Annotated in this window: 52 protein-coding genes, 2 tRNA genes and 1 pseudogene (2 of these 55 running past the window's edge); 36 read left to right on the forward strand and 19 right to left on the reverse strand. The window is 50.7% G+C overall.

The window, feature by feature from the left end; translation table 11 throughout:
• From ppsA to CWO84_RS01425, 5 genes are all read left to right on the forward strand, one after another.
• On the forward strand, window positions 1-1,740 hold the 3' portion of the coding sequence (gene ppsA / locus CWO84_RS01405) for a phosphoenolpyruvate synthase (RefSeq protein WP_101051570.1). It extends 654 nt beyond the left edge of the window; only the last 1,740 of its 2,394 coding nucleotides appear in the window; the start codon falls outside the window, past its left edge; it ends in the stop codon at window positions 1,738-1,740.
• A gap of 342 nt (window positions 1,741-2,082) precedes the next feature.
• Entirely contained in the window at window positions 2,083-2,991 is a 909-nt protein-coding gene (locus tag CWO84_RS24580; RefSeq protein WP_205453815.1) for a hypothetical protein, read from the forward strand.
• A 303-nt stretch (window positions 2,992-3,294) separates the two neighbouring features.
• Entirely contained in the window at window positions 3,295-4,554 is a 1,260-nt protein-coding gene (gene waaA / locus CWO84_RS01415) for a lipid IV(A) 3-deoxy-D-manno-octulosonic acid transferase (protein ID WP_101051571.1), read from the forward strand.
• A gap of 97 nt (window positions 4,555-4,651) precedes the next feature.
• The gene (locus CWO84_RS01420) at window positions 4,652-5,863 is read left to right on the forward strand and encodes an argininosuccinate synthase (RefSeq protein WP_033157351.1); all 1,212 of its coding nucleotides are present in this window, start codon (window positions 4,652-4,654) and stop codon (window positions 5,861-5,863) included.
• Window positions 5,864-6,006: 143 nt separating this feature from the next.
• The gene (locus CWO84_RS01425) at window positions 6,007-6,621 is read left to right on the forward strand and encodes a hypothetical protein (RefSeq protein WP_101051572.1); all 615 of its coding nucleotides are present in this window, start codon (window positions 6,007-6,009) and stop codon (window positions 6,619-6,621) included.
• A 76-nt stretch (window positions 6,622-6,697) separates the two neighbouring features.
• Here CWO84_RS01425 and CWO84_RS01430 read toward each other — a convergent pair whose 3' ends face one another.
• Window positions 6,698-7,033 carry a c-type cytochrome gene (locus tag CWO84_RS01430; protein ID WP_033157353.1) on the reverse strand — a complete coding sequence of 112 codons (336 nt, stop codon included), beginning with the start codon at window positions 7,031-7,033 and terminating at the stop codon, window positions 6,698-6,700.
• A gap of 207 nt (window positions 7,034-7,240) precedes the next feature.
• Window positions 7,241-8,632, reverse strand: coding sequence for a siroheme synthase CysG (gene cysG, locus CWO84_RS01435; RefSeq protein ID WP_033157354.1), 1,392 nt, complete (start codon window positions 8,630-8,632; stop codon window positions 7,241-7,243).
• A 74-nt stretch (window positions 8,633-8,706) separates the two neighbouring features.
• Between cysG and CWO84_RS01440 the strand changes: the two genes are divergently transcribed.
• Window positions 8,707-8,937 (forward strand): sulfurtransferase TusA family protein, encoded by a 231-nt coding sequence (locus tag CWO84_RS01440; RefSeq protein WP_020482444.1) that lies wholly within the window; start codon window positions 8,707-8,709, stop codon window positions 8,935-8,937.
• A 60-nt stretch (window positions 8,938-8,997) separates the two neighbouring features.
• Here the strand turns inward: CWO84_RS01440 and CWO84_RS01445 are convergent, their stop codons facing one another.
• Window positions 8,998-9,654 carry an HAD family hydrolase gene (locus CWO84_RS01445; protein WP_033157355.1) on the reverse strand — a complete coding sequence of 219 codons (657 nt, stop codon included), beginning with the start codon at window positions 9,652-9,654 and terminating at the stop codon, window positions 8,998-9,000.
• Window positions 9,655-9,807: 153 nt separating this feature from the next.
• Between CWO84_RS01445 and CWO84_RS01450 the strand changes: the two genes are divergently transcribed.
• Complete coding sequence (locus CWO84_RS01450) at window positions 9,808-10,335, forward strand: RNA pyrophosphohydrolase (protein ID WP_033157356.1); 528 nt, start codon at window positions 9,808-9,810, stop codon at window positions 10,333-10,335.
• Here the strand turns inward: CWO84_RS01450 and cpdA are convergent.
• The 8 genes from cpdA to CWO84_RS01490 form a co-directional block, all read right to left on the reverse strand.
• Window positions 10,332-11,120 (reverse strand): 3',5'-cyclic-AMP phosphodiesterase, encoded by a 789-nt coding sequence (cpdA, locus tag CWO84_RS01455; RefSeq protein ID WP_033157357.1) that lies wholly within the window; start codon window positions 11,118-11,120, stop codon window positions 10,332-10,334. The genes CWO84_RS01450 and cpdA overlap by 4 nt on opposite strands.
• A gap of 3 nt (window positions 11,121-11,123) precedes the next feature.
• Complete coding sequence (locus CWO84_RS01460) at window positions 11,124-11,576, reverse strand: GDP-mannose mannosyl hydrolase (RefSeq protein ID WP_033157358.1); 453 nt, start codon at window positions 11,574-11,576, stop codon at window positions 11,124-11,126.
• A 36-nt stretch (window positions 11,577-11,612) separates the two neighbouring features.
• Window positions 11,613-12,926, reverse strand: a complete 1,314-nt coding sequence (argA, locus tag CWO84_RS01465; protein WP_101051573.1) for an amino-acid N-acetyltransferase — start codon at window positions 12,924-12,926, stop codon at window positions 11,613-11,615.
• A gap of 78 nt (window positions 12,927-13,004) precedes the next feature.
• Window positions 13,005-13,832: an ATP-binding protein gene (locus tag CWO84_RS01470; RefSeq protein WP_165786251.1), complete on the reverse strand. Its 828-nt coding sequence runs from the start codon at window positions 13,830-13,832 to the stop codon at window positions 13,005-13,007.
• A 288-nt stretch (window positions 13,833-14,120) separates the two neighbouring features.
• Window positions 14,121-15,971, reverse strand: coding sequence for a dihydroxy-acid dehydratase (gene ilvD, locus CWO84_RS01475; RefSeq protein WP_101051574.1), 1,851 nt, complete (start codon window positions 15,969-15,971; stop codon window positions 14,121-14,123).
• Window positions 15,972-16,065: 94 nt separating this feature from the next.
• A complete protein-coding gene (locus CWO84_RS01480) occupies window positions 16,066-16,704 on the reverse strand; it encodes a TIGR04211 family SH3 domain-containing protein (RefSeq protein ID WP_084153328.1) in 639 nt (212 codons plus the stop codon).
• 47 nt (window positions 16,705-16,751) lie between these two features.
• A complete protein-coding gene (gene argF / locus CWO84_RS01485; RefSeq protein WP_033157364.1) occupies window positions 16,752-17,651 on the reverse strand; it encodes an ornithine carbamoyltransferase in 900 nt (299 codons plus the stop codon).
• A 2-nt stretch (window positions 17,652-17,653) separates the two neighbouring features.
• On the reverse strand, window positions 17,654-18,829 hold the full coding sequence (locus CWO84_RS01490; RefSeq protein WP_033157365.1) for an acetylornithine transaminase: 1,176 nt from the start codon (window positions 18,827-18,829) through the stop codon (window positions 17,654-17,656).
• A gap of 272 nt (window positions 18,830-19,101) precedes the next feature.
• Here CWO84_RS01490 and CWO84_RS01495 point away from each other — a divergent pair, with 272 nt between their 5' ends.
• Both CWO84_RS01495 and dhaL read left to right on the forward strand, forming a co-directional pair.
• A complete protein-coding gene (locus CWO84_RS01495) occupies window positions 19,102-19,614 on the forward strand; it encodes a hypothetical protein (protein ID WP_225893059.1) in 513 nt (170 codons plus the stop codon).
• 163 nt (window positions 19,615-19,777) lie between these two features.
• A complete protein-coding gene (dhaL, locus tag CWO84_RS01500) occupies window positions 19,778-20,425 on the forward strand; it encodes a dihydroxyacetone kinase subunit DhaL (protein WP_033157470.1) in 648 nt (215 codons plus the stop codon).
• A gap of 13 nt (window positions 20,426-20,438) precedes the next feature.
• On the opposite strand, the gene dhaK is transcribed toward dhaL, so the two are convergent.
• Window positions 20,439-21,425, reverse strand: coding sequence for a dihydroxyacetone kinase subunit DhaK (gene dhaK, locus CWO84_RS01505; RefSeq protein WP_033157367.1), 987 nt, complete (start codon window positions 21,423-21,425; stop codon window positions 20,439-20,441).
• A 33-nt stretch (window positions 21,426-21,458) separates the two neighbouring features.
• Window positions 21,459-22,280, reverse strand: coding sequence for an HAD-IIA family hydrolase (locus CWO84_RS01510; protein ID WP_033157368.1), 822 nt, complete (start codon window positions 22,278-22,280; stop codon window positions 21,459-21,461).
• Window positions 22,281-22,472: 192 nt separating this feature from the next.
• On the opposite strand from CWO84_RS01510, the gene CWO84_RS01515 reads away from it, so the two are divergent.
• The 11 genes and pseudogenes from CWO84_RS01515 to CWO84_RS01565 all read left to right on the forward strand — a co-directional run bounded on the left by CWO84_RS01515 (window position 22,473) and on the right by CWO84_RS01565 (window position 34,759).
• Window positions 22,473-22,548 (forward strand) — tRNA-Phe (locus CWO84_RS01515).
• A 23-nt stretch (window positions 22,549-22,571) separates the two neighbouring features.
• Window positions 22,572-22,647: transfer RNA gene (locus CWO84_RS01520), tRNA-Phe, on the forward strand.
• 542 nt (window positions 22,648-23,189) lie between these two features.
• Complete coding sequence (gene rimP / locus CWO84_RS01525) at window positions 23,190-23,675, forward strand: ribosome maturation factor RimP (RefSeq protein ID WP_033157369.1); 486 nt, start codon at window positions 23,190-23,192, stop codon at window positions 23,673-23,675.
• A pseudogene (gene nusA / locus CWO84_RS01530) lies at window positions 23,665-25,176 on the forward strand (transcription termination factor NusA). The gene rimP and the pseudogene nusA overlap by 11 nt, the downstream one beginning before the upstream one ends.
• A gap of 14 nt (window positions 25,177-25,190) precedes the next feature.
• On the forward strand, window positions 25,191-27,902 hold the full coding sequence (gene infB, locus CWO84_RS01535) for a translation initiation factor IF-2 (RefSeq protein ID WP_101051575.1): 2,712 nt from the start codon (window positions 25,191-25,193) through the stop codon (window positions 27,900-27,902).
• Window positions 27,902-28,318, forward strand: a complete 417-nt coding sequence (gene rbfA / locus CWO84_RS01540) for a 30S ribosome-binding factor RbfA (RefSeq protein ID WP_101051576.1) — start codon at window positions 27,902-27,904, stop codon at window positions 28,316-28,318. The genes infB and rbfA overlap by 1 nt, the downstream gene beginning before the upstream one ends.
• Window positions 28,318-29,235: a tRNA pseudouridine(55) synthase TruB gene (gene truB, locus CWO84_RS01545; RefSeq protein ID WP_101051577.1), complete on the forward strand. Its 918-nt coding sequence runs from the start codon at window positions 28,318-28,320 to the stop codon at window positions 29,233-29,235. The genes rbfA and truB overlap by 1 nt, the downstream gene beginning before the upstream one ends.
• A gap of 109 nt (window positions 29,236-29,344) precedes the next feature.
• A complete protein-coding gene (gene rpsO / locus CWO84_RS01550; protein ID WP_033157374.1) occupies window positions 29,345-29,614 on the forward strand; it encodes a 30S ribosomal protein S15 in 270 nt (89 codons plus the stop codon).
• A gap of 80 nt (window positions 29,615-29,694) precedes the next feature.
• Window positions 29,695-31,776 carry a polyribonucleotide nucleotidyltransferase gene (gene pnp / locus CWO84_RS01555; protein ID WP_201799041.1) on the forward strand — a complete coding sequence of 694 codons (2,082 nt, stop codon included), beginning with the start codon at window positions 29,695-29,697 and terminating at the stop codon, window positions 31,774-31,776.
• A 248-nt stretch (window positions 31,777-32,024) separates the two neighbouring features.
• Entirely contained in the window at window positions 32,025-33,677 is a 1,653-nt protein-coding gene (locus CWO84_RS01560; protein WP_033157376.1) for a thiamine pyrophosphate-binding protein, read from the forward strand.
• A 122-nt stretch (window positions 33,678-33,799) separates the two neighbouring features.
• Window positions 33,800-34,759: a GNAT family N-acetyltransferase gene (locus CWO84_RS01565; RefSeq protein ID WP_101051578.1), complete on the forward strand. Its 960-nt coding sequence runs from the start codon at window positions 33,800-33,802 to the stop codon at window positions 34,757-34,759.
• Between the two features lie 87 nt (window positions 34,760-34,846).
• On the opposite strand, the gene CWO84_RS01570 is transcribed toward CWO84_RS01565, so the two are convergent.
• Window positions 34,847-35,914 (reverse strand): OmpA family protein, encoded by a 1,068-nt coding sequence (locus CWO84_RS01570; protein WP_101051579.1) that lies wholly within the window; start codon window positions 35,912-35,914, stop codon window positions 34,847-34,849.
• A gap of 408 nt (window positions 35,915-36,322) precedes the next feature.
• Between CWO84_RS01570 and CWO84_RS01575 the strand changes: the two genes are divergently transcribed.
• The 6 genes from CWO84_RS01575 (at window position 36,323) to CWO84_RS01600 (ending at window position 42,344) form a co-directional block, all read left to right on the forward strand.
• Window positions 36,323-36,970: a uracil-DNA glycosylase gene (locus CWO84_RS01575; RefSeq protein ID WP_101051580.1), complete on the forward strand. Its 648-nt coding sequence runs from the start codon at window positions 36,323-36,325 to the stop codon at window positions 36,968-36,970.
• Window position 36,971: 1 nt separating this feature from the next.
• Complete coding sequence (uvrC, locus tag CWO84_RS01580) at window positions 36,972-38,801, forward strand: excinuclease ABC subunit UvrC (RefSeq protein ID WP_101051581.1); 1,830 nt, start codon at window positions 36,972-36,974, stop codon at window positions 38,799-38,801.
• A complete protein-coding gene (gene pgsA / locus CWO84_RS01585; protein ID WP_033157381.1) occupies window positions 38,791-39,351 on the forward strand; it encodes a CDP-diacylglycerol--glycerol-3-phosphate 3-phosphatidyltransferase in 561 nt (186 codons plus the stop codon). The genes uvrC and pgsA overlap by 11 nt, the downstream gene beginning before the upstream one ends.
• A 63-nt stretch (window positions 39,352-39,414) precedes the next feature.
• Window positions 39,415-40,020, forward strand: a complete 606-nt coding sequence (locus CWO84_RS01590) for a TetR/AcrR family transcriptional regulator (protein WP_101051582.1) — start codon at window positions 39,415-39,417, stop codon at window positions 40,018-40,020.
• A gap of 45 nt (window positions 40,021-40,065) precedes the next feature.
• Window positions 40,066-41,337 carry a Vi polysaccharide biosynthesis UDP-N-acetylglucosamine C-6 dehydrogenase TviB gene (gene tviB / locus CWO84_RS01595; RefSeq protein WP_101051583.1) on the forward strand — a complete coding sequence of 424 codons (1,272 nt, stop codon included), beginning with the start codon at window positions 40,066-40,068 and terminating at the stop codon, window positions 41,335-41,337.
• A gap of 2 nt (window positions 41,338-41,339) precedes the next feature.
• A complete protein-coding gene (locus CWO84_RS01600; protein ID WP_101051584.1) occupies window positions 41,340-42,344 on the forward strand; it encodes an NAD-dependent epimerase in 1,005 nt (334 codons plus the stop codon).
• 54 nt (window positions 42,345-42,398) lie between these two features.
• On the opposite strand, the gene CWO84_RS01605 is transcribed toward CWO84_RS01600, so the two are convergent.
• The 4 genes from CWO84_RS01605 to CWO84_RS01620 form a co-directional block, all read right to left on the reverse strand.
• Window positions 42,399-44,474: a sulfatase-like hydrolase/transferase gene (locus CWO84_RS01605; protein ID WP_084153330.1), complete on the reverse strand. Its 2,076-nt coding sequence runs from the start codon at window positions 44,472-44,474 to the stop codon at window positions 42,399-42,401.
• Window positions 44,475-44,510: 36 nt separating this feature from the next.
• Window positions 44,511-45,773, reverse strand: a complete 1,263-nt coding sequence (locus CWO84_RS01610) for a putative O-glycosylation ligase, exosortase A system-associated (RefSeq protein WP_051670096.1) — start codon at window positions 45,771-45,773, stop codon at window positions 44,511-44,513.
• 58 nt (window positions 45,774-45,831) lie between these two features.
• Complete coding sequence (locus tag CWO84_RS01615; RefSeq protein WP_033157385.1) at window positions 45,832-46,791, reverse strand: glycosyltransferase; 960 nt, start codon at window positions 46,789-46,791, stop codon at window positions 45,832-45,834.
• Window positions 46,792-46,956: 165 nt separating this feature from the next.
• The gene (locus CWO84_RS01620) at window positions 46,957-47,724 is read right to left on the reverse strand and encodes a polysaccharide deacetylase family protein (RefSeq protein WP_101051585.1); all 768 of its coding nucleotides are present in this window, start codon (window positions 47,722-47,724) and stop codon (window positions 46,957-46,959) included.
• Between the two features lie 232 nt (window positions 47,725-47,956).
• Between CWO84_RS01620 and CWO84_RS01625 the strand changes: the two genes are divergently transcribed.
• The 5 genes from CWO84_RS01625 (at window position 47,957) to sufD (ending at window position 53,434) form a co-directional block, all read left to right on the forward strand.
• Window positions 47,957-48,406: an SUF system Fe-S cluster assembly regulator gene (locus CWO84_RS01625; protein ID WP_101051586.1), complete on the forward strand. Its 450-nt coding sequence runs from the start codon at window positions 47,957-47,959 to the stop codon at window positions 48,404-48,406.
• Between the two features lie 15 nt (window positions 48,407-48,421).
• Window positions 48,422-49,870, forward strand: coding sequence for a Fe-S cluster assembly protein SufB (sufB, locus tag CWO84_RS01630; protein ID WP_101051587.1), 1,449 nt, complete (start codon window positions 48,422-48,424; stop codon window positions 49,868-49,870).
• A gap of 523 nt (window positions 49,871-50,393) precedes the next feature.
• The gene (locus CWO84_RS01640; RefSeq protein ID WP_133120633.1) at window positions 50,394-50,819 is read left to right on the forward strand and encodes a hypothetical protein; all 426 of its coding nucleotides are present in this window, start codon (window positions 50,394-50,396) and stop codon (window positions 50,817-50,819) included.
• Window positions 50,820-51,398: 579 nt separating this feature from the next.
• Complete coding sequence (sufC, locus tag CWO84_RS01645) at window positions 51,399-52,148, forward strand: Fe-S cluster assembly ATPase SufC (RefSeq protein ID WP_101051590.1); 750 nt, start codon at window positions 51,399-51,401, stop codon at window positions 52,146-52,148.
• Complete coding sequence (sufD, locus tag CWO84_RS01650; protein ID WP_101051591.1) at window positions 52,145-53,434, forward strand: Fe-S cluster assembly protein SufD; 1,290 nt, start codon at window positions 52,145-52,147, stop codon at window positions 53,432-53,434. The genes sufC and sufD overlap by 4 nt, the downstream gene beginning before the upstream one ends.
• Here sufD and CWO84_RS01655 read toward each other — a convergent pair.
• Window positions 53,429-53,989, reverse strand: a complete 561-nt coding sequence (locus CWO84_RS01655; protein ID WP_101051592.1) for a Uma2 family endonuclease — start codon at window positions 53,987-53,989, stop codon at window positions 53,429-53,431. The two genes, sufD and CWO84_RS01655, sit on opposite strands and share 6 nt — an antisense overlap.
• 80 nt (window positions 53,990-54,069) lie before the next feature.
• Between CWO84_RS01655 and CWO84_RS01660 the strand changes: the two genes are divergently transcribed.
• The 5 genes from CWO84_RS01660 to lgt form a co-directional block, all read left to right on the forward strand.
• A complete protein-coding gene (locus CWO84_RS01660; protein ID WP_033157392.1) occupies window positions 54,070-55,293 on the forward strand; it encodes a cysteine desulfurase in 1,224 nt (407 codons plus the stop codon).
• The gene (sufU, locus tag CWO84_RS01665; RefSeq protein ID WP_033157393.1) at window positions 55,293-55,745 is read left to right on the forward strand and encodes a Fe-S cluster assembly sulfur transfer protein SufU; all 453 of its coding nucleotides are present in this window, start codon (window positions 55,293-55,295) and stop codon (window positions 55,743-55,745) included. Before CWO84_RS01660 ends, sufU begins: the two co-directional genes overlap by 1 nt.
• Before the next feature lie 19 nt (window positions 55,746-55,764).
• Window positions 55,765-56,526 carry a class I SAM-dependent methyltransferase gene (locus CWO84_RS01670; protein WP_240617935.1) on the forward strand — a complete coding sequence of 254 codons (762 nt, stop codon included), beginning with the start codon at window positions 55,765-55,767 and terminating at the stop codon, window positions 56,524-56,526.
• A 36-nt stretch (window positions 56,527-56,562) separates the two neighbouring features.
• A complete protein-coding gene (locus tag CWO84_RS01675; protein ID WP_033157394.1) occupies window positions 56,563-56,877 on the forward strand; it encodes a non-heme iron oxygenase ferredoxin subunit in 315 nt (104 codons plus the stop codon).
• A gap of 95 nt (window positions 56,878-56,972) precedes the next feature.
• Window positions 56,973-57,671: the 5' portion of a prolipoprotein diacylglyceryl transferase gene (lgt, locus tag CWO84_RS01680; protein WP_033157395.1), read on the forward strand. The gene runs 90 nt beyond the window's last position; the window shows 699 of its 789 coding nt (coding positions 1-699); the start codon lies at window positions 56,973-56,975; the stop codon falls past the right edge of the window.

The raw sequence follows: 57,671 nt of genomic DNA on the forward strand, positions 1-57,671 counted from the left end.
TTCATCACGGGTGCCTACGGTCTGGGTGAAAACGTGGTGCAGGGCGCTGTCGATCCGGACGAGTTTTACGTGCATAAACCCACGTTCGGGCAAGGCTATCGGGCGGTATTGCGGCGCACGCTGGGTGCGAAAAAAATCAAAATGATCTATAGCGACGGCCGCACTCGCGAACCGATTCGCAACGTCGCCACCTCAAATCAGGAGCGCCGGCAATTTTGTATCGACGATGCGGAAGTGCTGCAATTGGCCGATTACGCGCTGAAAATTGAACGGCATTACGGCCGGCCTATGGATATGGAATGGGCCAAGGATGGGTTGGACGGCAAGCTGTATATCGTGCAGGCCCGCCCGGAAACCGTGGCCTCCCAAAAGTTGGGTAACGTGTTGGAACAATACCAGCTCAAACAAGCAGGCGAAGCCATCGTCAAAGGCCATGCCGTGGGCAGTAAGATCGCGGTGGGTCAGGCGCGGGTGATAGACAACGTCGCCAAACTCGGCAGTTTCAAACCAGGCGAAGTGTTGGTGGCCGATATGACGACGCCGGATTGGGAGCCGGTGATGAAAACCGCTGCGGCCATCGTGACCAATCGTGGCGGGCGCACTTGCCACGCCGCTATCATTGCTCGCGAGCTGGGTGTGCCGGCGGTGATCGGTTGTGAGAACGCGACGGCCGCGATAGCGAGCGGCAGCGTGGTGACGGTGTCGTGCGCGGAAGGCGATGTCGGCAAAGTCTATGCCGGCCGGCTGGATTTTGACGTGACGCAGACGGACTTGTCGCAACTCCAGCGGCCAAAAACCAAGATCATGCTCAATCTGGGAAATCCTGAATTGGCGTTTAAACTCAGTTTTCTGCCCAACGACGGCGTCGGTCTGGCGCGGATGGAATTCATCATCACCGAATATATCAAGGCCCATCCGATGGCTTTGATTCATCCCGAAAAAGTCGCGGATGCCGGTGAACTGGAACAACTGCAGCAGTTGACCGAAGGCTATGCCCGACCGGAAGAGTTCTTTATTCAACGTCTGGCGGAAGGTGTCGGTACGATCGGCGCGGCGTTTTATCCCAAACCGGTCGTCGTGCGGATGTCGGACTTTAAAACCAACGAATACGCCACCTTGTTGGGCGGGCGTTGGTTCGAGCGCGACGAGGCCAATCCGATGATCGGTTTTCGCGGCGCCTCGCGCTATGTGCACCCGGCTTATGCCGAGGGGTTTGCGCTGGAATGCGCGGCCATGAAGCGGGTGCGCGAGCAAATGGGCCTGAAAAATGTGGTGTTGATGATCCCATTCTGTCGGCGCATAGACGAGGCCGAGAGAGTATTGGCTTACATGGCAGAGCTGGGTTTAAAGCGCGGGGATGACGGCCTGGAAATTTACGTGATGTGCGAGATACCGAATAACGTCATCTTGATCGATGAATTCGCCAAATTATTCGATGGCTTTTCGATCGGCTCCAACGACTTAACCCAATTGACTTTGGGTGTGGATCGGGATTCGGAAATCGTCGCGAATGACTTCGACGAGAGGGATGCCGGTGTCAAGACCATGATTCGGCTGGCGGTGGAAGGTGCGCGCCGCAACGGCCGCCATTCCGGTCTTTGTGGTCAAGCGCCGTCGGATTACCCGGAAATGGCCGAATATTTGGTCGAAATCGGCATTGATTCGATGAGTTTGAATCCGGATACGGTGTTGCAGACTACCCAGCGTCTGCTGGATTTGGAACGTAGGTTGAGACGATAGCTACTCTGCGCGTTTGATGGCTCTATGACTTGCCGCTGATGTTTTCAATATAGTGTTACACCTAAATTTGTGTTGCTCTCGAACTTTGGTCGGAAACGGTTGCTCGAGTAAGGGGAAAATCTAAATTATGTTATTTCACCTGTTTTTTGTGAGCTAAATCACGGAATTTGATTAGGGGTTGAGAATAAGTAAATTCTAATTGTTTGTAATTAATACGTTTTATAGGTGGCATAAGGATTGCGTTAGGGAGACAGGCGCCTGTCAGTGATGGCTTACAAGATTGTTAAGTCCTGGGCTCAAGGTGCTTTCTCCCCAAAACTTAAGATTTAAGGTAAAAAACGTATGATCAAAACAAAATTGGCTAAAGCTGTTTCGATGGCGGTCGCGGGTGTTGCGCTTTCAGCGGGTGCATCTACCGCATCGGCGCACGTCATGTACAACACCTTCACGACAACGGCGGCCAGTGCAACCGATGGTTGGAATTACACTTATGACGGTCCTGATGTCGATACCATTGCTACCGGCCCTGAAAGCGGCGGCTATCAAGGTACCCAAGTGCCTTGGCTTGGTACAGCAGGCGGTGCATTGCCGTTTGGATATACCGGTCGCGCGCATTTGAACTGGGCTGCGGCGATTCACGGACCAGGAACCTTGGAGGTGTCTGCCGCCGACGCACTGGCTGATTATGGCGTGGCAGCGGAAATTGATACCGGCGCCGGTGCTTGGAAAGATAATGGCCTGGGTAACGACGGTTTACCCACTGCAACAGGTCCAACCGGTTGGAAACACCAAATTGACATGGGTTTGATTAAATCCGACATCTCTACTGTACTGAGGCTGAACCTGACCTCGCTGGGCACCATTAACGGTAATTTTGGCGTTACCGTATTTAAAGGTATGGATACTACCAACTCGGTAGCTTATAGCCACCACGGTAGTTGGAATAACACCGGCAAGCCGGAAAATACCAGCAACCCTTTCTACAATGTGGGCGTTGGTTCCGGTATGGAGTACCTGACTCATGACGCTACCGTCGATGCCGTGAATTATCTTGAGTTTTTCGCAGAGGCAGGCCAAGTTTATACGATTGCGCTGGGTGGTAACGGCGTCGGCAGATGGAATGCAAACGTCTCCGGCTATGAATTGTCCATCGCCGCAGTACCGGTCCCTGGCGCCGTTTGGTTATTCGGCAGCGCGATGGCCGGTATGATCGGTTTTGGCGGTCGCCGTAAAGCTGCCGTTGCGGCGTAAGGATGAAAGCATGCTGCAAGTCTGACGGTTTGTAGCGCAAGGAAATGTGGTTTTAGGAATAATCAGGAAGATTCGCCAGGGATGGCGTCTTTGTTACGGGGCTGCTAAGGATGTGGTCGACCGTTCCTCCCAATAGATTCGTCGCTACCTTGTACCGAGTTCTAATCATAAGTTAGCAGTTAAATTTTAGATTTACCCTTTGATATACTCCCTGGTATTTTTGAGGGTGTGCTAATGTCCAATGACGCAACGCTAGCTTTAAAACGCTTTGTTTCGCAGCTGGCTTACAGGTTTTAAAAGCCGATGCGTCGTCTCTATACATTGGTTTTCGGTTTAATTTTACCCGCCGTTTTGTTTAGGCTTTACTGGCGCGGCATCAAAGCGCCGGCCTACCGGCAGCGTTGGCGCGAACGCTTAGGCATCTATTCCACCCCATCAAAGCGCGATGTCATTTGGTTGCACGCGGTTTCGGTGGGCGAAGCGGAAGCGGCTTTTCCATTGCTTAAGCTATTGCAGGCTGAATATCCGGAAATACCGGTGTTGGTCACCACCACCACGCCGACAGGGTCGGCGCGTGTTCAAGCTGTACTGGCTGACCAAGTCGAACACGTCTATCTGCCTTACGATTTACCTTTTATAGTCGCGCGCTTTCTTAAGCATTTTCGGCCAAGGCTGGCGGTGATCATGGAAAAGGAGATCTGGCCGAATTTGTTTGCCGCCTGTGCGATGCAGGCGATTCCACTATTTGTGATTAACGCGCGATTGTCCGAGCGATCTGCGCGTTCTTATCAAAAAATCCCGCGGTTGGTTAAACCGGCTTTAGCTTGCGTGCACACGATTGCAGCGCAAACCGAGGAAGATCGCTCGCGGTTTATCGAGATTGGCGCCGAATCGACGCAAGTACAGGTGCTGGGGAATATCAAGTTTGATGTAACGATAGATGCGGCTACGGTCGCGGCTGGGCAGTTGTTGAAACAACAATTGTTTGCCCGGCGCTGGGTCTGGATCATAGCCAGCACTCATCAGGGCGAAGAAGAGATATTTCTGGCGCTTTACCCGCTCCTTAAAGCATCGATACCCGAATTACTGTTGTTGATAGTGCCGCGCCATCCTGAGCGCTTTCAAACGGTTAAGAAGCTTTGCGAACAGCAGGGTTTGGCGGTGGCGATGCGTAGCGAGCAAAAGCAGCATCATGAGCAGACCGATGTTTATATCGCTGACAGTATGGGCGAATTAAAAATGTTGTACGCCGCTGCCGATCTGGCTTTTGTCGGCGGTAGTCTGGTGCCGGTCGGTGGTCACAACGTATTGGAACCGGCTGCCATTGGCGTACCCGTGTTATTTGGCCCGGAAATGTTTAATTTTCAGGAAATTGCCGAGCGGATTTTAGCCTTGGAAGGGGCAATACAGTGTCGTGATCGCCAAGGCCTAACTGATGCCGTGTTACGCCTCTATCGAGATATAGCGTTTAGAAACAGATTGATCGATAACGGCAGGTTATTTGTAGAAAATAACCAGGGCGCTACAAAACGGGTGGCGGGATTGTTGGCGGAGTACCTGTAAGTTTTACGCTCGGGCTAGGGTGGATAGCGGGCAATTTATTGAGGTTTTCCGTTATAATTCGCCAGTTTTTTAATTTGTAAAAGGTGTGAAGCGCATTATGTCGGATATTAAAAAAGTGGTGTTGGCCTATTCCGGTGGTTTGGATACCTCGGTTATTTTGAAATGGCTGCAAGATGTCTACGACTGCGAAGTCGTGACATTTACCGCCGACATCGGTCAGGGTGAAGAACTGGAACCGGCTCGCGCTAAAGCAACTGCTGCCGGCATCAAGGAAATTTATATCGACGATTTGCGCGAAGAATTTGCTCGCGATTTCGTATTTCCGATGTTCCGTGCCAATACCATTTACGAAGGCGAGTATCTGCTCGGCACTTCGATTGCCCGTCCCTTGATTGCCAAACGCTTGATCGAAATCGCCAACGAAACCGGCGCCGACGCCGTCTCTCACGGCGCTACAGGCAAGGGCAACGATCAAGTGCGCTTTGAATTGGGTGCTTATGCCTTGCGTCCGGATATCAAAATCATCGCCCCTTGGCGCGAATGGGATTTGAACTCCCGGCAGAAGCTGCTGGATTATGCCGAACAGCATGGCATTTCCGTGGAAATGAAAAAAGGTAAAACCTCGCCTTATTCCATGGATGCCAACTCGTTGCATATTTCGTACGAAGGCCGGATTTTGGAAAATCCCTGGACGGAACCGGAAGAAGATATGTGGCGCTGGACCGTATCGCCGGAAAATGCCCCGGATCAAGCGACCTATGTTGAGCTGACTTATCAAAATGGTGACATCGTTGCTATCGACGATGTGCCGCATACGCCGCATCAGGTGATGGAAAAATTGAACAAAGTTGCCGGCGCCAACGGCGTTGGTCGTCTCGACATCGTCGAGAATCGCTATGTCGGTATGAAGTCCAGAGGCTGCTACGAAACCCCTGCCGGCACTGTGATGTTGAAAGCGCATCGAGCCATCGAATCGCTGACCCTGGACCGCGAAGTGGCGCACTTAAAAGACGAGTTGATGCCGCGTTATGCGTCCTTGATTTACAACGGTTACTGGTGGAGTCCAGAGCGGGCGCTGTTACAAACCATGATCGATGCCTCGCAGGTCAATGTTAATGGCAAGGTCCGGGTGAAGTTGTATAAAGGCAATGTGGTTGTGGTCGGTCGCGCCTCGGAAACCAATAGTCTGTTCGATGAAAATATCGCGACTTTTGAAGAAGATGGTGGTGCTTACAACCAAAAAGACGCCGAAGGCTTTATTAAACTGAATGCCCTGAGAATGCGGATTGCCGCCAAAAAAGGTCGTTGATCGCGGTTTGTATAAAACAGGACATTTTTGATTTAGCTTGTATAATGCGCCGATGTATTTCCGGTGGGCATGGGGTGCCGTTTAGGCGCCGCGTGCTCTAGGAAATTCAATAGAGCTTCCCGATTAGCAACACTAAAAGAATAATGAGCGATATGCCTGAGATTAATCTGGATGATGTCAATACCGATAAGCATGAGATAGTCTATCTGCGCGCCCATCAGCATCAGGCGCTGATGAAGGCTAATCGCTTTTTGTTAATGCTGGTTCTGGCGTTGATGGCGGCGGTTTTTTTGTTGGGTTTTGTATTACTGCCTAAACAAAATCTGTTGACCGAAATACAAAAGCATCAGGCTATCTCGGCAGTGTATGCCACGCAGAATCCGGCGCTATCCGCCGAAATCAGCGCCTTGAAAGGCCAGTTGTTCGGCTTGTTAAGCGGGTCTATCGACAGCAAGCTAAGAGCCCTGGAAGAGAATATCAAAAAGGGTAGCGTGGCCGATTCCCTGGAGACCATTCAGGATCTGAAAGGCGATGTCAAAATACTCACTACCTATTCCGTTGATTCGCCGGCAAAAGTGGAAGGTGCGGCTGCCAATCAGGCCCTGATCAAGGAATTGAACGACATTAAAGATTTGGTCTATCTGACCTTTGTGTCTTGCGGATTGATGATTGCGGCGGTTGCCGGAGTTTGGCTACGCAACCGCTACCGCTTAACCCATCAACGCAGCCAACAGGCGTATCTCGGTCGTCAAGACTAACTTGTAGTATAACGACCACAAAAAAGCCGCTGTCCCGTGAGGGGCAGCGGCTTTTTGTTTGCCTGTAAGGCTACGATTATTTTTTCAGATATTCGTAAACTGCATCGATAGCTTGGTCTTCGGTATAACCTGCTTTTTTCACAGGACCGACTTCCATGATAGCCGCAACAGCTTTAGGCATACCGTTTTTGCCTTCTTTCAGAACTTTAGCGAACTGGTCTTTAGGCAGTTTGCCGGCGCTGATCAAGGCCGATAATTGTGGATTGGAAGCGATGTCATGGCAAGCGCCGCAGCCACGACCGAAAGCACGCTCATAAATTTTCGCGCCGATTTCTTCCGCTTCGTTAGCTGCAACTTGTCCGCTGATAGCGATCAAAGTTGCGCCTACTAATAAACCGAATGATTTTTTCATATGATTCTCTCGTTGTGTTTAAAAAAAGAACTGCATATTGTTATTTGCATAGGCAGTTCATTGGGAAATTAAGCGGGTAAAGGATAGGGAACTTTAGCGAAAAATTCAATCGATTTTCTCTGTCGTTCGCGCCTTTACCGGGTTTGCGGGCTGATTTTTCCAAGTAAAACTTAACATCGTCTGAAATAAGGAAAAATTCACACTTGCTTAGTTTTGGCCGGGTTGAAACCATTCCAACTGTTTGCGCAGGCGCACTACGGTGCCCACTATGATCAAGGTCGGTGGTTTAATGTCCGCGTTTTCGACACGTTTAGGCATATCGCCCAGGGTGCCGGTAATGACTCGCTGATGGCGGGTAGTGCCTTGTTGAATCAATGCAATCGGTTGATCGACCGGGCAGCCGTGATCGATCAACGATTGGCAGATAGTCTCCAGACCGACCAGACCCATATAAATCACGACGGTCTGGTTGGGAGAGGCTAACTGGCTCCAGTTCAGGTTGATATTGCCGTCCTTCAAATGCCCGGTAACGAAGGTGCACGACTGTGCATGGTCGCGATGGGTCAGCGGAATTCCCGCATAGCTGGCGCAGCCGGCGGCAGCGGTAATGCCTGGTACGACTTGAAACTGAATGCCTTGCTGCATCAGGGTTTCGATTTCCTCGCCACCTCGGCCGAAAATAAACGGATCGCCGCCTTTCAGGCGTGCGACGCGCTTGCCCGACAAAGCCAGATTCGCCAGCAACTCGTTGATCGATTCCTGCGGTAGACTGTGATTGCTGCGTTGCTTGCCCACGTAGATTTTCTCCGCGTCGCGGCGAGCCATTTCTAATATTTCCTGGGAGACGAGCCTGTCGTAGACGATCACATCCGCTTGCTGCATCAAGCGCAGGGCTCGAAAAGTCAATAAATCCGGATCGCCGGGGCCGGCACCGATCAAATACACCTCGCCGCGATTTTGTGTCTGCTCAGCCGCATCAAGTTTGGCTTGTAATTCTATTGCAGCTTGCTCGCGGCGGCCGGAAAACACCAATTCGGCGATGTGGCCTTGCAAGGCGTCTTCCCAGAATACCCGGCGGCGGTTGGGTTCTTTGAGTCGTTCCTTAACCAATGCTCGAAAATCCTCGGCAAACTGCGCCAGCAGCCCGAACGCACCGGGAATGGCGCTTTCCACCTTGGAACGCAGTAAGCGCGCGAGAACCGGTGACACGCCGCCGGAAGACACCGCTACGATTAATGGCGAGCGATCAACAATCGCCGGAAAGATAAAACTGCATAAATCGGGATTATCCACCACGTTCACCGGAATATTCTGAGCCGTCGCAGCTTGCGCAACCGTTTCGTTGACCGTGCGCTGGTTGGTGGCCGATATGACCACGCGCATGCCTTTCACATCGTCCGCAGCAAAGGCCTTTTGTTGGATTACTACTTGATTATTGCGCCCCATTTCCGCGACGCTGGCGCCAATTTCCAGCGCCACCACGGTAATACGCGCGCCGGTTTTTGCCAGGAGCTCGATTTTACGCGAGGCGATTTCGCCGGCGCCGACAACCAGGCATGGCTGGTCTTTTAGTTTTAAGAAAAGCGGGAAGTAATCCATGGTGCTTGATTTTCGTGGTCTGGGGTTGGTGTTATTATAAGCGTTGTCTAAAGAACAGTTGAGTGAACACCACTATGATCGAATTTGATTTGGAAGTCGATGCCAGCGGATTGCAATGTCCGTTACCGTTGCTGCGTTTGAAAAAGGCGATTATGGAAGTGGAAAGCGGCAGGGTAGTCAAAGTGATTGCTACCGATCCGGCGGCCCATTTGGACTTTGGCGTCTATATCGATCAGGCGGGACATATTCCGCTGAAGATATTCAAGGAAGCCGATAAACAAGTATTCTTTATACAGAAAAAATAGAAGCGATTCAATATTATAAAGGGTCAAAAGGGCGCTTCTTTTGACCCTTGTCCTCAGCTTTTATTTCCTCAAGCTAATAATCGGCCAGTTTGCTTGCCGAGCAACTTCCCGTAGTTTTTCGTCGGGATCGACAGCAACCGGTTGATCGACCAAGCTCAATAGCGGCAAATCGTTATGCGAATCGCTGTAGAACCAACTGCCTGCCAGCGTTTCCGTGGAATTGGCCAGCCAGTTGTTCAGCTGCACTACTTTTCCTTGCTGAAAGCAGGGTGTGCCGTTGAATTTACCGGTGTAGCGACCATCGACAAATTCCGGTGTGGTAGCCAGCAGGTTGTCGATACCGTATAGCTTGACGATAGGCTCGGTGACGAAGCGATTGGTGGCGGTAATCACCAGCAAGGTGTCGCCGGCCGCGCGATGCTTTTCCACCAAAGCCTGGGCAGCCTCCAGCATGATCGGCTCGATCAGCGTTTCGACGAATTCAGCGCGCCAGCGATACAGTTGCTCTGCGTCGTGTTGGGCTAGTGGCGCCAGTGAGAAATGCAAAAACTCAACAATATCCAGCGTGCCGTGTTTGTAATCCTCGTAGAATTTTTTATTAGCCTGTTCATACTGGTCTTTGTCGACAATGCCACGGTCGACTAAAAATTGGCCCCATAAAAAATCGCTGTCATCGGCGATCAGCGTGTTATCCAGATCAAAAATCGCTAAGCTCACGGCAAATCCGTCGTCATAAAGAAAAAAGTAGCGGCCTGTGGCGTCCGCCGGTTATTTGTGGAACAATTGCGCCATTCATTTTAATGGCCGTGCCGTTGTTAATTTTAACATCCAGGCATTAGCAACAGGGCGGCAAATAATACAGGTTTTTACATGATAGACTCGAAAGGATACCGGCCTAATGTCGGCATTATCCTTTGCAATGACGAGGGTCGTGTGTTTTGGGCAAAGCGCAAAGGCGCTAACTCGTGGCAGTTTCCGCAGGGCGGGATCGATGGCGACGAGGACCCGGAAACCGCGATGTATCGGGAGTTGTGGGAGGAAACCGGCTTGTGTGCAGAGCATGTGCAGTTGCTGGGGCGCACCCGTTATTGGTTGCGCTATAAACTGCCGGATCGGTATATCCGCAAAAATTCCACGCCCTTGTGCATCGGGCAGAAACAGATTTGGTTTATTTTGCGCTTGATGACAGATGAATCGAATGTCAGGTTCGATTGCGGGCACAAGCAGGAGTTCGATAACTGGAAGTGGGTGGAGTACTGGTATCCGCTGAAAGATGTGGTTTACTTCAAACGCCGGGTGTACCGCAAAGCGATGGACGAATTAGGAGCTTTTTTGATTGCCAATGACGTGGGAGTCAACGCCGAGAGTTATTTATCCGGAAGATTGGCGTTTGGTTAGTAACTGTGCTGGTTGGTTTGTAAGCCGCTCATGCTGATGGGCAGGTGATAGCATCTGGATCGCAAGTCGCCGTCATCCCCCAATTCGAAGATCCTGTAGCCGGGTGCTAGCGTGTCCAGTTCAAACTCGGTGGCAAACGGTTTGAACTGAAAACAGCTGGCCGGCGTGGCGTATATCGCTATTTGTCTATGACTAGTTTGCATTTCCTGATGTAAATGACCGCAGGTGATGGCTTTAACTTGTGGGAAGTGTTCCGCTATTGCTAGCAATTCCTCACCGTTCTCAATTTGCATCGTATCCATCCAGCTACTTTGGCTCGCAACGCAATGATGGTGTATCGCCAGCAGGGCGGGCGCGTCATTTGTGCTTAGTGTTTGCTGCAAAAATGCCAGTTCTTCCTGTGATACAAGCCCGCCAGGGCACCCGGTTTTTTGGCTGTTTAAGGCAATAATCTGCCAATTATTCAGCAGCAGGTGTTTGCGACAACTGACGAAGTCGGCGTTCAGTTCTGTCGTCATCAGTTCCCAGTCGTCGTGATTTCCTGGCAAACACAGGCAAGGTGTTTGATAAGTTTGCAGATGCCGGCAAATTCGCCGGTAGCTATCGGCGCAAGGGTCTTGGCCTAAATCGCCGGTCAATAAAATCAAATCGAACGGGCCGAGAGTAGCATGCGCGTGGGCCAGGGTTTGCTGGAAATACTGTTCGGTATCGATACCTAGCATACTGTCGCCGACATGGGGCAATATATGCAGGTCGGTTAGCTGCAAGACTTTTAAAGCGGGCATTGTTCAACGCAGATAGGGATAGTAGGCTTGGCTATTAGGGTGAACCTCGCTCAAGTCTTCGTTTTTGCCAATCCAGCGGTAAGTAGCGTGTTGTTGCGCCGGTAGCTGATTAATATCGATATCCAGCTGCAATTGATAACCTAAAACTACGTAATGAGTGCTTATATCCGGCTCTTTGGCAAAATTAGTCTCGTAGAGATGAGTGAAAGCCCCGAGTAGTTGGGCGCTGTCAATTTCGAAAGCTGTGCCCAGTTCAGTTGCGGTGATTCTGCGAAACGCTGCTTCCAAAGTTTCTGATTTGTAGATTCTGCCGCCGGGCACGAACCAATAGCCGGCCGCCGGTTCATTCACGCGCAAGCCCATCAATATTTCATCCCTGCTGGAGCGCACAATTAAGTCAATAGCGACTAGGGGGGTGTTTTTTACGACTGTCAGAAAATCCTGTTTATCGAGCATCCTATATTCCGTGAGCTGAGTGGGTGGAAGGTGATGTTAAACGTCTTTATACAATACCTTGGCATTGCGCTGATAGTTGTAAGCGCTTTTCATAGGTTCGGGCAAATCGTCGATTTCGCACGGCGCAAAACCGCGCTCGACAAACCAATGCACGGTTTGCGTGGAACGTACGAACAAGCGGCGAATAGTTTCGGATTTGGCTTTGTTGCTTAGATAGTCCAACAAGCTGTTGCCGCGCGCGCCTTTTTGATAATCGGCATGCACTGCCAGACAAGCAATCTCCGCACTGTTGCCGTCGGCCATCACATGAAACGCCGTGCAACCGATGATCAAGCCATCACGCTCGATGACTATATAGTCGCCAATTTCCATCTCTAGCTTTTCCCGCGAACGCTTGACCAGGATGCCTTGCTGCTCCAAGGGTTTGATCAACTCCATAATGCCGCCGATGTCGTCCAATGTCGCTGCCCGTATGGTTTCGAAGGCGTTAGAGCTAATCAGTGTACCGATACCGTCGCGGGTAAACAGTTCCAGGAGTAAGGCGCCGTCCACATGCCTATTGATCAAGTGCGCGCGCTGTACGCCTTTTTCGCAACTTTGCATCGCGGCGCGTAATGAACGGGCGACTTCATCCGGGACCGTTGGTATCTCTTGCAATAATGCTGAAACTTGAGCGGTAGTGAGCTGTTGTATGGGGTGATTATCGCCAGGCGATACGCAATTTTGTTCGGTTAACAAAATCAACTTTTCGGCTTGCAAGGCGATGGCGACTTCGGTTGCCACTTCCTCGGCCGACAGATTAAAGATTTCGCCGCTGGGCGAATAACCGATAGGCGAAATCAGTACTACGTTTTGTTGATCCAATTGATTATGGATAGCTTGGGCGTCTATGCGCCGCACCTTGCCGGTGTGGCAATAGTCGATGCCATCCAGTACGCCCAAGGGTTTGGCCGTAACGAAATTGCCGGACGCGACACGTATTTTGGCGCCGGCCATCGGCGAGCCGGACACACCCATCGATAACAGGGCTTCAATTTCCACCCGTACCAGACCTGCGGCCTGCTTGACGTATTGCAAGGTCGTGGCGTCGGTGATCCGTAAATGGTGGTGAAACTGCGGCGTGTTGCCATGCCCGGTGACTTGTTCGTCGATCTGCGGGCGAATGCCGTGCACTAGTACCAGCCGGACGCCCAGACTCCTCAGCAACGCGAAGTCGTGAATCAGATTGTCGAACTCCGGCTCCGTCACCGCGTTCCCGCCGAAAAAGATCACAAAGGTGCGGTTGCGATGAGCATGGATGTAGGGCGAAGAATTTCTGAACCAATTAACGAAAGTTGATTGATGTTCCATGGAGTGTTTACGAATCGGTTGCGGGGTTGCTGGCTGCTTAGTGTAACTTTGCCAGCGTTAAAACCCAATCAGGGCTGGTTATTTGGTTTTTTTCCAACGGCTGGCCACATAATCCAGCGCTTCTTGAATGTTCAGGTCCCGAGTACCGCCGCCGGTTCGCACGAAGAATTTGGGGATGTTGCTCTGCGTCAGAAACACGGGCCGATGCGAGGGGGAAACAATAACCCGGCAGACATCACGGTCGGCCAATTTATGAAAAAGCACGTGGATCAGCGGGCACAAATCGGCCCCCAGATTGCTGGAGATCGCAGTCATCAAGGTTTGCTCGAAACCGTCTTGGTCGGGTTTTTTTAGGGTTTGGAAATCTGAGTTCAGGCCGAGGACTTCGCCATTGTCGGCCACGCCGATCAGCAAGGTCCCGCCAACCGGACTGTTAAAGAAACCGGCCAGCGTTTTCATAATCACGCCTTCCAGGGCCTTATTGACGCGCTGCTCCTGAATATCCCAGCGCAGCGATGATTTAAACTCCAGCAACGGTCCTTCGCCTTGGCGGATGATGGTTGGTAAATCTTTTTCCAGCTCGACTTTCAACGCATCCAAAGCGACCAACCGCTTGTGCAGTATCTGATAAAAACCCAGCGACAGCAGACCCAGTATCGCGCCGATTTCGGCATAGAATAGAATCAGGTTGTTCTGATTGATTTGACCGGTCATTACTTCGGTGAACTGGCCTAGCACGAATTCGATAGAGGACAACGGGTCAGAGTTGCGCTCGCGCGAACTGATGTAGTCGTAACTGGGTGCCAATAAAAATATTCCCATGCCGGCGCCTATCCAGCCTGCTATGAAATAGATTTTTAGCTTTTGTTTCCAGATGTACAGCAGTTGGAGGAGGAAGCGTTTCATCAGCGATTTCAATTAAGGCCAAGTTGCGGCGGTAATGGATCAATTACTCGGTTGAGCCGATTTGATCGCTTCAGTCGCAATCTGTACCAGAAATGATGCACTGGCCTTTTCTGGGGGTACGGCGCTGAAAATTTTGACGAGGGTTATCAGGCGTTAACCGGAATAGTGAGGCTGCTTCCAGGTATTTTGGAAGCAGCAGATGACCACGTGTTGGTTGATATGCAAAGTTGAAGACTTGATGGTGTTTTAGTGGCTAAAATCATCAAGCCTTTATGCGGCATCGTCAACTTACTGATCTTCGAGTCTGGACAAATCCCGCACCGCACCCTTGTCGGCGGATGTGGCAAAAAAAGCATAGGCTTTCAGCGCCACTGACACTTTGCGTGGGCGCGGCTTGGCGGGTTTCCAGCCCAATTTGTCCTGTTCGGCGCGGCGTTGAGCCAGTTCCTCGTCACTAAGCAAGACGTTGATGGTGCGATTAGGAATGTCGATGCGGATACGGTCGCCATTTTTCACCAAGCCAATCGCGCCGCCTGCCGCCGCTTCCGGTGAGCAGTGGCCAATCGACAAACCGGAGGTGCCGCCGGAAAAACGGCCGTCGGTCAATAGCGCGCAGGCTTTGCCCAAACCCTTGGATTTGATGTAGCTGGTCGGATACAGCATTTCCTGCATGCCGGGTCCGCCTTTGGGGCCTTCGTAACGCACCACTACCACATCGCCGGCTTTGACTTTGTTATTGAGGATGTTTTCTACGGCTTCGTCTTGCGATTCGACCACATGGGCGTTGCCTTCAAAGACCAGCAGGCTGTCATCGACACCTGCTGTTTTGATCACGCAACCATCCACTGCGATATTGCCGTGCAATACCGCCAACCCGCCTTCCTGGCTGAAGGCATGGTCAATGGAGCGGATACAGCCTTCGGCGCGATCAGTGTCCAGGCTGGGCCAACGGGTGTTCTGACTAAACGCTACCTGAGTCGGAATACCGGCGGGGCCAGCCATATAAAAAGTTTTTACGGCATCGTCGGGGTTGGCGGTAATGTCCCATTGTGTCAGGGCATCGCCGAGAGGTTTGGCGTGCACGGTGGGTACATCGGTGTGCAAGCGGCCAGCTCGGTTCAGTTCGGCCAGAATTGCCATGATGCCGCCGGCGCGATGCACGTCTTCGATATGATATTTGTCGGTGTTAGGCGCGACCTTGCACAATTGCGGCACAACGCGCGACATGCGATCAATATCCGCCATGGTGAAATCGATGCCGGCTTCTTGAGCAATAGCCAGCAGATGCAAGATGGTGTTCGTTGAGCCGCCCATCGCGATGTCCAGCGCAATCGCATTTTCAAAGGCTTTAAAACCCACCGCACGCGGTAGTACCGATGAGTCATTTTGCTCGTAATATTGTTTGGCCAGTTCGACGATACGGCGGCCGGCTTGTTTGAACAATTGTTCGCGATCGGCATGGGTGGCTAACATGGTACCGTTGCCCGGCAACGACAAGCCCAGCGCTTCGGTCAGGCAGTTCATCGAATTGGCGGTGAACATGCCGGAGCACGAGCCGCAAGTCGGGCAGGCAGAGCGTTCGACAGCCGCTAGATCGGTGTCGGATACTTTGCTGTCTGCCGCCATGACCATGGCGTCCACCAAATCCAGCCTCTTGATGTCCGCGCTTTCCGCCAACCGTACTTTACCGGCTTCCATCGGGCCGCCGGAGACAAAGATCACCGGAATATTGATGCGCATAGCCGCCATCAACATGCCTGGGGTGATTTTGTCGCAGTTGGATATACAGACAATCGCATCGGCGCAATGCGCATTGACCATGTACTCGACGCTGTCGGCAATCAAATCGCGGCTGGGCAGGCTATACAACATGCCGTCGTGACCCATGGCAATGCCGTCGTCAACCGCGATGGTGTTGAATTCCTTGGCGACGCCGCCGGCCAGTTCAATCTCGCGCGCCACCAATTGGCCAAGATCTTTTAAATGTACGTGGCCCGGCACGAACTGAGTGAAAGAATTGGCTACTGCGATAATCGGTTTATTGAAATCGCCGTCTTTCATGCCGGTGGCGCGCCACAATGCGCGCGCGCCAGCCATATTGCGGCCTTGAGTGGTGGTATGAGAACGGTATGCAGGCATGGTGATTCCAGATGAAAGCAAAAGCGGCGCTTAAACTGCCGCGGGAAAGGGCGTCATTTGAAGCAGGGCGGTCCTGCGGCTAATTCGTTTAAAACTAAAAACTATCCCAGCCGCTGGAACGGCGGCGCCAGCTGAGTTTGGGCAGAATAAAGCCCAGCAATACGCCGAATAAAGCCAAGCCGCCGCCGTACAAAAACCAGTCCTGGTTACTGCTGTCGGTCAATGCCTGATTTTCGCGTTTTAATTGTTGTAGTTCGCGCTCGACGGAGATGACGCGCTCCTGCAATTGGTCGCGCTGTTGTTTGAGTTGTATCGCATTGGCGGCGGTTTGCTGAAGTTCGCTAAGGTCGGCGCTGAGCTTATCGCGTTCTTTGCCAATTTCCTGGCTGTTGGCTTGTCCGGCTTTAAGTTGTTTGTTTTCTTCCTGCAGCGCTTCGAGTTTTTTGCTGACGGCTTCCAGTTGATTGCGGGCGCTGGGTTCGCCGGTCAGGTAGCGGCTGAGAATGAATCCCTCCGCGCCGCTGCTGGTTTGTATATAGGTATAGCCGTTTTCGGTACTTTCTTGCAATACGCTGACTGGGATGCCGTTTTCCAACATTTTGACTATCTTGGTGCGCTCGCTTTCGCCGCTACGTAATGGCACCTCGACTTTGTCGGTGACGTAGGCGGTTCTTGCCATGGCAAGCGGGCTAATCAGCAGACAGGCAAACAGGTAGGCAAAAGTTTTTTTCACAGTATCACTCTTCGTTCGGCGTAAAGAAAGCGGCGATTCTAGCGAAATTATCGGCAGATGAGAAATTCCAGTAGCGCTTTCTGAGCGTGCAGGCGATTCTCGGCTTCCGGAAATATCACGCTTTGTGGGCCGTCGATGACCTCGGCTGTCACTTCTTCGCCGCGATGTGCCGGCAGGCAGTGCATGAACAGCGCATCGGTTTTGGCGGCAGCCATGGTTTTGCTGTTGACCTGAAAATCCTTAAATACGAATTCGCGTTTTTTTTGTTCCTCTTCCTGTCCCATGCTGGCCCAGACGTCCGTCACCACTAAATCGGCTTGCTGTGCCGCTTGCTCCGGCGTATTGAAAAACGCCACTCTATGTCCGGCGGCATCGACGATACTTTGCTGCGGTCGGTAATCGACAGGGCAGGCGATGTTCAATTTAAAGTCGAATTGGCGAGCCGCATTGATATAGGAATGGCACATATTATTGCCGTCGCCGATCCAGGCTACGGTTTTGCCGGCGATGTCGCCGCGCAGTTCGAAATAGGTTTGCATATCGGCCAGCAATTGACACGGGTGCAGCAAATCGGTCAGGCCGTTGATGACGGGTACTCGCGAGTGCTTGGCAAAGGTGGTGACCGTTTCGTGATTGTTGGTGCGCAGCATAATACAGTCCACCATGCTGGAGATCACCTTGGCGCTATCTTCCAGGGGTTCGCCGCGGCCGAGTTGCGTGTCTCTGGGTGATAGAAACAGGGCGCTGCCGCCGAATTGGGCCATGCCTGCTTCGAAGGAGATACGGGTGCGGGTCGAGGATTTTTCGAAAATCATCGCCAGCACTTTACCTTTGAAGGGCTGATAGTCCGGGGTGCGATGCAATTTGAGCTGAATGGCCCGTTGAATCAGGTTGTGTAGTTCGGCGCTGGACAAATCCAGCAGACTGATGAAGTGTCTGGGTTGCATGGTTATTGTCTGCAAAATGCCTGAATGAGCGCTGTCAGGGTGTCTGTCAGCGTTGATATTTGCGCGTCGTCGATGATTAGCGGCGGCAGCAAACGGATAGTGTTGTCGGCAGTGACGTTGATCAATAAGCCTTCCGCCAAGGCTTTTCCGACCAATTCGCCGCAAGGCCGATCCAGTTCAATGCCTATCATCAAACCTTTATGGCGAATATCGACGATATGCGGGGTGTCTGCCAGTGCGTTTTTGAAGCGCTGGCAAATTTGTTCTCCTTTTGATTGCGCATCGGCGATCAAGGTGCTGGTTGATAAAGTTTCCAGTACCGCTAAGGCCGCGCTGCACGCCAGTGGATTGCCGCCAAACGTCGAGCCGTGATTGCCGGCTTGTAACACGTCTGCTGCTTTGCCGCGCGCCAGGCAAGCGCCAATCGGCACGCCGTTACCCAAGGCTTTAGCCATCGTACATACATCCGGCAGGATGCCGTTATGTTGATAAGCCAGAAAGCGCCCGGTACGGCCGGCGCCGGTTTGAATTTCATCCAGCATCATCAGCAGATTGTGCCGATCACATAGTGCGCGAATTTGGTTTAAGTAATCCGCCGCCGGAATATTCACCCCGCCTTCGCCTTGCACCGGTTCAACCAGGATCGCGACGATGTTTTTATCGGCGGCGAGAGCTGCTTCGATAGCCGGCATGTCGTTGTACGGCACATGGGTAAACCCGGCCAACAGCGGCGCGAAGCCTTGCTTGATCTTGGTGTTGCCGGTGGCGCTCAGCGTGCCCATAGTCCGGCCATGGAAGCTTTTTTCCATGGTCAACACTACTGGGCTTTCAACGCCTTGCTGGTGGCCGTATTTGCGGGCGATTTTTATCGCCGCTTCGTTGGCTTCGGCGCCGGAATTGCTGAAAAACACATTATCCATGCCGCTTAGCCCGATCAGTCTATCCGCCAGTTGCGACTGCAACTCTACGCCGTAAAGATTGGAGGTATGCAGCAAGGTTTTGCTTTGCCGGCAGAGCGCTTCATGCACGGCCGGATGGGCGTGGCCGAGGTTGCACACGGCAATGCCGGCCACCGAGTCGAGATAGCGGCGTCCATCGGTATCCCACAACCACGCGCCTTCGCCGCGTGTAAAAGTGACCGACTGGCGGGCATAGGTAGGCATGATGTGACTGGTCATTGTGCTAAGACTCTGAAAGTGTTTTGAAAAACGCTATTCGCTCGAAAAAAGCGCGCGATTATATTTTTTTCATCCCGCGTACGCAATAAATACTTTTCCTCAAAATCCAGTGTTTTGCCGGATGTCCGTAGCAATAGTGGAGCGATTTGCCCGAAATTTTCGCGTGTCTGGGCGTTTGTTATAAATCTGTAACATTGATGCTTTAAATTCTCGCAAATTAAGTTGTTTCGACCGGTTTGAGTTTGCCGGCGATTACTCACAAAGGACTTGCGTTGAACGACAACGAACATCTTTTAGACGATAAAAAGCACATCGTTTCGATTCGGTTGAACAATTCCGACCGGATTGCCGTGCGTGCCATGGCCGCTCGGCTGTTTGTGCGTGAGTCGGAATTGTACCGGTTTGCGGTCTACCATTTGCTGAATCGGTTACACAAGCTGCATGAAGACTCGTGTGTCGGTAGCGATTTGTTACCGTTATTCATCGAGTTTAAGGACGAGCTCAACACGCATTTGGGCTTAAAAAAGCATCAGCTATTCAAGATTTTTAACGGCAAGAACCCCGATCCGGAAAAATTCGTATCAATGGCCGATATTGAGCTGTTGTTATTGCCGCAACACGCGGTGCGTCAGCGCTTGCAACAAATGAACGAGGCTGCCGGGCAGCGCAGAGCCGACACCAACGCTTGGCTTTTGGAATATTTGAAGGATAAATATCACTTCAGCGTGTATGACGCGGATACGGAGTTGCCGTTTCTGGATGCGTTGGCGCTGGAAAATAGATAAATCGTCAGTCATTCAGCTATCTCGGCCGTCATTGGTTCGGCGGAAGCTGAGAATTTGCCAAATGTTCTCTAGCACAGTGTGTCTGCGAATGTGTATGGCTGGACAGTAATAGGGCGTTTTAGCTATGCTCAGCAAACTTATTGTTTTGTTGCGCGGAGGCGGCATGTCATTGACCCCATCTTTGTTTCCGGAATTGATTCAAGCGTTGATTGAGACCATTGATGCGCATGCCGAAGAAGTAACCGAACTGGATCAAGCGATAGGCGACGGCGACCATGTGTTTAATTTACAGCGTGGTTTGCAGGCCTTACGCGAGCATGCCGGCGAGATAGCGACACTCGACTGGGTTGCTGCGTGGCAGAAAATTGGTATGACGGTGATGGCTGCTGTCGGTGGTGCGTCCGGATCTTTGTACGCGACTTTGTTTATCGCGCTGGCAAAGAATGCTAAGGACAAGCTTATCGATCTTGCTGGGTTTTCTGATGCATTTTTGCAGGCAGTCGAGGCTGTGAAGCAACGCGGCAAGTCTGATGTTGGTGAGAAGACTATGCTGGATGTGCTAGGGCCGGTCGCCAAGGAGTTGCGGGAGCATGCGGCTGCGGGTAAGCCGCTGGCCGAGATTCTGGATAGCCTAAGCCTGGTGGCGGCAGAAGGCGTGGAAGCGACTCGGGACATGCTGGCCACCAAGGGCCGAGCCTCGTTTCTGGGCGAGCGCAGCAAGGGCCATATCGATGCCGGTGCCAAGACTGCGCAGTTGATGATCGCGGCGATTGCCGAGGTGTTGAAAAACGCCCAGGCGCAAGCCGCTTAGATTGTTGCTTGCTTCAACAACCCCAGCGCAACGCAGCGGTATTCACCGGCGCATCCCAAAAACCCAGCATTTCTTCGTCCAGCAGCGTCAGCGTTAGCGAACAACCTGCCATATCCAGTGACGTAGTAAAGTTGCCTACCAGAGAGCGCTGGACGATCACGCCGCGTTCGCTGAAATATTGCCAGGCCAATTCGTAAATCAAATGTAGCTCTATCAATGGTGTGGCGCCGAAGCCGTTCACATGCAGCAACACGGCTTGACCGGCGGCCGGTTGCAATTCGTCGAAAATATGTCCGGCTAATTGGTCGACAATTTCGCTGGCGCTCACCAGCTTCTTTGTCTCGCGGCCGCGTTCGCCGTGGATGCCGACACCTAACTCGATTTCGTCGTCGGCAATAGCAAAAGTTGGATGGCCCAAGGCCGGCACCGTACAACTGGTCAAGGCGACACCCATCGAAGCGGTTGCTTGATTGACCCGTTCGCCCAGTGCCTTGCAGGTGGCTAAGTCAGCGCCGGATTCGGCGGCGGCGCCGACGATTTTCTCGACGATGGTGGTGCCGGCCACACCTCTACGGCCTATGCTGTGGGTTTTGGGTAAGGAAATATCGTCGTCAATCAAAATGCTGGCGTTGGGCAGGTCCAGCATCTCGGCGGCCATTTCAAAATTCATGACATCGCCAGCGTAATTTTTAACGATGAATAACGCGCCAGCGCCGCCGTCCATGGCTTGCGCCGCGGCCAGCATCTGGTCCGGGGTTGGCGAGGTGAACACTTGGCCAGGGCAGGCGGCATCCAGCATGCCGACACCTACGAAGCCGCTGTGCAGCGGTTCATGGCCTGAGCCGCCGCCGGAAATCAGCGCGACTTTGCCGGTTTTACGCACGTTGCGATATACAAATCGCGGCTCAGGATTGAATTGCACGATGTCGGCATGGGCTTTGGCAAAGCCCTGCAGGCTGGTTTGCAGTAAGGTGTCCGGGCTGTCGATAAATTTTTTCATGATTCGCCTCCGCTGTTAGGGTGTGGAATGAGCTTAGAGTTTGCTGTGGCGCAAGCTTTCGGTGATGTCGCGTATGTCCGGCATAATCCAGGTTGGACCGAAATCCGCTGCAGCGACGTCTTGTTCGGTGGATACGCCGCTGAGTACCATCAGGCTGCGGATACCGGTGCGCACTGCGCCGAGAATGTCGGTATCCAGCCGGTCGCCGATGGCGACAGTATAGGCTGGGTCGACATTTAGCAGGCTCAATGCTTGTCGGTAAATGATAGGCTCCGGCTTGCCGATAATCATTGGTTTGATGCCGGTGGAAGCTGTCAAGCCTGCCAGAATGGCGCCGTTGCCGTGGGTTTCGCCGCGTTCGGTCGGTAGCGAAAGGTCGCCGTTGGTGCCGATGAAGTGCGCGCCGGCTCGTAGATTCAGAGTGGCGGTGGCCAGTTTGTCCCAGCTTAATTCTCTGTCCATGCCGCAAACAACCAGATGCGCGCGCTGTTCGGGCTCGGTCTCGTAAATTCCGGTAAGTTTAAATCCCAAATCCAATAGAGGCTGGCGGGCACCAATGCCGCCGATTACAAATACGCGAGTAGTCTGAGGATCGTAGCGTTCGGACAAATATAGCGCTGTGGCCATGCCCGAAGTCAGAATCTCATTCAACGTTACCGTTACACCCATTTTTGCCAGCTTATCGACATACTGTTCCGCTGTCAGGCTGGCGTTATTGGTAGCCAGGATGAAAGGCAACTCTAGGTCGCGTAAGGTCTGAAAAAACTCAACAAGTCCTGCTTGAGCTCGGTCGCCGTGCCAAAGTACGCCATCCATGTCTATGATTAGGGCGCGGATGTCGGTGAAAGCTTGCATAAACGGTCTCGGTTGCTTGGGTTGTTTAAATGGGGTTTGTGTCTGCAAAGTCTGATATTTGGCGCTAAAAATGTCAGGAATTTGCGGTGCGGAAGAATTGCATACATCACCGCCTGCTGTCCAGTTAGCCGGGATTGGTGGTATTTTCCTTGACTAATTGTTTGTAACCTAGTTTAATGCGCGGCTCTTGACGCCCAGGTAGCTCAGTCGGTAGAGCAGAGGACTGAAAATCCTCGTGTCGACAGTTCGATTCTGTCCCTGGGCACCATTCTGGTTTTAGGTTAAGTCGCTGCCCAGGTAGCTCAGTCGGTAGAGCAGAGGACTGAAAATCCTCGTGTCGACAGTTCGATTCTGTCCCTGGGCACCATCTGAACAAATATTCCCCTCGCAATAGCGTTTGATCGGCTAGAGTCTCTCAAATCCAAGATTTTCTTTGTTTCAGTCGGTAAGTAGCTGACGAATAGCGGCTCGGTTCAATGCCATACCTTTGGGCGATTTCGATGGTGAGCGAGCCTGTGGGCTCTGTCTCCTGTGTCATCCTTGTAAATTTCGGTGTGAATACAATTCTGTCGAGAGTGCAGGTTTCAGGATTTAGCCAAGTACTTGTAGGGTGGCGTGGAATGTCGATTTACATCCTTGAAAGATATGGTTATAATTCGGTTTTTAATTTTTCGCCGCAGTTTTCGAGGCGGTAAATTGTTTCCTGATAAGCGTGGTTTTTTGAGATTATTGTCTCGATAAACGAGTGAGTTCTCCTCAATGCTGTTTCAGGCGTGGTTTTGCTAAGAAAGCCCCTTTCAGGGGTTTTTTCTTTTGTGGGCTTTCGAAAAACGCGAAGCCCACGGGTTTTGGTTGTTTATGGAAGAGCCTGAGGCTCTTTTTTTTTGGGTTTGAAAAGGTGAGGCGTTAATGAAACAGGCTCCTGAACATTTGGTGGAATTGATCGAGCCAATTGTGGAAGGTCTTGGCTATGAGTGTGTGGGGATAGAGTACAACCCGCATCCAACACACGGCATGTTGCGCATTTATATCGACAGCGACAATGGGATATTGCTGGACGATTGCACCAAGGTTAGCCACCAGATTAGCGGGGTGCTGGATGTCGAAGATCCGATTCAAGGTGAATACCATCTGGAAGTATCCTCGCCGGGTGCGGATCGGCCGTTTTTCAAACTCAGCCAGTTTCAACGTTTTTTGGGGAGCACTGTGCTGGTGAGCTTATTCAAGCCCATCGATAAACGCCGCAAAATTACCGGCCAGATCAAGATGGTCGAAGACGATGCCATTCTGCTACAGGATGGTGAGCAGTTGTTAAAAATCCCGTTTCAGGCAATGAGCAAGGCACGCTTGGTGCCGGATTACATAATCAATAAAGGAGGTCGCAGTGGCAAATAAAGAAATTTTATTGGTGGCAGATGTTTTTGCTAACGAAAAAGAAATAGACAAGGAAATTATCTTTCAGGCCATTGAATCCGCTTTGGAAGCGGCGACTGTCAAGCGTTACGAAAATCCGATCAAAGCCCGGGTGGCCATTGATCGTCATACCGGCGACTATCTGACTTATCGGCGTTGGCTGGTGGTCGATGCTAATCCGGAAATCAATGGTGACGTCGAGCATCCGGGCTGGCAGGTGTTGCTGGAAGTTGCGCAATTCGATAATCCCAATATTCAAGTTGGCGACTATGTGGAAGAAGAGATCGAATCGGTCGATTTTTGCCGGATTGCCGCGCAAACTGCCAAGCAAGTTATTATTCAGAAAGTGCGCGAAGCCGAGCGTAAGAAAATTGTCGAAGCCTATCAGGATCGGGTTGGCGAGTTGGTCACCGGCGTCGTCAAACGCTTGGAGAAAGGCAGTGTTTAGCTGGATTTGGGTGGCCACGTGGAAGCGTACATCGCTCGCGAAGATATGATCCCGAAAGAGCCGGTCAGAATGGGTGACCGGGTGCGCGGCTATTTGAAAGCCGTCCGGTCCGAACCACGCGGTCCGCAATTGTTTGTTAGCCGCACCGCGCCGGAATTGTTGATTGCGCTGTTTCGATTGGAAGTGCCGGAAGTCGGTGAAGGTTTGATTGATATTTTGGCAGCGGCTCGGGATCCCGGGTCCCGCGCAAAAATCGCCGTCAGAGCTAACGATCCGCGCCTGGACCCCGTTGGTGCTTGTGTCGGTATGCGTGGCTCCAGGGTACAAGCTATCTCTAATGAATTGGCGGGCGAGCGGGTCGATATTATTTTATGGAACAGCAACGACGCGCAATTCGTGATTAATGCCATGTCGCCGGCCGAAATTCAATCGATCGTGGTCGATGAAGATAAGCACAGCATGGACGTGGCGGTGGCTACCGACAGTTTGTCGCAAGCCATCGGTCGTGGCGGCCAAAACGTGCGTCTGGCTACCGAATTGACCGGTTGGGAATTAAACATTCAAGATGCTGCGCAAGTAGATAAAAACCACGACGAAGCTGCAGCCAAATCCAAACAGCAGTTCATGGAGTTGTTGGATGTCGATGAAGAAATCGCCAGCATTTTGGTTGATGTAGGATTGAATAACATCGAGGAAATTGCGTACATCCCCGTCGACGAAATGCTGGAAATAGAGGGTTTCGACGAAGAGTTGGTGGAAGCTTTGCGTACTCGCGCCAAGGATGCTTTGTTAATCAGTGCTATCGCATCCGAAGAAAAAATTGAAACCGCCGTGCCTAGCGAGGAATTGATGGCGATGGAAGGCATGGACGAAGAGTTGGCGCACCAAATGGCGGCCAAGGGCATTGTGACCTTGGACGATTTGGCGGAGCAGGCGATAGACGACATTATCGAATTTACCGGCATGACCGAGGAGCGTGCTGGTAAACTAATCATGAAAGCCCGCGAATCTTGGTTCGCAGAGGATAAGGGCTGAGGCAGGAGGATACTATGAGCGATAAAACAGTACAGGAATTGGCAGAGGTTGTTGGCATCCCTTTGGAGCGTTTTATAGAACAATTGAAGGAAGCCGGCTTGACCGCCAGCGCGCCCGACGATGTGATAAACGATGAAGAGAAAGTCAAATTACTCGCGCACTTGCGCAAGCGCCACGGCAAGTCGGACGCCGATCAGGAAGCCGCCGCCCCCAAACGCATTACTTTGAAACGCAGTACCAAAACCGAATTAAGGCAATCCTCACCGCCGGGTACCGCGGTGAAAACCGTCAGTGTCGAGGTGCGCAAGCAAAAGACTTATATCAAGCGTAGCGATGCCTCCTCTGTAAACGACGAACTAAGACAGGCCGAATTAGCCAAACAAGCTTTGGAAGAACAGAGACGGCAACAAGCTATCGAAGAAGAAAAGCGTAAGCAATTGCACGAACAGATGGCTGTTCAGTCTGCCTCAGAAGAGCAAGTGGTGCTTAGCGCGGAAATTGCTCAGTCGGTTGATGCGTCCGCGCCAGCTGTGATGGTGAGTGCGGAACCGGTTGCTGCAGAGCAGCAGGTGACCGAGGCGTTGACGGTTGTTGCCGAAGCCCAGCCTAAGCTGGTTCCTAAGGCTGAAGCACCCGCGCCGATTGCGGCGCCGGAGCTGACCGAAGAGCAGCGTCTGGAAAAAGAAAAGAAAGAAAGGCTGGAAGCTGCGGTGCAAAGAACCGCAGAAAAAGTCAAACAAAAAGCCGAAGCCAAGCAGCAACAAACCACGCTGCATAAGAAAAAAGCCGAATTCAAGCCCACCCGCGGCCCGTCTACCGATGGTGATATTGGCGGCGGCGGTGATGCCGCGCGTCGCGGCGGCAAAGGCAAAAAAGGCAAGGCGCCATCGCGTCGGGAAAAACCTGAATTCGAGATCGATGTCAATCAGGCTCGACATAAGTTTGAGAAGCCGGTGGCGCCGACTGTGTATGACGTCACCATTCCGGAAACCATCGTGGTTTCGGATTTGGCTGCAAAAATGAACATCAAGGCTGCCGAAGTTATCAAGCATTTGATGAAGCTGGGCATCATGTCCACGATCAATCAAACCATCGACCAAGAAACGGCGGTGATTTTGGTTGAGGAAATGGGCCACAAAGCCATCATGCAGAGCGAGGATGACTTTGAACAGGAAATGCTGGCCGAGGTGCAAGGTGACAGCGACGAACGTAAAGTTCAGCTGAGAGCGCCTATTGTCACCATTATGGGTCACGTTGATCACGGTAAAACCTCTTTGCTGGATTACATCCGCAAAACCCGGGTTGCTGCCGGCGAAGCGGGCGGGATTACCCAACACATCGGTGCTTACCAGGTTAAAACCGACCACGGTGCGGTCACCTTTCTGGATACGCCAGGCCATGCCGCGTTTACCGCGATGCGGGCACGTGGTGCGGAAGTAACCGACATCGTGATCGTAGTGGTGGCTGCTGACGACGGTGTGATGCCGCAAACCAGAGAGGCCATCGATCATGCGCGCGCCGCGAATGTGCCCATCATCGTGGCCTTGAACAAAATCGATAAACCGGAAGCGAATCCGGACCGTGTCATGCAAGAACTGGCCAACTTGAATGTGGTGCCGGAAGAGTGGGGCGGCGATGTGCAATTCCTGAGGGTATCGGCGAAAGTGGGTACCGGTATTGATGAATTGATCGAAGCGCTGATCGTTCAGGCGGAAGTGCTGGAATTGAAAGCGCCGGTCGATGGCATCGCCTCCGGTATTTGTATCGAATCGCGTCTGGATAGAGGGCGCGGCGCGGTGGCGACGATATTGATTCAAAAAGGTACGTTGAGCAAAGGCGAGTTCGTCCTCTGCGGTCACGAATATGGCCGGATAAGAGCAATGTTCGACGAAAACGCCCACGCTATTAAGTCGGCTGGGCCTAGTATGCCTGTGGAGATTCTTGGCTTGTCCGGTACCCCGGATGCGGGTGATGAATTCCTGGTGGTTCAGAATGAACGGGTTGCTAGAGAGCTTGCCGCTCACCGGGAAGATCGCAAACGCTCCACCCGTCACGCTGCGCAACATGCGTCAAAATTGGACGACGTGTTCTCGCGGATGTCCGCCGGCGAAACGTCCACGCTTAACGTCGTTATCAAAACCGACGTGCAAGGTAGTTTGGAAGCCTTGCGTGAGTCTTTGGTAGGCTTGTCCACCGAAGAGGTGCAAGTCAAATGCATCTATGGTGGTGTTGGTGGCATCAACGAAGGCGATGCTAACCTGGCATTGGCTTCCAGCGCGATCTTGATCGGTTTCAATGTGCGTGCCGATGCGGTGGCTCGTAAATTGATCGAAGAAAAAGACATCGATCTGCATTACTACAGCATCATCTACGAAGCGATCGACGAGGTGAAACGGGCGATCAGCGGTATGTTGGCACCGGAGATCCAGGAAAAAATCGTCGGTCTGGCCGAAGTGAGGGACGTATTCCGTTCGCCGAAATTCGGCGCGGTGGCCGGTTGTATGGTTATCGACGGCTTCGTCAAACGCAACCTGCCGATTCGCGTATTGCGCAACAATGTGGTGATTTACGAAGGTCAGCTGGAATCCCTGCGCCGCTTCAAAGACGATGTCAATGAAGTGAAAATGGGTATGGAATGCGGTATCGGCGTGAAAAACTACAACGATGTGCAAAACGGCGATCAGATCGAAGTGTTTGAACGTATCGAAGTCAGACGGGAAATCTAATGGCAAGAGAGTTCGGCCGCAGTCAGCGGGTTGCATCGGAAATGCAGAAAGAGTTGGCGTCGATATTACAACGTGATGTCGATGACAGCCGCTTAGGTTTTGTCACGATTAACGACGTCGAATTGTCCAAGGATTTGGCGGTCGCCAAGATATTCGTGACGGTGTTGGATGCCCAGGATGATGCCGCTAAGCGCGCGAATGTGAAGGTGTTGAACGAAATTTCGCCGTTTATTCGGCATGAGCTGGCTAGGCGCATGCGTTTGCGGCATATCTCGGAGCTGCATTTTTACTACGATCACTCATTCGACACCGGGATGCGCGTCGCCGAGTTACTGGGCGATTTGCATCACGACGAAGTTAAGGATGCTGTTGCTGCGCCGGAAGCTGGGGCCGATAAACCGCAGCAGGATGATTGATGGCAAAACGTAAGTCCGGGCGCGATGTGCACGGCATCGTGCTGCTCGACAAACGTTTAGGCGTATCGTCCAATCAGGCCTTGCAGGAAGTCAGGCGATTATTTAATGCCAACAAGGCCGGGCATACCGGGGCGCTGGATCCTCTTGCTACCGGTTTGTTACCCTTGTGCTTCGGTGAGGCGACCAAGGTCTCGGCATTGATGCTGGATGACGATAAGCGTTATCAGGTAACGATACAACTGGGCGTGATGACCGATACCGGCGATAGCGAAGGTAAAATCGTCGCCGAAATGCCGGTGCCAGCCCTGGATGGCGTGCAGTTGCAAGCTTGTTTGCAGCATTTCACCGGGCCGATCGAGCAGGTGCCGCCTATGTATTCGGCGCTCAAGCATCAAGGCAAGAAGTTGTACGAGTTGGCTAGGGAAGGCAAAACCGTGGACCGTCAGCCCAGGGCCATCACTATTTATGAATTGCAGCTGTTAAATTTCGATGCCGAATTGGGGCAATTGACGCTGGATGTATTTTGCTCTAAGGGTACTTATATTCGTTCGCTGGCGGAAGATATTGGTCACAGGTTAGGGACCTGCGGCACGGTAACTGCGTTACGCAGAACCAAGGCGGGTATGTTCGATCTGGAGCAAGCTTATACTTTGCAGCAGTTGCAGGCTATGGGCTTTGCAGAATTGCAGAATACCTTAATCGAACTGGATGTACCCCTGAAGGCGATCCCGGAGGTATCTTTGTCTACTGAGCAGGCCGAAAAAATCAAGCTTGGTCAGCGCATAGCCTTTAACGGCGGTATGGCCGGCCAGGTCAGAATATACTCGCCGCAGGCCTTTTTGGGGTTGGGAGAAATTCTATTGGATGGTAAACTAGCGCCGAAAAAACTATTTCATTTGGAAGATCAAACAACTTGATTTTCCGGGAAAAATCGCAAAATTTCTACACCCTATTGTGGAGATAGCGGCTACACGGTCATCGAACGATGGCCTTTATTCAATCAAAATTAATCGATAGGGATTAAGAATGTCATTAACCGCAGAACAAAAAAAAACCATTGTTGAAGAATACCGTTTGTCGGATACCGATACAGGTTCAACCGAAGTCCAAGTTGCTTTGTTGACCGCCAACATTAACCAACTGACTCCGCATTTTGCGACCCATAAAAAAGACAACCACTCGCGCCGCGGCTTGCTGCGCATGGTAAACCAACGCCGTAAATTGCTGGATTACCTGAAAGACACAGATGTGGCTCGTTATCGTTCGTTGATCGAACGTTTGGGCATTCGTAAGTAGCACAAACTGGAAACGGCGCATCGGGCGCCGTTTCTGCTTTAAGGCAAATTTTTAGCATAACCTTTAAACAAAGGAACCTTATAGTGAATCCTATCAGGAAACAATTTCAGTACGGCGATCGTCTCGTCACCTTAGAAACCGGCGAAATTGCCCGCCAAGCCAACGGCGCGGTAATCATTGATGTCGAAGGTACCACTCTGTTGGTGACCGTGGTCGGCAAAAAAGAAAGCAGCGGTGGCGACTTTTTCCCGCTGACGGTGGATTATCAGGAAAAAGCCTTTGCCGCGGGTAAAATTCCTGGCGGCTTTTTCAAACGCGAAGGCCGCCCAAGCGAAAACGAAACGCTGATCTCGCGCCTGATCGACCGTCCGATCCGTCCGTTGTTTCCCGAAGGCTTCACTAACGAAGTCCAAATCATTGCCACCGTGCTGTCCTTGAATCCGGAAATCGATACCGAAGCGCCGGCCATCATTGGTGCGTCCGCTGCGTTGGCGGTGTCCGGTTTGCCGTTTAATGGCCCGCTGGGCGCCGCAACCATCGGCTATATCGATGGCCAATATGTGCTGAACCCCACGTTGCCGCAACTGAAGGAGTCGCGTTTGCGCCTGATGGTTGCCGGTACCTCCAAAGCCGTATTGATGGTAGAGTCCGAGGCCGATGTGCTACCGGAAGACGTGATGCTGGGCGCGGTATTGTTCGGCCACGAGCAAATGCAGGTTGCGATCAATGCGATCAATGAATTTGCTGCGGAAGCAGCTGCACCGGCAATAACCTGGACAGCACCTGCGGATAACGAAGCCTTGAAAGCCGCTGTTGCCGCTGAAGCCGAAGCGCAAATCAAATCGGCCTATCAAATTCCGGAAAAACTGGCCAGACAGGACACCCTGAGTGCAATCCGTAGCGCCGTCGTCGAAAAATTGACCGCCGAAGATCTTTACGGCGAAAAAGACATCCGCAACGTTATCGAAACCTTGGAATACAATGTTGTGCGCGGTGCGATTCTGAACGACCGCAAACGTATCGACGGCCGCGACCTGACCACTGTTCGGCCAATCACGATCCGTACCGGCGTGCTACCCAGAACCCACGGTTCGGCGCTGTTCACTCGCGGCGAAACCCAAGCCTTGGTTGTTGCGACCTTGGGCACCGAGCGCGACGCGCAAATCATCGATGCCCTGGCCGGCGAATATAAAGATACTTTCCTGTTCCATTACAACTTCCCACCGTTCAGCGTTGGCGAAACCGGCCGCACAGGCTCGCCGAAGCGCCGTGAAATCGGCCACGGCCGTTTGGCCAAGCGCGGCGTGCAATCGGTGTTGCCGAACATGGGCGAGTTCCCTTACGTCCTGCGCGTCGTATCGGAAATCACCGAATCCAACGGTTCCAGCTCCATGGCGTCTGTCTGCGGTAGCAGCTTGGCCTTGATGGACGCCGGCGTGCCGATCAAAGCCCCAGTAGCCGGTATCGCGATGGGTCTGATCAAGGAAGGCGATCAATTTGCAGTATTGTCCGACATCCTGGGCGACGAAGACCACTTGGGCGATATGGACTTTAAAGTGGCCGGTTCCGAGAACGGCGTCACCGCGTTGCAAATGGACATCAAGATCGACGGTATCACCGCCGAAATCATGAAAGTTGCGCTGGAACAAGCCAAACAAGGCCGTCTGCACATTTTGGGTGAGATGAACAAAGCCTTGTCCAGCACACGTTCCGAAATGTCAGACTTTGCTCCGCGCATTATCACCTTCAAAATCGATCCGGCTAAAATCCGCGAAGTCATCGGTAAAGGTGGCGTGACTATTCGCGCCATTACCGAAGCCACTGGCGCCAGCATTGATTTGACCGACGACGGCGTGGTCAATGTAGCGTCTGTCGATAGAGCGGCGGGCGAAGAAGCCAGACGCATGATCGAGGAAATCACCGCCGAAGTCGAAGTGGGCAAAACCTACGAAGGCAAAGTGGTGCGTTTGATGGACTTCGGTGCGTTCGTGACCATTCTGCCGGGCAAGGACGGTTTGGTGCATATTTCGCAAATCTCCGACGAACGTGTGGAAAAAGTCAGCGACAAACTGTCGGAAGGCGATGTCGTTAAAGTCAAAGTACTGGAAATCGACCGTCAAGGCCGCGTACGCTTGAGCATGAAAGAAGTCGATAGCGAATAAGTTCGGTTCGACTTTGCAACGAAAAGGGCCGTAAGGCCCTTTTTTTGTGGCTGAAACTCAGAATCTTATGTCGCCGCGCTTGTGATGCCTTTGAATCGTAATTACCGGGGACTATGAATGTCTGTTGACTTTTTAGGCGGGGCTCAGCAGTATTGACTCTTAATCGTCCTGTTAAAACGGTTGAGCAATATGGGTCTTTTACGAATCAGTGCTCACAGTTTAATTCTATTCGGAGGTCACAAAGCGCTATGAGCACTGCCAAATTCGATACGATTGGACAATACCTCCTCAAGCGCCTATATCAAGCCGGTGTAAAAGACATCTTTGGCGTGCCTGGCGACTATGTGTTGGGGTTTTATGATCTGATGATAAAAAGTCAGGTTCGGCATATCGGCACCACCCGAGAAGATTCCGCAGCCTTCGCGGCCGACGGTTATGCGCGTTGCGCGGGCATGGGCGCGTTGGCGGTGACATACGGCGTTGGTGCCTTAAACACAGTGAATGCGATTGCCGGCGCTTATGCGGAATCCTCGCCGGTGGTACTGATCAGTGGCGCGCCCGGCGTTGGCGAGCAGAAAGACGATCCGTTGATTCACCATCGATTTGGGCCGTTTACTTTTCAGCGGGAAATTTTCGAACGGATTAGCTGCGCGTCGGTGGTGCTAAACGACCCGGTGATCGCCTTTCGGCAAATCGACCATGCTATCGAAGCCGCGCGCCGTTTTTGCAAGCCGGTATACATTGAGCTTCCCCGCGACTTGGTAATGGCGGAAGGCTATCCCATGCCGACTGAGTCAGTAGAACAGTTTACCAGTGACCAAGCTGCTCTATCCGAAGCGCTTGCCGAAACCATGGCGTTATTATCCAAAGCGAAGTCGCCGATGATCGTGGCGGGTGTTGAGTTGCATCGACGCGGGCTGCAAAGCGCTTTGGCGGATTTCGTGGAGCGTACCGGTTTGCCCGTGGTCGCCACGCTAACCGGTAAATCGGTGATGTCTGAACGGCATCCGGCGTATCTAGGGATTTACGAAGGTGCGATGAGTTCGGAGTCCGTGCGAGACAGAGTCGAAAAGTCCGATTTGCTGTTGATGTTGGGTGTAACCTTGAACGAGATCGATACCGGCATCTACACGGCAAAACTCAATTCCCACTCGACCATCCGCGCGGCGTTGAACGAGGTGGTAATCAGCGCGCATCGTTATCCAGGCATTGCCTTGGAAGATTTTCTCGGGGCTTTAGCCGGCTCGGTTAATACCTCCGGAACCAGTTGCGTATCCATTCCGGAACCGTTAAAAAACCATGCTTTTCCGGAATCGGACCGGCCAATCACCACTGCCAGACTAGTCGAGCGGCTGAATAGTGCGTTAAGTAACGACATGATCGTGGTGTGTGATGTCGGCGATTGCCTGTTCGCAGCTATCGATTTGCGCGTCCACGAGCAAAGCGAATTTTTGGCGTCGGCTTTTTACACCACGATGGGTTTTGCTGTGCCGGCTGCGTTAGGTGCGCAAATTGCGCGTCCGGATCGGCGGGCATTGATTTTAGTCGGCGATGGGGCGTTTCAAATGACCGGCACCGAGCTGTCGACTCATGCCCGCTTGGGATTGAATCCTATCGTAGTGGTATTTAACAACGACGGTTACAGTACGGAGCGTTGTATCCTTGAAGGTCCATTCAACGATATTAATCCATGGCGTTTTGATCGTTTGGGAGAGCTATTTGGGCCTTTAGCCGGCTACGATGCGCGAACGGAAGCTGAATTTGAAGAGGCTCTGTTCAATGCCCTGAATAACCAAAGCATGCCCAGTATCATTAATGTCCATCTGGCAGCCAACGATTCGTCGGAAGCGATGAAGCGTCTTGCCGAGCATTTGCAGTCGAAAATCAAAAGAGAGGTCTGAAGCGAGGCTGGTGTTCTCTGCCATCCGATCCGCCGGTAGGTAATACAATCGGCTTGCCGTGTCGAATTTTCAGCAGAGTGCATCTAAACTCATTCACTCACTTACTACTCATCCGTCGCGCTATGCAAATTGCCAACTGTTATCTCGAGCCAGCCAGCTACGCCGTTGATTTTGAGGACATATGTTATGTGCGAAATTTGGTGTTCGTTGTCGAACAGCAAATACCGTTAGAAGTGGAGTTCGACAAACTTGATGCGGACTGCCATCATTTTTTAGTGCGGGATGCGGATTATCGGCCAATCGCTACGTGTCGACTTTCGCCGGAGGGCAAGCTTGGACGAATGGCGGTTCTACTCGAATGGCGCGGACAAGGTGTTGGTGAATCTTTGTTGCGTGCAGCAATCGACAAAGCGCGTAACTTGGGGCTGACTACTATTACCGCCAACGCGCAACTTAGCGCATTGGGGTTCTACCAAAAATTCGGTTTTGTCGCGGAAGGCGAAGTGTTTGCTGAAGCCGGCATTCCGCATCAGGCTATCAGGCTTATATTGCAGCCGCTTGAACAAACGTTGCGATCCGTGCTCCAGACCCGAGAAGTTTCTGTTGACGCTGTCCGTCTGGAGACTGTCGAATCGACCTTAACCGCTACCCGGCAATTGGTGATGGCGGCTCGTCGGCAGATTTGTATCTACAGCCGGGATCTGGACTTTGCTTTATATGGACAAAAAGACCTTGTCGAGGCTCTGAAACAATTTGCTCTCGGCAATCGTAACGCTAGTGTGCAGATCATTGTCCAGGATCCAACCGGCCTGCGAAATCAGGTCCATCCTGTCGTCGAATTGGCTCAGCGCTTGCCGTCATATTTTCTGATTCGTGTGCCCGATGAAGCTGAAGATTTGCAATATCCTTCTGCTTTTATCATCAACGATAGCGACGGCTATTTATTTCGCTTGCTGGGTAATCGCTACGATGGGCATTGGAGTCCTAATTTGCCGGCACGTCATCGGCCATTGCGCGAAGAGTTTGAGCGGGTCTGGCAGCGTTCAAGTGCTTGTGCGGAATTTAGGGCATTGAGTTTGTAGTTTTTTGATCTTCCTCGTGCGCATATAAAAAACCCGCCTAACGGCGGGTTTTTGTGCTGAATCAATTGACTTAACCAGGTTCGCCGACTATTTCAATGTCTGTTGGGCTTTACCATCCACTTCCAACTGTACTCGGCGGTTATTGGCGCGGCCTTCTTCGGTTTCGTTGGTATCGATTGGCCTATCCCAGCTATAACCGTGTGAAGTGATATTAGGAGAGTGGCTGCCTTTGGTCAGGTATTTCTTAACCGCCAATGCCCGGCGCTCCGACAAGTCCAGGTTGTGTTTGTACGAACCGGTATTGCTGGTATGGCCTTGAACTTCAAACGCCATGTCAGGATACTGTTTGATGCGGTCAACGACTTTATCCAGTTTTGGGAAATATTGTGGTTTTATAACGTCTTTGTCGTTATCGAATTTCACATCAACAATCCAGCAACCGTAGATGCTAACTTCTACCCCTGGTAATGTCGTTGGACACTTATCGACGCAATTGTTTACGCCGTCTTTGTCGTCATCCATTTTTGAGCAATCCAGTTTCGCTGGAGCCGGTACTGGGGTGGGCGGCGGGGTTGGTTCGGCTTTTGCGACAACTGCTTTAGGTTTTTCGCCGAACGGGACCACGAAACCCAGATTAACCGTCATGTCGTGAAATTCTTCGGTGCCGGGTTGTAGTTTGGCGTTGAAGTTGTTGTTGTAACGATAACGGACGTCGCTGCGAATCAGGAAATTATCGTGCAGTTCATAGGTAAAACCCGCACCCGCTTCGCCGATGAAGCCCGCGCCGCTGTCGCCATTGTGGGTGCTATTGATGCCACCCACGCCGATTACTGCATAGGGCGAGAATTTATCTCTAAACAAATAATACTGCGCGTCGACAGTACCGCCGGTCAAATCCCAGTTGCCATTGCTTTTAGCGCCTTCCAGGTTTTGGTACAAACCTCTGATCTCAATGTTCAGATGTTCGTTGATGATCTTACCCAGGCCCAAACCGCCGCCCCAACCGCTATGCGCATTACGATCACCGCCCGGTTGCACGAAAGTGCCGAAGGGCGCCGCGTACCATCTGTCGTCAAGGAACTCGTCGGCTTGTGCCGTCGACACGGAACCGAGTGCCGCCATCATGGCGATTGCCAGTAAACTTTTCTTCAACATAAAGACTCCTTTTGTTATTTGTAAAAAATAGATAATTCGTTGCTTTTGAGAGGGAGTAATAAAGCCGTGGTTTAAAAAATAGGCTTTAAAAATCAAAGGGAATTGCAGATTCTGCTAAGCATGTTGTAAAAATACCACAATTTTGGCTATTAGCAAACGTTTAGGTTTATCCGGTGCCAGTATTTGCGCTATTCCAGTCGGCTGTTTCCGGGCTTGGGTTATGGGAATTTGGAAAGTCCGGGCTAGGACCGCTTGCGGTCAAGCCGTCGCTTATTCTCTCCGGATAAGGTTATTCCGGCGAAGACGGAAGTAAGGATGTTTTAGATACACAGGTTAATAAGCAAAGCGAGCGACGCAAGAAATCTGGGGCTCAGGTAAAATTCCGCCAATTTGAGTGTTTATCGTTTTATGACTTATTCATCCTATTTCAAGCAAGACTGCCGAGCATGCCCGCGGTTAAGCGAATTTCTCTGTGAAGTGAAGGCGAAATATCCTGCTTATCACGCCTTGCCGGTGGCGCCATTTGGCGATCCGTGCGCGCGCCTGCTAATTGTGGGTTTGGCGCCCGGCATGCATGGCGCCAACGCAACGGGTAGACCCTTTACCGGTGATTATGCGGGCCTATTGTTGTATCAGGCCTTGTACGATTTTGGCTTTAGCAATCAATTGAGCTCGACCGATTTGGCGGATGGTTTGCAATTAACCAATTGCCGGATCACCAATGCTGTTAAATGCCTGCCGCCGCAAAATAAGCCGACCGGCGACGAGATTAAGCAGTGCAATCCATATCTGGCCGAGGATATTAAAACCCTGCCGAAATATTCGGTGATATTGGCGTTGGGCAATATCGCCCATCAGGCGGTATTGCGAGCATATGGGGTGAAGAGTAGTGCGGCTAAGTTTGCTCATCATGTAAGTTTTGAATTGCCGGACGGCAACACGCTGGTCAGTTCTTACCATTGCAGTCGTTATAACGTGCAGACCAAACGCCTGAGCATGAAGATGCTGGCGGCGGTGTTTGTAACCATTCAAAACTTGCTATCTGCCCGTGACTGAAATGCAACCGGGCGAATTTGACGCCAAAGCCTTTTTGAAGACGCTAACTCAGCGTCCCGGCATTTACAAGATGTTGGACGAGAAGGGCGAGATCATCTATATCGGCAAAGCCAAGAATCTGAAAAATCGGGTTTCCAGCTATTTCAGAACTCAAAATGCTTCGCCCAAACAGCAGGCCATGGTAGCCAAGGTCGCCGGTATAGAGGTAACCGTGACCCACACGGAGGGTGAAGCCTTACTGCTGGAAAGCCAGCAGATTAAACGCCACAAGCCGCGCTACAACATCAGCTTGCGCGATGATAAGTCCTATCCCTATGTGTTCATCTCTAGTTTCCACGATTTTCCGCAGCTAACTTTTCATCGCGGCGCCAAGAAGCGGCGGGGCAGGTATTTCGGGCCTTATCCCAGCGCCAGTGCGGTGAAGGAAACCTTGAAGTTATTGCAAAAAATTTTCCCGGTGCGGCAATGCGAAGATTCCTATTACAGTGCTCGCTCTCGACCTTGCCTGCAACATCAAATAGAGCGTTGCACTGCACCTTGCGTGGGACTGGTCAGCAAAGAGCAATATGCCGCCGATGTGGAAAATACCATTTTGTTTTTGGAGGGACAGGGTGGCTTATTAATTGATCGGTTGGTAGTGAAGATGGAAGCTGCGGCCGCCCAATTGGAGTTCGAGCAAGCCGCAGCCTATCGTGATCAAATCGCCCGCTTGCGCGCTGTATTGGAAAAACATTGTGTGGAAGGGGAAAAAGGCGATGTGGATATTTTGGCGTGCGCGGCTAAAAACGGCGCGGCCTGTGTGCAGGTATTTTTTATCCGCAACGGTCAGCATTTGGGCAACCGGCAGTTTTTTCCGAAAGTCGACGATGAAAATCAGCCCGAGGAAATCTTGCAGGCTTTCATCGCCCAATATTATTTGGATAAAACCGTACCTCACGAATTGATCGTCAGCCATGCCTTGCCCGAAGCGGCTTTAGTGGCCGATGTGTTGGGCGAGCAGGCCAAGCATGGGGTAGCGATTGCCAATAATGTGCGCGGCGAACGGATGAAGTGGTTGCAAATGGCGGCGACCAATGCCGATAGCGCGCTTAACGCTAGGCTGGCTGATCGGCAGGGCTTACAAGGGCGCTTTGTCAGTTTGCAGCAGGAACTGGGCTGCGATACCACGCCAAGTCGCCTGGAGTGCTTCGATATTAGTCATACCCAAGGCGAGCAGACCGTGGCATCTTGTGTGGTGTTCGATAGAGAAGGACCGGTCAAATCCGATTATCGGCGCTTCAATATCGATGGCATTACCGCAGGCGATGACTATGCGGCGATTCATCAGGCGGTTTTTAGGCGCTTCAGCCGCTTGAAGAATGGCGAGCATCCTGCGCCGGACATCCTTTTAATAGACGGCGGTAAAGGCCAAGTCGCTGAGGCGGAAAAGGCTTTGGCTGAATTGGAGATAAACGATGTTATGATAGTCGGTGTTGCTAAAGGTCCTGATCGCAAAGCCGGCATGGAGAAAATCATTCTGGTCGGTAATCGGCAGCCCTTGGATGTGACGCCGGGGGCTTCCGCCTTGTTATTGATTCAACAGATTCGCGATGAAGCGCATCGTTTTGCGATAACCGGACACAGGCAGCGACGCGGTAAGGTTAACAAACAATCGGTACTGGAAGATATTGCCGGACTGGGGCCGAAAAGACGACAGGTTTTGCTGAAACAGTTTGGCGGGTTACAGGGTGTGTCCAGCGCGGGTGTGGATGCTTTAGCCAGTATAGATGGCATTAGCCGACAATTAGCGCAGCGAATTTACGATACATTTCACCATCAAGATGGCCATTAGATTTACCATTCCGACCTATTTAACCCTGTTGCGGATCGCCCTGATTCCCTTGTTGGCCATCGTGTTTTATTTGCCGTGGCAATATTCCAATCTGGCCTGTACCGCAATTTTTCTGGTTGCCGGTTTCACCGATTGGCTTGACGGTTATCTGGCCAGAAAAATGAATATGCAAACCGCTTTTGGTGCATTCCTGGATCCGGTGGCCGATAAATTGATGGTGGCGTTTGTTCTGGTATTGGTGGTGCAGGCTCAAGGCAATCCTTATCTCGCGGTGCCGGCGGCTATCATTATCGGTAGGGAAATTGCGATTGCGTCGCTGAGAGAATGGATGGCTGAGATTGGTCAGCGTGCCAAGGTCAAGGTTTCGCAATTGGGAAAATGGAAAACCACTGCGCAAATGACGGCAGTGAGTTTGTTGCTTTATAGGGATGATTTATTAGGCCTGCCTATCAATACCATGGGTTACTGGTTGTTATACTTGTCGGCGATTTTAACCTTATGGTCTATGGTTAATTACCTGGTCGCGGCGTTCTCCACCATCAACGAATAATAAAAGCAGTATCGATACTGCCACAACAGAGAGTAAACAGCAGGTAAAGCTGTATATAAGAGCATGGAACAAGAATTAGAATTAGAAAATAAACCGAATAAAACCATCAGTCAGGACGAAGTGTTGCAGGCTGCTTTAAAGCTGTTTGCCAAGAAGGGATATTTCAATACCTCATTAACCGATATTAAAGATGCGGCGGGTATAACAACCAGTACCGGCATTAGTCAGTATTTCAAAACCAAGCAAGCCATCGCGCAAACCTTGTACGAAAATATTCTGGATAGCCTGAGCATATCGATTGATGATATTCGCCGCCGTAATCGCAAAGCTGCCGAACAATTGCGGGAAATAGTCGATTTACTCTTCAAATTAACCGATGACGCTCCGGAAATCGTTGAGTTCTTGTTATTTGTAAAAAGCGAAGAGTTTTTGGCGGAACCTAAGCCCCTGCTGGAAACGCCCGCGTTTATTAAAATAAAACGGATTTTTCAGAATGGCGTCAAAGACGGCGAGATGAAGGCACTGGATCCCTTATTGGCCTACACTTATTTCTTCGGCATTATCAATCATACCTTGGCGATGGTGTTGAGCGGCAACTTGCCGAAAACGGCGGAAAGCTATCAGGCACAAGCTTGGCTGACGGCGTGGGGCTGTATAGTTAAAAAGTAATTCAAGTCATTAAAACTCAGAGCGGGGCGGAGGAGGATTTACTAGATGTTAGATAACATTAAAATCGGTATGATTGGGCTTGGTTACGTGGGGTTGCCGCTAGCTGTCGAGTTTGGACGAAAATATCAAACCGTAGGTTTCGATATTAACCAGCATCGGATTCAGGAATTACGCGCAGGTCGCGACCATACTCTGGAGGTTAGTGAAGAAGAACTCGCCGAAGCCAAGTTACTGACTTACAGCGCAGATTTACAAGATATAGCCGATTGTTCGGTTTATATAGTCACAGTCCCCACGCCAATCAACGAACATAAACAACCTGATTTGACGCCGCTGCAAAAAGCCAGCGATTTGTTGGGTAAGGTAATAAAGTCCGGCGATATCGTCATTTACGAATCCACTGTTTACCCCGGCGCAACCGAAGAGGTGTGCATACCGATTCTGGAGAAAGTGTCGGGTTTAACGTTTAACCGGGATTTTTATGTCGGTTATAGCCCTGAGCGCATTAATCCCGGCGATAAACAACACCGCGTAACCAATATTCTGAAGGTTACTTCGGGCTCTACGCCCGAAATAGCAGAAAAAGTAGATGCTTTATATAAAAGCATCATTACTGCGGGCACGCACAAAGCCAGCAGCATCAAAGTCGCCGAGGCTGCTAAAGTCATTGAAAATACTCAGCGCGACGTCAACATCGCTTTAATCAACGAATTGGCTTTGATCTTTAACAAACTCGGAATAGATACTGAAGAAGTATTGCTGGCAGCGGGAACTAAATGGAATTTCCTGCCGTTTCGCCCAGGTTTGGTGGGTGGACACTGTATCGGTGTGGATCCCTACTACTTAACCCATAAAGCTCAAGCGATAGGCTACAACCCGGAAGTGATACTCTCTGGCCGTCGAATCAACGATGGCATGGGGGTATACGTTGTGTCGCAATTGGTAAAGCTGATGCTGAAGAAGCGTGTGCATGTCCAGGAAGCTAATGTGTTGATCATGGGCTTGACCTTTAAAGAAAACTGTCCGGACATTCGTAACACTCGGGTGGTAGACATCATTGCCGAATTGAAGACTTATGGCGTCAATGTCGAGGTCTACGACCACTGGGTTAATGCTGAGGAAGCGAAACACGAATACGGTATAACGCCGGTCGCTAAACCGGCGGCGGGAAAATATGACGCGATTATTCTGGCTGTGGCCCATGACGAGTTCAGAAAAATGGCGATTTCAGACGTCAGAGCTTTAGGTACGCCGCAAGCCATTGTGTATGACCTGAAATACTTGTTTCCTACGGATCAAACAGACGCAAGGCTTTAAGAATGAAGATTATGGTGACCGGCACGGCCGGTTTTATAGGCAATCATTTGGCGCTCAGATTGTTGGAGCGTGGTGACGAAGTTATTGGTGTCGATAATCTCAACGACTATTACGATGTTAACCTGAAATTGAGTCGCTTGGATCGGATCAAGGATTTTGCCGGCTATACCGATGTCAGGCTGGATATTGCCGATAGAGCCGGTATGGATGCACTATTCAAAAAGCACCAGCCGCAAAAAGTGGTTAATCTGGCGGCTCAGGCCGGTGTGCGCTATTCCATCGAGAATCCGCATGCCTATATCGATAGTAATATTGTCGGTTTCATCAATATCTTGGAGGGTTGCCGGCATAATCAGGTGGAGCACTTGGTATATGCCTCAAGCAGTTCGGTTTACGGTGCCAACGAATCCATGCCGTTCTCCGTGCATGACAATGTCGATCATCCCTTGAGCTTGTACGCGGCGTCAAAAAAAGCCAATGAGCTGATGGCGCACACCTATAGCAACTTGTATCAATTGCCTACCACAGGTTTGCGCTTTTTTACTGTGTATGGGCCGTGGGGTCGCCCAGACATGGCGTTGTTTTTATTTACCAAAGCGATTTTGAATGGCGAGAAAATCAATGTATTCAACTACGGTAAGCACCGCCGCGATTTCACTTATATAGACGACATCGTTGAGGGAGTGATTCGGACCATGGATCATAACGCTTCGCCGAATCCGGACTGGAGTGGAGAAAAACCCGATCCAGGCACCAGTAGAGCACCTTGGCGGGTTTATAACATTGGTAACCAGAATCCGGTAGAACTGCTGTCTTATATCGAAACCTTGGAACGTTTTCTCGGTAAAACTGCCGAGAAAAATTTATTGCCCTTGCAGCCTGGTGATGTCCCGGATACGTTCGCCGATGTAGAGGCCTTGGTAGCGGATGTTGGTTATAAACCAAACACGACTATCGAGCAGGGGATTGAACGGTTTGTTGCTTGGTATCTTCAGTATTATCAGTGAATAATTTTTGATACCCCGATTGCGCAGTTTTAAACTGTGCAACAGCTTTGTATTTTAATTAGCAGATTCAAATAAAGGGTCACTCTCGATGTGGCTATCCAATAGCTTTTTAAGCTCCGCGAATATATCGGGATGAGACTCTATTACATCCCGATATGGATCGTTTTCTAAGTCGTATAGCTGATACACAGGTTTTGTATAAGTCGCTATATATATTAGTTTCCACTTTTCATTCTGTACGGAACGGCTTTTCGCGCGGATAACCGTGGGATAATGTTTTTCGTTGACGACCAGTGTGCCGGATTTTTTATCAGGAATATCCAGTAATTCAACAATATTGGGATATAAAATTTGTTCAGGATGTAAGCCAGGTATCTTTCCTAGCCAAATCCCTGTTTCTTGAAAAGCAAAAAGCTCCGGCGATGTCTGTGCTTTCACATAAGGAATCAAATTAACACCGTCGAGCGTTGTTGGAATAGGTATATTCAACAAATCTAACAAAGTTGGCATGACGTCAATGGAGCGGGTGGTCGGCTTAAAGTTTACGCCACCAGGCACTCCTGGGCCTTTCATCACCAATGGAATTCTGCCGCTGGGGTCGTTTCCTACCAAGGTATTGCCCTGGCCCCAGCATCCCGTTTCAAAAAAATCCGCACCATGATCGCTATATATGATGACGATGGTATTATCGGATAAATCCGACTTTTCAATATAGTCTATTATTTTCCCCACTTCATCGTCGAATTGTTTGACGCAGCTGTCATATAAATTAATAATTTGCGGGATGTCGAAAAACTCCGAGGTTTTTTCCTGTTTTTTGATAATTTCTTCCGCCGAGGCGAGTCTGGTCATAATAAACCGTGACTCACCTTTATAGTCTTTTGGGGTAAATAAGTTGTAATAGGGATACTCCGAATTGAAAGGGACGTGCGTGGCCGAAGTGAACAAATTAATAAAAAAAGGCTGCGAGTTTTTCGCCGAATGGGCAATTAATTGGCGGCATTCGCGACTTAAGCTTCGGATCAAGGGTACGCCGGCCAGATAATAGAACTCGGGTAAGAAGCGTTTTCCTAATGCGTTATTGGTGAAAAGCGATAATACGTTTCGGATTAAAGACGGCCCTTGTCTTAGTAGTAGTTTGATATTCCATTGATCTTCAGCGACCGAGATTTCCTTGAAGTTAAAACTTAATTTTGCGAAATCGGCTCCGCACCAATCGGAGATGCATGCAGTCAAGTAACCGTGTTCGTTTAATATGTCGATCAAAGACGGTTGCGGTAGTTTACAGTCTGCCAAGGATGGATAATTATCGCGAATTTTATGGTTATGCGGCCATAATCCGGTAAATAGGGACGCAATACTTGGTGCCGTTCTGGCGACAGGGGTTATGCATTTATCGAGTCGTAAGCCGTTCGCGCTTAATTTATCAATGTTGGGGGTGAGGTTTCTGTGATAGTTGCTGCCGCCTAGTCTGTCATGGCGCAATGTATCGGAACCTATCATAATCACATTGGGTTTTGTTTGAGACGATGCTTTAACGACAGCTGGTTCGTTAACTATCGTTGCGTAATAGATGTAAGCATATAAACCAGCCAAAGCTATTATATAGAGCACTAGCGGCGTATTATTTTCTTCGATAGCTAAAAATAGAGCGATTACCGATGTTACAGACAGTAATGAAATTAATGAAAACTTTATGCCGCTTATTATTTTCGGAGATAATATCTTCCATATAACAAATAATCTGGAAAATCTATACTGGAAAGATAATTGAATGGTGCCAGGTGTATACAGGAGTTGGTGTAAAAAAAAGTAGGTAGTAATTAGCGTGGTTGATATTAAGCAGCAGCTTAAGCCTGTGATGAAATTAAATTCTATCAATGTAGTAAGCTTTGATAGTGAATAAGCTGCAATAGAACCGGGTAAGGATGTCAGAAAAAATATGACAAATAACCAAGCGGCTAACCTGGTTAAGGCGAAAACCACATAATACCCAAATTTTTTTTCTATTTCTTTTTGGATGCCGGGTCCGGTACGGGAATAGTTGTGTAAGGTAAGTATTATTAATGTAATAGTAAAAAGCAGTGCGGCAGCAGATGAGCAGTAGAGGGACACCAGTATTTTTTCCATCTCTATTTTATTCGATTGGATGAGTATGATTGGTGGCTAAATTATTATATTTCGATTTTTTTTGTACTGCTGTTCATTTGTGCGTGCTTTTTCCGAAAACTCTTGTAATGCGAATTTTTTAATTAACATCGATATAAATACTAAATGATAAATCAAATCCCAGTAGGATAAACCGAGGAAAGCGGTGCCAACCATATAGCAAATGATCGAGGTTCTGACCATTAGGCTGTAATGGCGTACCCATTCCATGCCTTCTACTCGTTTCGCTTGACTCGATAAACGGGTTAAGCCAAGAACGCTACCCAGTATCAGCGAAATCCATAATCCGAATGCAATAAAGCCATGCTCAGCAAGCATTTCTACGTAAGAACTGTGCCAATCCCGCATCGTGACATGTATCCAGCCATCGAATCCTGCCCCGGTAAACGGGTGGCTTAGTGCATGATTCCAGCCATCTGTCCATGCTTCGATACGTGACATGGCGGATGCGTCCTCCTCATAGGTTTCCAGAGTGTGCATGCGTCCGAACCATTCTTCAGGCAAATAGGGGATTACAAAAAATGTACCGCCGATTACCAGGGGTATCATCAAGTATTTACGTTTGCTGTTTGAGATCAGCGTAAACGTCAGAGCGATCATGGTAAGTAGTGCGCCTCGCGACCATGATGATAATGAAGCGGCATAAATGATAGGAATGGATAGCAATATTCCTTTTTTAAGCCAGCTCTTCCGTACTTCTTTTTCCCATACTAGTAGCAATGGCACTGCAATCAACATCGCAACGGCAAATAAATTGTTGTCTTCGAATTGCGTATTGGGGGGGCCGTATACGCGGTGACCAAAGCCGGTTAGGATGGCAAATATACCACCTTTAACTGCAACAAGGCCGATAGAGGCGCCTATGGTGGAAATCAAATAATAGAGTTTTTCTCTGGTATTGATGAGTACCCATGTGAAATAGAATGGCACAAATACCTTAGAGACGAACAAAAATTTTTCCCAGGCAATATCCTGTAAAGGCGATTGGGTTGTGGTAAATATAAAATAGAACCAAAGTGTTATAAAAACTGAAATTCGCCAATCTTTAGGGATGGGCTGTTTATCTTTGGTGTTGAACGTGCTGACAACAACTACCAAAAATAACACATAGTATACCGGTAGCGAACGTACCGCTCCCCAGGCATAGGCGTGCGGATTCAAGTAGCTGAATATTGCTAATGATAGCACTCCCCACCATGGTTTTTTTAATGCGGCAACTATGCAGCATATCAGAAAAATAAGAACAACTATGTCGCGCACGGAGTTTAATTTAGTAGGTTTTAATGCATTTAACTAAGCTTTTAATGGACAGCTTAATTTAATTATTTATTAATAATTTGTTTTTCCAACGTGAAAAACAGCCACATATTTGTCCGAGAGAGTAGCTGACATTCATTGCCTGGCGCAGGCTATGTTTTGCGGTAAATGCCAAGGCAAGCCATTGCCAAGTTTGGCGGACAATTTGCGAGATTAAGAATGGCGGTATGCCCAGGTAGGTGCGATGGTAGACCGGAAAGTCATTAATCGCTCCGCGATAGCCGGCCAGAAAATGAACATCTAAAAAGTAGCGCCGCCGCAGTCGCCAGGGTTCGACGGCGTGAAGTATTGCCATGTCCGGGCGGTAACGTATTCGGCGCTTTTGCTGGAGCAGCACATTAAACATCATCACATCTTCGCCTCCTCCTATGGTTTTACCTTTGCGGTCATACCTGCGATCAAAGCGCAATGCCGGATCGTTTCGGAATATCGCCATGTCGTATGCAATGTTGCCGGCCCAAACCGGTGTGGTGCTGTCTTCTATCCAGAAAGCTTGTTTGCCGTGATCTAGCGCACCTAGAAATCCCAACAATTCGTCGTCAAGCCATTCCGGACGCTTATGGTGCGTAAAGTCTATATCGATTCGTCCGCCAACACATTCGGCGCCTTCGCTGAAGTATGCGTGTGTAACGGTTTCTAAAAGTCCGGTTAAAGGTAGTTCATCGTCGTCGATAAACACCAGAATGTCGGAATTGATTGCCTCTTGTATGGCTCTGTTGCGCGCTGCGACTATGCCTTGGTTGGGCTCGTGCACCCAGCGGAGCGTCGGGCCGGGTAGTTGCTGAAGTTGTTTCAATACATCGCTTGTCGCGTCGCTACTGTTATTGTTGACAGCAAGAATTTCAAATGGAATCGGACAAGATTGTGCGCGCATGGCAAAGACCAGGTTCTCCAGTCTTTCCGCTCGGTTGTAGGTGCAAAAAGCGAATGTGAGCTTTTTAGAGGCTTTTTCCAGGCTCATTTTCGATATCTAAATGCAGAGAGTGGTAAAGAGTTGCCGGGCAAAGTCATGTTCTTAGGGTTTTAGGCTCGGCGTAAAAGTATTGAATTCTGGTGGGGACGAATTTATGCGCTGTTTATCGCTGTTGGTTCATAGCGACGCTAAACGCTGCATTGGTATTTGTCATCAACTCGTATGACGCAGTTTATCCCAAACACGGTTCGCATAGTAGCGAGTCATCTTTTTCCACGATACGTCGTTGTCCGCAAAGTTTAGTTTGCGGGCTAGTGTGCTGACGCTGTCGCCGGAGAATATGGCAATACGCCTAACTAGGTAAGGGTTTGGTTCGCTATCAAACCAGCCGGGGCGGGTGGTGCAAGCCATGCTATAGCCTGTCTGTTCGGCTAGGGTGATTGAATCCGAGTTGAATCTGCCAAAGGGATAGGCCAGGCTGCTGACTTGGGTTGACAATAAATCTTCGAGGACAGCTTTGGCTTTTGAAAGTTCGGATTGTTGTTGGTCGGAGCTGAGTAAGGATAGGTCTGGATGCGAGCAGGTGTGCGAGGCAATTTCCATTCCGGCTGTATGCATTTCAAACAAGCGTTCCGCCGTTAGCATCCGTGTCTGAGTAGATGGTTTGCCTAGCCAATGGGCATGACCGCCGATGCAATCGGTAGCGATAAACCATGTGGCCTTCATCCCAAGCGCCATCAGAGGCAAAAAAGCCCCCGAATAGTTGTCTTCGTAGCCATCATCAAAAGTAATGACCACACTTTTTTCAGGTAGCGATTTGGCACTTTGCAAGTCTTTGAACAAAACCGTTGTCCAACCTTCTTGCTGTAGATACCGCAAATGCTTCGCAAACAAGTCCGCGCTTATGGAGTAATGCGACTCGGGTTGAGCGTCGGGCGTACCGTGATACATCAAAACAATAGGGCTGCGAGTTTGGGACATGGCTTTTATCAAATGGCTTATGTTTCGTTCCTTAAAAATAAGTGTATTGCAAAAAACCAAGATTTTCAGGGAAAAGTTATCTCAGGCTGTTTTTCCGGGATGCTAAGCCAGATAGCGCAGTGCACGAAAACCCAAAATAAGGTGTCCATGCGAAAGTAAGATTTTTAATAACCAAGCTATTTACTCAGGATTTAAATAAGACTAAAATGGTCCTAAATGAAAAGAGAGTGTAATGTTAAGGCTGAGTAAGTTGACGGACTATGCCACGGTTATCTTGAGCTATATGGCCAGAGACAGAAGTCGCGTGCACGGTGCCCTGGAGATCGCAGAAGCGACAGGCATCGCGCAGCCTACAGTCAGCAAAATATTAAAAATATTGCTCAAGGCCGGCGTGTTGAGTTCCATGCGGGGTGCCAAGGGCGGTTATGCGTTGGCTAGAGAGCCGAGCCGAATTACCGTGGCAACCGTGATTAGTGCTTTGGAAGGGCCGATTGCGCTGACCGAGTGCACGGCATCGCACAAGGGTTGCGATCAAGCCAGCGGTTGCCGGATACAAGGCAATTGGCATTTGATCAACCAAAAAATCGCCAACGCGCTCGAGTCGGTTACTTTAGCCGACCTGATTATGCCGTTTAAGCAGCCGGACGAAGTCTCGATTCCGGTTAACCAGTTGTTTCGCTAATTATTGAAAACGATTATGTCTACTAGTGCCCAAGAAATTGAACAATTAATTAGTCAGGAATACAAACAAGGCTTTGTGACTGAGTTGGAGGTCGATACCTTTCCGCCGGGTTTGGACGAAGATGTGATTCGTCGACTGTCACAAGTCAAAAACGAGCCGGAGTTCATGTTGGAATATCGGCTGAAAGCCTTTCGACATTGGCAGACCATGCCGTCGCCAGACTGGGCGCAACTCAAGATCGATCCTATCGATTATCAAGCCATCAGCTATTACTCCGCGCCCAAATCAAAAAAAGCGGGTCCTAAAAGCCTGGACGAAGTCGATCCGGAATTATTGGATACCTACAAAAAGCTCGGCATACCTTTGGACGAGCAGGAGAGACTGGCCGGAATTGCGGTGGATGCGGTGTTCGACAGCGTGTCGGTAGCTACTACCTTCAAAGGCAAATTGAAAGACGCCGGGGTGATTTTCTGTCCGATCTCCGAAGCCTTGCAAGAACACCCGGAACTGGTCAAACAATACCTGGGCAGCGTAGTGCCGACCGGCGACAACTTTTTCGCCGCGTTGAATTCCACAGTATTTACCGACGGTTCCTTCGTATACATACCCAAAGGCGTGCGTTGTCCGATGGAATTGTCCACGTATTTTCGTATCAACGCCGCCAACACCGGCCAGTTCGAACGGACTTTGATCATCGCCGACGAAGGCTCGCATGTGTCTTATCTGGAAGGCTGCACCGCACCGATGCGCGATGAAAACCAGTTGCATGCGGCAGTGGTGGAGTTAGTGGCTTTGGACAACGCCCAGATCAAATATTCCACCGTGCAAAACTGGTATCCGGGCGACAAAGACGGCAAAGGCGGTATATACAACTTCGTCACCAAGCGCGCCGAATGTCGTGGGCATAACTCCAAAGTGTCCTGGACTCAAGTTGAAACCGGCTCGGCGATTACCTGGAAATACCCAAGCTGCGTATTGCTGGGTGATGACTCGGTCGGCGAATTTTATTCGGTAGCCTTGACCAACAACCTGCAACAGGCCGATACCGGCACCAAGATGATCCACGTCGGCAAGAACACCCGCAGCACCATCGTGTCGAAAGGTATTTCCGCTGGCAGGGCGCAAAACACCTATCGCGGCTTGGTCAAGGTCGCCAAGTCCGCCGAAAACGCCCGCAATCATACCCAGTGTGATTCGCTGTTGGTGGGTGATAAATGCGGCGCGCATACCTTTCCTTATGTGGAAGTGAAACAGCCGACCGCTCAGGTTGAGCATGAAGCGACCACTTCCAAAATCAGCGAAGATCAATTGTTCTTCTGCCAGCAGCGTGGTTTGTCTGCCGAAGATGCAGTGTCGATGATTGTTAATGGGTTTTGTAAGGAAGTGTTCAAGGAATTACCGATGGAGTTTGCGGTTGAGGCGCAGGCGTTGTTGGGAATTAGTTTGGAAGGGGCGGTTGGTTAAAAGGGTTTTTGCGGTTTTGTAGGTTGGGTTAGGCGGTAGCCGTAACCCAACACGGCGGCTTTTGTTTTTATCGTTCCCACGCTCCGGCGTGGGAATGCGGGGGTTGGACGCTCCAGCGTCTTTAGGGGTTGTGTCGCTGTCGCGACGGGTTGTTTTGAAGTCGGGTCTCGGCCCGACAGCCGAGATACTTTCTTTTGCTTGGCCAAAAGAAAGTATCCAAAGAAAAGGCCACCCGACATTCCGCCTTAATCCTGCGCTTCTCGCTTTTGGCGAGGGTTTTCGGAAGGGCCATCCCTGGCCCTCCGAAAACGAGCGGCATCCCTGCCNACCAAAAGCTGCGATGCTCGGGGCGGAATAACGGGAGTAACCCAGTCGCGGATTTAAAGCAGTTGGATGTTTTTGATGTTGAAAGAATTTGTAGGATGTGTAGACGATAGGAGGCGCATCGTTCGCTACAGATGCGCTTTACTAAATTCAGCACATCTATGAGCTATGATTATTTTAATAATAATTGGTTTTTATTATGTCGTTAGATTCAATTATAAGTTTGTTTCTTGGGATTCCAATAGGTCTTGTTAGTGGTCTTTATACTGGTTTGATTGTTACAAGGTACTCACGATTCTCAGATCTTAGAAATGAGGTTTTAAGGATTATTAGGGCAATCGAATATATGCCGGGGACGGGTGATCTTGGGAATGTGAACGTATCTCATACAGAAGGCCTTCGGACATTTAATAATATTGCAGGTGATCTATATTTTTTGAAACATGAAGATGCAGGTGATTGTGTCCTCAATCTGCTTAATAATATTAATTCAGCATCCGATAGTGTACAAAAAGGTCGAATTGATAATGTTGAGTTTGGTAGGCAACATGCTTTGTGGCAAAAAAGCGCCAGAGAGTTAACTCCTAGTAAAAAAGTTTTATGGGCCTTATGGGGAAACATTTGAGGCAGCGTAGTTCCGATTAGTGAAGCGTAATGGGATGAATGAGTTTGAATAAGGAATTAATTTTTCTATTTTTTGAAATAAGTTTTTAGCTATTTAGCTAATAATTCGAGTTTTAAAAATCTGTCCAATTACTCTTCGCTAATCGAACCTACTATTTCGATATATAGCTTTAATTTTCGGGATGGTTTTATTCCCGCATGCCGCGCCGAGCACCGGAGCTTTTGAGCGGATCAGCCCGTAGGGGCGCCGCATGGATGCGGCGCGTTGCCGAAGGGGCAGGAAGCCCCTTTCGGCAACCCCGTTCAAAAGCGAGGAGCGCAGGGAATAAGCGGCATTCGGGTGGCTTTTCTTTTGGTGACTTTTCTTTGGCCAAACAAAGAAAAGTTACTCGGCTGTCGGGCCGAGACCCGACTTTAAAACACCGTCGCGATAGCGACACAAAAACAAAGATTTAAGTGCTGGGTTTAAAAGCCTAGCCAGGCCAATGGTGACGCTGGAGCGTCGACGACTGCATTCCCACGCCGGAGCGTGGGAACGATAAGGTTCGGAATTATTTAAAAAACTTAGGTGACTAAACGTATGCTCAGCATCAAAAATCTCCACGTAACCATCAACGATAAACCCATTTTAAAAGGCCTAACCCTGGACATAAACCCAGGCGAAGTCCACGCCATCATGGGCCCCAACGGTGCCGGTAAAAGCACCTTGTCGCACGTATTGTCCGGCAAGCCCGGTTACGAAGTCACCGAAGGCAGCGTGACCTACAACGGCAAAGATTTGCTGGAGATGGCCCCGGAAATCCGCGCCCGCGAAGGCGTGTTTTTGGCTTTTCAATATCCGGTCGAGATACCCGGCGTCAGCAATATTTATCTATTAAAAGCGGCGCTGAATGCGATGCGCAAGCATCACGGCTTGTCGGAAGTGGATGCGATGGATTTTCTGACCATCGTCAAAAGCAAGGTCAAACTGTTGCAGATGGACGAGAAGTTTTTGTATCGCGCGGTCAACGAAGGCTTTTCCGGCGGCGAGAAGAAGCGTAACGAGATTTTGCAGGCGGCGGTGCTGGAGCCGAAACTGTGCATTCTAGACGAGACCGATTCCGGTTTGGACATCGACGCGCTGCGTATCGTCGCCGAGGGCGTTAACTCGCTACGTTCCGCCGAGCGTTCGTTCTTGATGATTACCCATTACCAGCGCTTACTGGATTACATCAAGCCCGATGTGGTGCACGTGTTGGCCGACGGCAAGATCGTCAAATCCGGTGGGCCGGAACTGGCGCTGGAATTGGAAGAGCGTGGTTATAGCTGGCTGGAAGGGCAAGCGGCATGAGCGGTGCAGCGTATTTAACAGAATATTCCGGCTTGGCGGCGAGCTTGCCGGGCCTGGATTTGCCTTGGTTGCAAGGTTTCAGAAATCAGGCCCTGCAAACTTTTGCGGTCAACGGTTTTCCCGGCAACCGCGAAGAAGAATGGCGCTATACCAATCTGTCGGCGCTGAATAAAACCGTGTTTGCACCCAGTGCCAGCCAAGTTGTCGATGCAGATTGGTTGAACCAATACCGTTTGGAGGATGCCGCCAGTGTGGTGTTGGTTAACGGCCAATTTTCCGAGTCCTTGTCGCGACTGCAAGACATGGCTGGTAAAGTGTCTGTGTCCAGTCTGAAACAGGCTTTGCAAGACAATCCGGCTTGGCTGGAAAGCTGCTTGGGTCAGGCGGTGACTAGCGCCGAACACAATTTGGTGGCCTTCAATAACGCCTGGTTTACCGACGGCGTGGTGATTGAAGTGGCGGCCAAGCAGCAGTTGGAGCGGCCATTGCAGATTCTGCACGTGGTTACCCAAGCCAATGCGTTGGCAGCGACCCGCAATTTGTTGGTGATCAACGAGCAAGCTGAAGCGGAAATCGTCGAAACCTATGTGGGGAGCGTCGATAGCTATTTCACAGCCTCAGTTAACGAATGTTTGTTGGCCAACAATGCGGGTTTGACACTGTACAAAGTGCAGCTTGAAGCGGAAAAAGCCCAACATTTTGGCGGTACCTATGTAAAGCAGGCGCGAGATAGCCGCTTCAATCATCACAATTTTGCCTTGGGTAGCGCGCTAGCGCGCAGCGATATTCATAGCGATCTGGATACAGCAGCCGAATGTTCCTTGAACGGTTTGTTCGTGGCCGGCAAGCGCCAGCATATCGACAATCACACTCGTATAAACCATCTAAAACCGCACGGCATTAGCCGCGAGTTTTACAAAGGTGTATTGGATAACAAGGCGCGCGGGGTGTTTCAAGGTCGGGTGGTCGTGGCGGAGGATGCCCAGCAGACCGATTCGGAAATGAATAATCGCAACCTACTGCTATCGGCGGACGCGGAAGTAGACACCAAGCCGCAGTTGGAGATTTATGCCGACGACGTAAAGTGTTCGCACGGCGTTACGGTTGGGCAATTGGAAGAAAAGTCGGTGTTTTATCTGCAATCGCGCGGCCTGGATGAAGAGGCGGCCCGAAACATTCTGACCTTTGCGTTTGCCAATGAGATGGTGGATAAGGTCGATAACGCCGAATTGAAAGCCTTGTTGTTGGAGCAGTTGTTGGTACGGTTTCCGGCGATCAGCTTATAAGATAGCCGCTACCGAGACCTGAAGCGCCGGTAACGCCACCAGATCGATGCTATCGGCGGTTGTCAGCACGGATCGATCCAGATAGTCGCCGTCTTGCGGTCGCCGATACACTTCCAGGCAGTTGTCGACCAGATTGACGATCCAGTATTCGGCAATACCGTGAGTTGCGTAAAGGCGCAGTTTTTGTGCACGGTCGAAGCGCAGGGTGCTGTCGGAGACTTCGACCAGTAACAATACGTCGGCGGCTTCAGGGTGGCGGGTCGTGTAATCATCGGCATCTGGTTTGACTAGAGCCAAGTCTGGCTCTGGTTCCGACAGGTCGCCCAATTGGAGTGGGCTTTGTATGCGGACGTCTACACCTTCATCCCATAAACGGGCAAACATACGATTTAAACGATTGACGTGACCAGCATGATTGAATCCTATCGGTGCCATAGTGAGAATTTCTCCTTCGATGAGTTCCAGTCGGCTTTCGGGCGGAAAAATCCCGGCCTCGCCCATGCGATGCCATTCGGCGATGTTGGTGAGGTGTTTTTGCGGAAAGACGGCGACCATAGTTTTATCCCATTAGCGAATCGACTCTCTCGATTCTAGTGTTTAGTACAGACGAAATCAATTAAACCAAACAGTTAGCGATGAGCATATTTCCAATCGAACAAATTCGCGCCGATTTTCCTATCCTCGGCGAAACCGTCCGCAACAAACCGCTGGTATATCTGGACAACGCCGCCAGTTGCCAGAAGCCGCAAGCGGTCATCGACAGCATCGTGCACACCTATAGCCATGAATATGCCAACATCCATCGCGGCGTACATACCTTAAGCGTCCGCGCCACGGATAAGTTTGAAGGGGCGCGGGAAAAGGTCAGGGCGTTTATCAATGCCGCCAGCACTAAGGAAATTATTTTCGTGCGCGGGGCGACCGAGGCGATCAATCTGGTCGCGCAGAGTTACGGCAAATCGCAACTCAAAGCCGCCGATGAAATTGTCATCAGCGCAATGGAGCATCACGCCAACATCGTGCCTTGGCAAATGCTTTGCCAGCAGATCGGTGCGGTGCTGAAGGTCGCGCCGATGAATCAGCAAGGGGAGTTGTTGTTTGACGAGTTTGAGCAATTGTTGAACGCCAATACCAAACTGGTAGCGATCACCCAGATGTCCAATGCGCTGGGTACGATCAATCCGGTAGAGCAGATTATTGCCGCAGCCCATGCCAAAAGCATTCCGGTATTGTTGGATGGTGCTCAGGCGATTCCGCATATGGCGGTGGATGTGCAAGCCCTGGATTGTGATTTTTACGTGTTTTCCGGCCACAAGCTTTACGGACCGTCCGGCACCGGTGTGCTTTACGGTAAGCAAGCGCTGTTGGAAGCGATGCCTCCGTATCAAGGCGGTGGTGACATGATTCGGCAGGTTACTTTCGAAAAAACCGAATACGCCGGTCTGCCGCATAAATTCGAAGCCGGCACGCCGGCCATCGCCGAAATTATCGGTTTGGGTGCGGCTATCGATTACGTCAGCGGTATTGGCATGGACAACATCGCTGCTTATGAAGCCGAGTTGCTGGCTTACGCCACGCAGCAAGCCGAACAAATCAATGGCCTGAACATCATCGGCCAGGCAGCGCACAAGGGCGGCATCTTATCGTTCACGCTGGATAGAATTCATCCGCACGACATCGGCACCATGCTCGACAGTTTGGGCATCGCCATCCGCGCCGGCCATCATTGCGCGATGCCGGTGATGGACTTTTACGGTGTACCGGCGACGGCGCGGGCCTCGTTTGCCATGTACAATACCCGCCAAGAAATCGATGTGTTGATGCAAGGCATCAAGTCCCTAATAGAGGTGTTTGGCTAATGTTTGAAGATTTACGCGATCTATACCAAGAGGTCATATTCGACCACAACCGCAATCCGCGCAATTTCCGGGTGATGGCGGATGCCAATCGCCAAGTGGAAGGATTTAATCCGCTATGCGGCGACCGGCTGACTTTGTTTTTGAAAATCGACGATCACGTGATCAGCGACGCCAGTTTTCAAGGCTCCGGTTGCGCGATTTCCACGGCGTCCGTATCGTTGATGACCGAAATAGTCAAGGGCAAAACCGAAGCCGAGGCCGATGCCTTATTCAAACAATTTCATGAAATGACCACCGGCAAAACCGAGGAAATCAATCTGGAGGCCATCGGTAAGCTGGCGGTGTTGGCCGGCGTGCGCGAATATCCCGCCAGGGTGAAATGCGCGACTTTGGCCTGGCATACCTTGGATGCCGCTTTGAAAAACGAAGCCCAGTCGATTTCCACCGAGTAATTCAGCGCGCGTGACGAGTTTGTCCGAACAGGGGGCGGTAGTTTATGCCGATGACTCGGCGTTGTTCGCCAGTCAGGCGCTTGCCGAACGCTTGGGCTGGCCTTTGCTAGCCTTGCAAAGTTTACCCGCTGAATTGGCGCAAACGTTCTTTCTTTGTTATCGGGATGCTTGTCTGAAGTTACTGGATAAACAAACCTTGAAAAAAGGCGGTTTAGCGGTGGATGTCGATCCGCGTCCCGGCGAGCAGCATTCCTATCCAGCGCCCAAAAAAGACTTGTTGGCGCAAGCCATCGGCAAGAAAACCAGAACCGTTATCGACGCCACAACGGGTTGGGCACAGGACAGCTTGGCCTTATTTCGCATGGGTTATCAAGTGAGCTGCATTGAGCGCTCGCCGGTGATGGCTGAACTGATTGCCGACGGTTTTCAGCGTCTGGCTCGGAAGGATTGGGTGCTAAACCGGCAGTTGCAAACGCCCGAGTTAATGGTTGGAAATGCCATCGATTTACTGGCGAGTTTATCAGAAAAGCCTGATTGCATTTATCTGGACCCGATGTTTCCAGTCAAGCGCAAGCAAACCGCGGCAACCCGGAAGTCGATGGCCATACTGCGCGATATTTTGGGTGACGACCTGGATAGGGCCGATTTGTTCGCGGCGGCCTGGCAGGCTACCGGCAAGCGGGTGGTCGTTAAAAGTCCCGACTATGCGGAGCCGCTGGGCGGCAAGCCCAGCGAAAGCTATCAGGGCAAATTGCTCAGATACGATGTTTATCTGAAATGAATTTCCAGACGAAACTTAAACCCGAACGAGGTAAGAATGACCGATTGGATTGATGTGGTAGCAGAATCGGCACTGGCAAACGGCGAACATGTGGTGGTCGATGTCGACGGTACCGATGTGGCGATTTTCAAAATCGACGATCAATGTTATGCGATCGAAGATGTGTGCACCCATGATGGCGCTGAAATCGCCAGTGGCGAGCTGGATGGCGACGAAATTGTTTGCCCGCGCCACGGCGCCCGGTTTTGTGTGAAAACCGGCGCGGTAAAATGTGCGCCGGCTTACGAAGATGTGGCTACTTTTGCGGTACGGATAGTTGACGGCCGGATACAAGTCGAGAATCCGAACTAAAACGGCGCCAGGCAAAAGATAAACGGCGAAAAAAGCCAGTCGGCGTTAGAATTCCCGCTCTTTCGCGATTCAACCGTAACAACTCCCGCATCATCATGGAACACTTCATCTGGAATATAGACCCTATTCTCGTCGACTTCGGCTTCTTGAAAATCCGTTGGTACGGCTTGATGTTCGCATCGGGCTTTGTCGGCAGTTTTTTGACCATGCAATGGATTTATCAACGCGAGGGCAAAAACATCGAAGAGCTGGACACGCTGCTTTGGTACATGGTGATCGCCACCATCGTCGGTGCGCGCCTGGGTCATACCATGCTCTACGATCCTGCTTATTATTTGTCGCATCCATTAAAAATTCTGGCAGTCTGGGAAGGTGGGTTGGCCAGCCACGGCGCGACGCTGGGTATCATTCTGGCTTTGTATTTATATCGGCGTAAATATGGCGACGGGTATTTCTGGTTGTTGGATCGTGTCAGTATTCCCACAGCCTTGGCTGGCGCGCTGATTCGCCTCGGCAATTTCTTCAATTCCGAGATTTTAGGGATTCCGTCAGAGCAACCCTGGGCCGTGGTGTTTGCGCGGATTGATCCGTTACCGCGTCATCCGGTACAGCTTTATGAAGCGACGTGTTATCTGCTGATTTATGGGATTTCGTTGGCGATTTATAAAAAACACGCAGATAAGCCCGGTTTTGTGTTTGGCTGTTTCATCAGCATGCTGTTCAGCGTGCGGTTTGTCCTGGAATACTTTAAAACCGAGCAAGCCATGTACGATACCGGGGTGATGTTCACCACC

Origin of the sequence: Methylomonas sp. Kb3 (assembly GCF_002834115.1) — a bacterium.
GTDB classification, from domain to species: Bacteria; Pseudomonadota; Gammaproteobacteria; order Methylococcales; family Methylomonadaceae; genus Methylomonas; species Methylomonas defluvii.

Coding starts and splice junctions, on each gene's coding strand:
- CWO84_RS01420 (WP_033157351.1), top strand. CDS start 4,652: ATGTCGGATATTAAAAAAGTGGTGTTGGCCTATTCCGGTGGTTTGGAT.
- dhaK (WP_033157367.1), bottom strand. CDS start 21,425: ATGAAAAAATTTATCGACAGCCCGGACACCTTACTGCAAACCAGCCTG.
- CWO84_RS01675 (WP_033157394.1), top strand. CDS start 56,563: ATGACCGATTGGATTGATGTGGTAGCAGAATCGGCACTGGCAAACGGC.
- argF (WP_033157364.1), bottom strand. CDS start 17,651: ATGCAACCCAGACACTTCATCAGTCTGCTGGATTTGTCCAGCGCCGAA.
- CWO84_RS01590 (WP_101051582.1), top strand. CDS start 39,415: ATGGAACAAGAATTAGAATTAGAAAATAAACCGAATAAAACCATCAGT.
- CWO84_RS24580 (WP_205453815.1), top strand. CDS start 2,083: ATGATCAAAACAAAATTGGCTAAAGCTGTTTCGATGGCGGTCGCGGGT.
- cysG (WP_033157354.1), bottom strand. CDS start 8,632: ATGGATTACTTCCCGCTTTTCTTAAAACTAAAAGACCAGCCATGCCTG.
- CWO84_RS01470 (WP_165786251.1), bottom strand. CDS start 13,832: ATGAAACGCTTCCTCCTCCAACTGCTGTACATCTGGAAACAAAAGCTA.
- CWO84_RS01605 (WP_084153330.1), bottom strand. CDS start 44,474: ATGGAAAAAATACTGGTGTCCCTCTACTGCTCATCTGCTGCCGCACTG.
- CWO84_RS01460 (WP_033157358.1), bottom strand. CDS start 11,576: ATGCTCGATAAACAGGATTTTCTGACAGTCGTAAAAAACACCCCCCTA.
- uvrC (WP_101051581.1), top strand. CDS start 36,972: ATGCAACCGGGCGAATTTGACGCCAAAGCCTTTTTGAAGACGCTAACT.
- pgsA (WP_033157381.1), top strand. CDS start 38,791: ATGGCCATTAGATTTACCATTCCGACCTATTTAACCCTGTTGCGGATC.
- infB (WP_101051575.1), top strand. CDS start 25,191: ATGAGCGATAAAACAGTACAGGAATTGGCAGAGGTTGTTGGCATCCCT.
- sufU (WP_033157393.1), top strand. CDS start 55,293: ATGTTTGAAGATTTACGCGATCTATACCAAGAGGTCATATTCGACCAC.
- CWO84_RS01655 (WP_101051592.1), bottom strand. CDS start 53,989: ATGGTCGCCGTCTTTCCGCAAAAACACCTCACCAACATCGCCGAATGG.
- CWO84_RS01560 (WP_033157376.1), top strand. CDS start 32,025: ATGAGCACTGCCAAATTCGATACGATTGGACAATACCTCCTCAAGCGC.
- ilvD (WP_101051574.1), bottom strand. CDS start 15,971: ATGCCTGCATACCGTTCTCATACCACCACTCAAGGCCGCAATATGGCT.
- CWO84_RS01620 (WP_101051585.1), bottom strand. CDS start 47,724: ATGTCCCAAACTCGCAGCCCTATTGTTTTGATGTATCACGGTACGCCC.
- CWO84_RS01425 (WP_101051572.1), top strand. CDS start 6,007: ATGAGCGATATGCCTGAGATTAATCTGGATGATGTCAATACCGATAAG.
- argA (WP_101051573.1), bottom strand. CDS start 12,926: ATGGAACATCAATCAACTTTCGTTAATTGGTTCAGAAATTCTTCGCCC.
- sufD (WP_101051591.1), top strand. CDS start 52,145: ATGAGCGGTGCAGCGTATTTAACAGAATATTCCGGCTTGGCGGCGAGC.
- CWO84_RS01490 (WP_033157365.1), bottom strand. CDS start 18,829: ATGACCAGTCACATCATGCCTACCTATGCCCGCCAGTCGGTCACTTTT.
- rpsO (WP_033157374.1), top strand. CDS start 29,345: ATGTCATTAACCGCAGAACAAAAAAAAACCATTGTTGAAGAATACCGT.
- CWO84_RS01440 (WP_020482444.1), top strand. CDS start 8,707: ATGATCGAATTTGATTTGGAAGTCGATGCCAGCGGATTGCAATGTCCG.
- dhaL (WP_033157470.1), top strand. CDS start 19,778: ATGTCATTGACCCCATCTTTGTTTCCGGAATTGATTCAAGCGTTGATT.
- CWO84_RS01430 (WP_033157353.1), bottom strand. CDS start 7,033: ATGAAAAAATCATTCGGTTTATTAGTAGGCGCAACTTTGATCGCTATC.
- CWO84_RS01625 (WP_101051586.1), top strand. CDS start 47,957: ATGTTAAGGCTGAGTAAGTTGACGGACTATGCCACGGTTATCTTGAGC.
- CWO84_RS01510 (WP_033157368.1), bottom strand. CDS start 22,280: ATGCAAGCTTTCACCGACATCCGCGCCCTAATCATAGACATGGATGGC.
- sufC (WP_101051590.1), top strand. CDS start 51,399: ATGCTCAGCATCAAAAATCTCCACGTAACCATCAACGATAAACCCATT.
- truB (WP_101051577.1), top strand. CDS start 28,318: ATGGCAAAACGTAAGTCCGGGCGCGATGTGCACGGCATCGTGCTGCTC.
- CWO84_RS01575 (WP_101051580.1), top strand. CDS start 36,323: ATGACTTATTCATCCTATTTCAAGCAAGACTGCCGAGCATGCCCGCGG.
- CWO84_RS01570 (WP_101051579.1), bottom strand. CDS start 35,914: ATGTTGAAGAAAAGTTTACTGGCAATCGCCATGATGGCGGCACTCGGT.
- CWO84_RS01565 (WP_101051578.1), top strand. CDS start 33,800: ATGCAAATTGCCAACTGTTATCTCGAGCCAGCCAGCTACGCCGTTGAT.
- rbfA (WP_101051576.1), top strand. CDS start 27,902: ATGGCAAGAGAGTTCGGCCGCAGTCAGCGGGTTGCATCGGAAATGCAG.
- tviB (WP_101051583.1), top strand. CDS start 40,066: ATGTTAGATAACATTAAAATCGGTATGATTGGGCTTGGTTACGTGGGG.
- CWO84_RS01615 (WP_033157385.1), bottom strand. CDS start 46,791: ATGAGCCTGGAAAAAGCCTCTAAAAAGCTCACATTCGCTTTTTGCACC.
- CWO84_RS01450 (WP_033157356.1), top strand. CDS start 9,808: ATGATAGACTCGAAAGGATACCGGCCTAATGTCGGCATTATCCTTTGC.
- waaA (WP_101051571.1), top strand. CDS start 3,295: ATGCGTCGTCTCTATACATTGGTTTTCGGTTTAATTTTACCCGCCGTT.
- cpdA (WP_033157357.1), bottom strand. CDS start 11,120: ATGCCCGCTTTAAAAGTCTTGCAGCTAACCGACCTGCATATATTGCCC.
- CWO84_RS01640 (WP_133120633.1), top strand. CDS start 50,394: ATGTCGTTAGATTCAATTATAAGTTTGTTTCTTGGGATTCCAATAGGT.
- CWO84_RS01600 (WP_101051584.1), top strand. CDS start 41,340: ATGAAGATTATGGTGACCGGCACGGCCGGTTTTATAGGCAATCATTTG.
- sufB (WP_101051587.1), top strand. CDS start 48,422: ATGTCTACTAGTGCCCAAGAAATTGAACAATTAATTAGTCAGGAATAC.
- CWO84_RS01660 (WP_033157392.1), top strand. CDS start 54,070: ATGAGCATATTTCCAATCGAACAAATTCGCGCCGATTTTCCTATCCTC.
- rimP (WP_033157369.1), top strand. CDS start 23,190: ATGAAACAGGCTCCTGAACATTTGGTGGAATTGATCGAGCCAATTGTG.